Annotated in this window: 47 protein-coding genes (2 of these 47 only partly in view); 37 read left to right on the top strand and 10 right to left on the bottom strand. The window is 38.6% G+C overall.

The window, feature by feature from the left end; translation table 11 throughout:
- From ABD682_RS07805 to ABD682_RS07785, 5 genes are all read left to right on the top strand, one after another.
- Positions 1-97: the final stretch of a phospho-sugar mutase gene (locus tag ABD682_RS07805; RefSeq protein WP_344740559.1), read on the top strand. The gene continues 1634 nt to the left of window position 1, outside the view; only the last 97 of its 1731 coding nucleotides appear in the window; its start codon lies beyond the left edge, outside the window; the stop codon is at positions 95-97.
- Positions 97-1920 (top strand): ABC transporter ATP-binding protein, encoded by a 1824-nt coding sequence (locus tag ABD682_RS07800; RefSeq protein ID WP_344740558.1) that lies wholly within the window; start codon positions 97-99, stop codon positions 1918-1920. Before ABD682_RS07805 ends, ABD682_RS07800 begins: the two co-directional genes overlap by 1 nt.
- A gap of 281 nt (positions 1921-2201) precedes the next feature.
- Complete coding sequence (locus tag ABD682_RS07795; RefSeq protein ID WP_344740557.1) at positions 2202-2744, top strand: RNA polymerase sigma factor; 543 nt, start codon at positions 2202-2204, stop codon at positions 2742-2744.
- A 33-nt stretch (positions 2745-2777) separates the two neighbouring features.
- The gene (locus ABD682_RS07790) at positions 2778-3275 is read left to right on the top strand and encodes a hypothetical protein (protein WP_344740556.1); all 498 of its coding nucleotides are present in this window, start codon (positions 2778-2780) and stop codon (positions 3273-3275) included.
- Between the two features lie 12 nt (positions 3276-3287).
- Positions 3288-3728: a sensor of ECF-type sigma factor gene (locus ABD682_RS07785; RefSeq protein WP_344740555.1), complete on the top strand. Its 441-nt coding sequence runs from the start codon at positions 3288-3290 to the stop codon at positions 3726-3728.
- Positions 3729-3735: 7 nt separating this feature from the next.
- Here ABD682_RS07785 and ABD682_RS07780 read toward each other — a convergent pair whose 3' ends face one another.
- On the bottom strand, positions 3736-4779 hold the full coding sequence (locus ABD682_RS07780) for a WD40/YVTN/BNR-like repeat-containing protein (protein ID WP_344740554.1): 1044 nt from the start codon (positions 4777-4779) through the stop codon (positions 3736-3738).
- A gap of 152 nt (positions 4780-4931) precedes the next feature.
- On the opposite strand from ABD682_RS07780, the gene ABD682_RS07775 reads away from it, so the two are divergent.
- The 3 genes from ABD682_RS07775 (at position 4932) to purL (ending at position 10986) form a co-directional block, all read left to right on the top strand.
- Complete coding sequence (locus tag ABD682_RS07775) at positions 4932-6146, top strand: RsmB/NOP family class I SAM-dependent RNA methyltransferase (protein WP_344740552.1); 1215 nt, start codon at positions 4932-4934, stop codon at positions 6144-6146.
- A 104-nt stretch (positions 6147-6250) separates the two neighbouring features.
- Complete coding sequence (locus ABD682_RS07770; protein WP_344740551.1) at positions 6251-7111, top strand: fructosamine kinase family protein; 861 nt, start codon at positions 6251-6253, stop codon at positions 7109-7111.
- A 218-nt stretch (positions 7112-7329) separates the two neighbouring features.
- Positions 7330-10986 (top strand): phosphoribosylformylglycinamidine synthase, encoded by a 3657-nt coding sequence (gene purL, locus ABD682_RS07765; protein ID WP_344740550.1) that lies wholly within the window; start codon positions 7330-7332, stop codon positions 10984-10986.
- A 73-nt stretch (positions 10987-11059) separates the two neighbouring features.
- Here purL and ppdK read toward each other — a convergent pair whose 3' ends face one another.
- Positions 11060-13789: a pyruvate, phosphate dikinase gene (ppdK, locus tag ABD682_RS07760; RefSeq protein WP_344740549.1), complete on the bottom strand. Its 2730-nt coding sequence runs from the start codon at positions 13787-13789 to the stop codon at positions 11060-11062.
- A gap of 218 nt (positions 13790-14007) precedes the next feature.
- Between ppdK and ABD682_RS07755 the strand changes: the two genes are divergently transcribed.
- The 8 genes from ABD682_RS07755 (at position 14008) to ABD682_RS07720 (ending at position 25910) form a co-directional block, all read left to right on the top strand.
- Complete coding sequence (locus ABD682_RS07755) at positions 14008-15774, top strand: AMP-dependent synthetase/ligase (RefSeq protein ID WP_344740548.1); 1767 nt, start codon at positions 14008-14010, stop codon at positions 15772-15774.
- Between the two features lie 154 nt (positions 15775-15928).
- Entirely contained in the window at positions 15929-16321 is a 393-nt protein-coding gene (locus tag ABD682_RS07750; RefSeq protein WP_344740547.1) for a hypothetical protein, read from the top strand.
- A gap of 136 nt (positions 16322-16457) precedes the next feature.
- Positions 16458-16904: a MarR family winged helix-turn-helix transcriptional regulator gene (locus ABD682_RS07745; protein ID WP_344740546.1), complete on the top strand. Its 447-nt coding sequence runs from the start codon at positions 16458-16460 to the stop codon at positions 16902-16904.
- An 8-nt stretch (positions 16905-16912) separates the two neighbouring features.
- The gene (locus tag ABD682_RS07740) at positions 16913-19321 is read left to right on the top strand and encodes a 3-hydroxyacyl-CoA dehydrogenase/enoyl-CoA hydratase family protein (protein WP_344740545.1); all 2409 of its coding nucleotides are present in this window, start codon (positions 16913-16915) and stop codon (positions 19319-19321) included.
- A 138-nt stretch (positions 19322-19459) separates the two neighbouring features.
- A complete protein-coding gene (locus ABD682_RS07735; RefSeq protein ID WP_344740544.1) occupies positions 19460-20650 on the top strand; it encodes an acetyl-CoA C-acyltransferase in 1191 nt (396 codons plus the stop codon).
- A gap of 188 nt (positions 20651-20838) precedes the next feature.
- Positions 20839-22650: an acyl-CoA dehydrogenase family protein gene (locus ABD682_RS07730; protein WP_344740543.1), complete on the top strand. Its 1812-nt coding sequence runs from the start codon at positions 20839-20841 to the stop codon at positions 22648-22650.
- A 232-nt stretch (positions 22651-22882) separates the two neighbouring features.
- Positions 22883-24217, top strand: coding sequence for a M28 family peptidase (locus ABD682_RS07725; protein WP_344740542.1), 1335 nt, complete (start codon positions 22883-22885; stop codon positions 24215-24217).
- Between the two features lie 49 nt (positions 24218-24266).
- Complete coding sequence (locus ABD682_RS07720) at positions 24267-25910, top strand: M1 family metallopeptidase (protein WP_344740541.1); 1644 nt, start codon at positions 24267-24269, stop codon at positions 25908-25910.
- A gap of 19 nt (positions 25911-25929) precedes the next feature.
- Here the strand turns inward: ABD682_RS07720 and ABD682_RS07715 are convergent, their stop codons facing one another.
- From ABD682_RS07715 to ABD682_RS07690, 6 genes are all read right to left on the bottom strand, one after another.
- Positions 25930-26811 carry a carbohydrate kinase family protein gene (locus ABD682_RS07715; RefSeq protein WP_344740540.1) on the bottom strand — a complete coding sequence of 294 codons (882 nt, stop codon included), beginning with the start codon at positions 26809-26811 and terminating at the stop codon, positions 25930-25932.
- A gap of 9 nt (positions 26812-26820) precedes the next feature.
- Positions 26821-28101, bottom strand: coding sequence for a glycosyltransferase (locus tag ABD682_RS07710; RefSeq protein ID WP_344740539.1), 1281 nt, complete (start codon positions 28099-28101; stop codon positions 26821-26823).
- A 15-nt stretch (positions 28102-28116) separates the two neighbouring features.
- Positions 28117-30204 carry an HAD-IIB family hydrolase gene (locus tag ABD682_RS07705; protein ID WP_344740538.1) on the bottom strand — a complete coding sequence of 696 codons (2088 nt, stop codon included), beginning with the start codon at positions 30202-30204 and terminating at the stop codon, positions 28117-28119.
- 282 nt (positions 30205-30486) lie between these two features.
- Positions 30487-31953: a MoxR family ATPase gene (locus ABD682_RS07700; RefSeq protein ID WP_344740537.1), complete on the bottom strand. Its 1467-nt coding sequence runs from the start codon at positions 31951-31953 to the stop codon at positions 30487-30489.
- Between the two features lie 12 nt (positions 31954-31965).
- Positions 31966-33093 carry a vWA domain-containing protein gene (locus ABD682_RS07695; RefSeq protein ID WP_344740536.1) on the bottom strand — a complete coding sequence of 376 codons (1128 nt, stop codon included), beginning with the start codon at positions 33091-33093 and terminating at the stop codon, positions 31966-31968.
- Between the two features lie 79 nt (positions 33094-33172).
- Positions 33173-33850: a Crp/Fnr family transcriptional regulator gene (locus ABD682_RS07690; RefSeq protein WP_344740535.1), complete on the bottom strand. Its 678-nt coding sequence runs from the start codon at positions 33848-33850 to the stop codon at positions 33173-33175.
- Positions 33851-33952: 102 nt separating this feature from the next.
- Between ABD682_RS07690 and ABD682_RS07685 the strand changes: the two genes are divergently transcribed.
- The 12 genes from ABD682_RS07685 to ABD682_RS07630 all read left to right on the top strand — a co-directional run bounded on the left by ABD682_RS07685 (position 33953) and on the right by ABD682_RS07630 (position 47958).
- Positions 33953-36331, top strand: a complete 2379-nt coding sequence (locus ABD682_RS07685; RefSeq protein ID WP_344740534.1) for a heavy metal translocating P-type ATPase — start codon at positions 33953-33955, stop codon at positions 36329-36331.
- Between the two features lie 74 nt (positions 36332-36405).
- A complete protein-coding gene (ccoS, locus tag ABD682_RS07680) occupies positions 36406-36600 on the top strand; it encodes a cbb3-type cytochrome oxidase assembly protein CcoS (RefSeq protein WP_344740533.1) in 195 nt (64 codons plus the stop codon).
- Between the two features lie 2 nt (positions 36601-36602).
- Positions 36603-38798: a cytochrome-c oxidase, cbb3-type subunit I gene (gene ccoN, locus ABD682_RS07675; RefSeq protein ID WP_344740532.1), complete on the top strand. Its 2196-nt coding sequence runs from the start codon at positions 36603-36605 to the stop codon at positions 38796-38798.
- 15 nt (positions 38799-38813) lie between these two features.
- A complete protein-coding gene (locus ABD682_RS07670; RefSeq protein ID WP_344740531.1) occupies positions 38814-39026 on the top strand; it encodes a CcoQ/FixQ family Cbb3-type cytochrome c oxidase assembly chaperone in 213 nt (70 codons plus the stop codon).
- Between the two features lie 12 nt (positions 39027-39038).
- Positions 39039-39962, top strand: a complete 924-nt coding sequence (locus ABD682_RS07665) for a cbb3-type cytochrome c oxidase N-terminal domain-containing protein (RefSeq protein ID WP_344740530.1) — start codon at positions 39039-39041, stop codon at positions 39960-39962.
- Positions 39963-39985: 23 nt separating this feature from the next.
- Positions 39986-41407, top strand: coding sequence for a cytochrome c oxidase accessory protein CcoG (ccoG, locus tag ABD682_RS07660; protein ID WP_344740529.1), 1422 nt, complete (start codon positions 39986-39988; stop codon positions 41405-41407).
- A 163-nt stretch (positions 41408-41570) separates the two neighbouring features.
- Entirely contained in the window at positions 41571-42017 is a 447-nt protein-coding gene (locus ABD682_RS07655) for a FixH family protein (protein ID WP_344740528.1), read from the top strand.
- Between the two features lies 1 nt (position 42018).
- Positions 42019-42720: a sulfite exporter TauE/SafE family protein gene (locus tag ABD682_RS07650; RefSeq protein WP_344740526.1), complete on the top strand. Its 702-nt coding sequence runs from the start codon at positions 42019-42021 to the stop codon at positions 42718-42720.
- 138 nt (positions 42721-42858) lie between these two features.
- A complete protein-coding gene (locus ABD682_RS07645; RefSeq protein WP_344740525.1) occupies positions 42859-43533 on the top strand; it encodes a TetR/AcrR family transcriptional regulator in 675 nt (224 codons plus the stop codon).
- A 2-nt stretch (positions 43534-43535) separates the two neighbouring features.
- On the top strand, positions 43536-45206 hold the full coding sequence (locus ABD682_RS07640) for a peptidase domain-containing ABC transporter (RefSeq protein ID WP_344740524.1): 1671 nt from the start codon (positions 43536-43538) through the stop codon (positions 45204-45206).
- Entirely contained in the window at positions 45199-46551 is a 1353-nt protein-coding gene (locus tag ABD682_RS07635) for an HlyD family secretion protein (protein WP_344740523.1), read from the top strand. The genes ABD682_RS07640 and ABD682_RS07635 overlap by 8 nt, the downstream gene beginning before the upstream one ends.
- Complete coding sequence (locus tag ABD682_RS07630; RefSeq protein ID WP_344740522.1) at positions 46552-47958, top strand: TolC family protein; 1407 nt, start codon at positions 46552-46554, stop codon at positions 47956-47958.
- Positions 47959-47980: 22 nt separating this feature from the next.
- Here ABD682_RS07630 and ABD682_RS07625 read toward each other — a convergent pair whose 3' ends face one another.
- Positions 47981-48814 (bottom strand): universal stress protein, encoded by an 834-nt coding sequence (locus ABD682_RS07625; protein WP_344740521.1) that lies wholly within the window; start codon positions 48812-48814, stop codon positions 47981-47983.
- A gap of 23 nt (positions 48815-48837) precedes the next feature.
- Positions 48838-50202 carry an oxygen-independent coproporphyrinogen III oxidase gene (hemN, locus tag ABD682_RS07620; protein ID WP_344740520.1) on the bottom strand — a complete coding sequence of 455 codons (1365 nt, stop codon included), beginning with the start codon at positions 50200-50202 and terminating at the stop codon, positions 48838-48840.
- Between the two features lie 129 nt (positions 50203-50331).
- Here hemN and ABD682_RS07615 point away from each other — a divergent pair, with 129 nt between their 5' ends.
- The 9 genes from ABD682_RS07615 to ABD682_RS07575 form a co-directional block, all read left to right on the top strand.
- A complete protein-coding gene (locus ABD682_RS07615; protein WP_344740519.1) occupies positions 50332-50922 on the top strand; it encodes a superoxide dismutase family protein in 591 nt (196 codons plus the stop codon).
- Between the two features lie 90 nt (positions 50923-51012).
- Positions 51013-51543, top strand: a complete 531-nt coding sequence (locus tag ABD682_RS07610; RefSeq protein ID WP_344740518.1) for an RNA polymerase sigma factor — start codon at positions 51013-51015, stop codon at positions 51541-51543.
- A 47-nt stretch (positions 51544-51590) separates the two neighbouring features.
- Complete coding sequence (locus ABD682_RS07605; RefSeq protein ID WP_344740517.1) at positions 51591-52403, top strand: anti-sigma factor; 813 nt, start codon at positions 51591-51593, stop codon at positions 52401-52403.
- Positions 52404-52577: 174 nt separating this feature from the next.
- The gene (locus tag ABD682_RS07600; RefSeq protein WP_344740516.1) at positions 52578-53102 is read left to right on the top strand and encodes a hypothetical protein; all 525 of its coding nucleotides are present in this window, start codon (positions 52578-52580) and stop codon (positions 53100-53102) included.
- A gap of 695 nt (positions 53103-53797) precedes the next feature.
- Entirely contained in the window at positions 53798-54145 is a 348-nt protein-coding gene (locus ABD682_RS07595; RefSeq protein ID WP_344740515.1) for a VOC family protein, read from the top strand.
- A gap of 62 nt (positions 54146-54207) precedes the next feature.
- Positions 54208-55014 (top strand): hypothetical protein, encoded by an 807-nt coding sequence (locus ABD682_RS07590; protein ID WP_344740514.1) that lies wholly within the window; start codon positions 54208-54210, stop codon positions 55012-55014.
- A gap of 402 nt (positions 55015-55416) precedes the next feature.
- Positions 55417-56100 carry an ATP-binding cassette domain-containing protein gene (locus ABD682_RS07585; RefSeq protein ID WP_344740513.1) on the top strand — a complete coding sequence of 228 codons (684 nt, stop codon included), beginning with the start codon at positions 55417-55419 and terminating at the stop codon, positions 56098-56100.
- A 57-nt stretch (positions 56101-56157) separates the two neighbouring features.
- Positions 56158-56442 carry a GNAT family N-acetyltransferase gene (locus ABD682_RS07580; protein ID WP_344740512.1) on the top strand — a complete coding sequence of 95 codons (285 nt, stop codon included), beginning with the start codon at positions 56158-56160 and terminating at the stop codon, positions 56440-56442.
- A 28-nt stretch (positions 56443-56470) separates the two neighbouring features.
- A protein-coding gene (locus tag ABD682_RS07575) for a serine hydrolase (protein WP_344740511.1) crosses the window boundary here: on the top strand, positions 56471-57671 show its 5' portion. Its footprint extends 386 nt past the window's final position; the window shows 1201 of its 1587 coding nt (coding positions 1-1201); the start codon lies at positions 56471-56473; the stop codon falls past the right edge of the window.

Raw genomic sequence — 57671 nt, 5'->3', positions numbered from 1 at the left:
GAATACAACTTTGGATAGTGTAGAAGCATTTAAAGCGACAGAGACCAAACTAGATCATAAAGCTGAATCCATTTTAAAAGACATGAAACTCATTTAATGAATCATTTTCTAAACATTTTAAGGTACGCCAAACCTTATAAAAAACAGGCCTTAGGACACATTATTTCTAATGTGTTTTTTGCTTTATTTGGTGCGCTTTCTTTTGTTGCCCTTATCCCTATGCTGGATATATTGTTTCAAAAAAGAGAAACCGTCATTACCAAACCGATATATACCGGTCTAAGTAGTTTAAAGGATTATTACAAGGATTATTTAGCCTATCAGGTCCATTTGTATGCTGAAGACGATCCTCAAAAAGCCTTATTACTAGTCATAGGCTTGATCATATCGCTTTTCTTATTGAAAAATGTTTTCGGATATCTCGCTAACTATTTTATGGTTTTCCTAAGAAATGGCGTGGTGCGCGATCTGCGAAATGCAGTTTATTCAAAAACTGTTGAATTACCGCTTTCCTATTTTTCGGAGCAGAAAAAAGGTGATATCATGGCGCGTGTAACCAATGATGTATCAACGCTACAATATTCAATGCTACCAGTTTTGGAACTGATTGCCAGAGAGCCATTATCTATTATTTTTACACTTATAGCCATGTTGATTATTAGTGCAAAACTCACCTTGTTCGTGTTTATTTTTATTCCGATATCCGGTATTATAATTTCAAGAATTGGTAAAAGTTTAAAACGAAAATCAGATCGCGTTCAAACGGAACAAGGTACCATTTTATCTATTTTGGAAGAGACCTTGACCGGACTTCGGATCATAAAAGGGTTCAATGCTCAATCTAAATTCACTAATAAATTCAAAGAGGCATCACAACGCTTTTATCATTTTTCAAACAAGTTATTGAATCGTCAGAACCTGGCATCTCCAACCAGCGAGATATTAGGAATCATTGTAATTTCTATTTTACTCTGGTACGGCGGTCAATTAGTGTTAGTTGATAAATCCCTCGATGGCGCCTCCTTTATTGCATATATGGGTCTCGCTTATAACATCATGGTGCCGGCAAAAGCCATTTCGCGAGGTTTATATAATATCAAGCAAGGAAATGCAGCTGCAGAGCGTATTCAGGAAATTATAGACACACCAAACCCTTTAAAGGATGTACCCGGAGCGGAGGAAAAATTAAGTTTCGATTCAGAAATTGAATTCAAGGACATTTCTTTTAAATACGATAAGGAATATGTTCTCAAAGATTTTTCACTTACCATTCCAAAAGGAAAAACAGTAGCCCTTGTTGGGCAATCCGGAAGCGGAAAATCGACTATTGCAAACCTTATTACACGATTTTATGATGTCAATGAAGGCAGTATTCAAATTGACGGTATTGATATCAGAAAATTAACAACAGCATCACTACGACAACAGCTCGGTATTGTAACGCAAGATGCTATTTTATTCAATGAAAGTATTGAAAATAACCTGAAATTGGGTAATGAAAAAGCCACAGAAGGCGATATTATAAAAGCCCTGGAAATAGCGAATGCCATGGAATTCGTTTCAGTTTTACCCGAAGGTATCAAAACGAATATTGGGGATTCCGGGAACAAACTTTCCGGCGGACAAAAGCAACGTTTAAGTATCGCCAGAGCAGTTCTTAAAAATCCACCCATCATGGTTCTGGACGAGGCGACTTCAGCATTAGATACAGAAAGTGAACGTTTGGTTCAGATAGCTCTGGAAAATATGATGAAGAACAGAACATCTATTGTCATTGCCCACCGCCTGTCAACTATTCAAAATGCCGATGAGATCCTCGTTCTAAACAAAGGTGAAATTGTAGAACGTGGCAAACACAAAGATCTCATTGCTAAGAAAGGTATCTATAAAAAGCTGGTAGATATGCAGAGTTTCGATTAGGAAACACATCATTTTTAAGACATAAAAAAAGGATAGAGATTTGGGTTTCTATCCTTTTTTAGTTTATGTCAGACTTGGGGACGACTAACATTAAGTAGGTTTCTGTAACAAACATAGAACATAAATCTAATTCCCGCAATAAAAAATGCATTTAATCATGTGTTAATTGCATTTCATCGATGTTTTATTTTTTAAATACCTGATTATTAGTTTATTAAAAAATTATCGATTTTTGCATTAAACTTTCATTAAATTTAACAGTCTAACTCATAAAGATTGTCGTGACAGACGAAACCCAATTAGTCGAACATTTAAAATCTGAAAAAGAAAAAGATCAGGCCTTCAGGCTTCTGGTAAGTCAGTATAAAGAAAGGCTGTATTGGCATATTCGAAACATCGTTAAAAGTCACGACGATACTGATGATGTTTTACAAAACACCTTTATAAAGGTCTACAAGAACATTCATAATTTTAAGGGTGAGAGCAAATTGTTTTCCTGGATGTACCGTATAGCTACTAATGAATCGATAACATTTCTGAATAAAGAAGCGAAACGGCAACAAATTTCCAATGGGGAGTTTCAGGAATTAGTCATTAAAAATTTAGAATCAGATGTTTATTTTGAAGGTTCAGCAATCCAACTTAAATTACAAAAAGCCATTGCTACATTACCGGAAAAACAGCAATTGGTTTTTAATATGAAATATTTTGAAGAATTAAAATACAAGGATATGGCCGATATTCTAGAGACCAGTGAAGGTGCTTTGAAAGCATCATACCATCTGGCTGTAAAAAAAATTGAAGCTTATCTCACTAAAGATTAAACTTTTTTAGATTTTTTAAGTCTAAACAACAGGATGAAAAAGGATAAATTACATAATATCAGAAAAACGGGGTTTAAAACTCCGGAGGATTATTTTGAGAATTTTGAAGACGACCTTTTAAGTACGGTTAAAATCAAAGCTAAAAATCCTACTTCGGGATTTAATGTTCCTGATACCTATTTTGAAACCTTCGAAGAGCGCATAATGCAGAAGGTTTCAGATCAAAAAGACACTAAGGTTATCCCGTTATTCCGTAAAAAGCATCTGTTTTATGCTGCAGGAATTGCGGCGTCTATTTTATTGTTGTTCAATCTTTCTATTTTTGATCATCAAACAAATTGGGATGATATCGATACTGAAACAGCAGAAAACTACGTGATCAATGAAAATTTAGGATCGTATGAAATTGCATCTTTACTAGATCTGGAGGATATTGATGAAACTAATTTTATAGATCTGAATATTAAAGACGAGCATATAGAAACCTATTTAGAAAATAATGCCGAAATTGAAACTTTATTGAGTGAATAAAATTTAATGAAAATGAAAACCTACATACTCGCCATTGGATTACTCGTTTTAAGTTTGGGTGCTATAGCTCAACCCAATCGTGATCAAATCCGTTCGTTGAAAGTGGCTTTTATTACAGAACGTTTAAATTTAACCCCAAAAGAAGCTCAGGAATTTTGGCCTATCTACAATGCCTACGATGATCAAATGGTTAAAATTAAATTTGAAGAATTACGCGGACTCCGACGAAATATCAAACAGAACGTAGAAACCCTGAGCGATAGTGAAGCTAAAAACTTATTAGACAGTTTGGTTATCGCTGAAAATAAATTGCATGACCAAGAGGTTAGCTTAATTAAAAACCTGAAAAAGGTTATTTCACCTCAAAAAATTCTCCTGCTTAAAGTCGCTGAAGAAGATTTTAATCGAAAACTTTTTGAACAATTCCGAAAACGACGCCAACAGCGGCAATAAAAAAACGTTACTTTTTAAAGGTTAATTTTGAAATTCCGCCCTGCCCTGCTGCAAACGCTTCGTGGTCGTTTATAAAACGAATGGTATAAAACCCTTTATCCGATAAGTGCTTCCAGGTATCTCCTGCATCACTACTAAGATCAATACCTTTAAATCCAACAGCCACCAAACCTAGCGCTTCGCTATCCGGAATGTATTGCACACAGCTACGATATCCGGGGTTTAAGTTTGGGGCCACAATATTCCAGGTTTTTCCACCATCTTCAGTTCGTATTTTATTCTTAGCCTTCCCATCAGGATTTGTATAATCACCTCCAATAGCAAAACCATTTTGGGCATCATAAAATGCCACTGAGTAAATACCTTCCGTAGGTTTCTCTTTTACAATTGGGGTATCACGAACCTGCCAGGAATGGCCCTTATCGGGTGAATAATAAATGCGCCCGGTGTTGGTAGCCACCCAGGTTTCATCACCAATAATAGCGATGTTGGTATTACTTGCGGCGAAAGCACCTTCATCCGGCAATCCTTGAGGAAGATTGTCACAATGCGGTTTACTCCAGTTGTTGCCCCCATCCCGGGTTAAAATTATCGAGATACAACCATCAACACTATCCCCGATAGCAATGCCTTCCTGGTCGTTCCAAAACGCCATAGCATCATAAAACACCCCTTCGCCTTTCTCCCGATACACCAATGTCATGCTACCAAATGCTCCGGTTTTGTATAACAGGGCAGGCGAATCTACAGATAACATAAAAAAATCGGTTTTTGTATGTGCGATCGCCCGAAATTGTGGTCGCAAGGTATCGTAGTTTTGAAACGCGGTTTGCCAACGTTTTTTCTTGACATCATACAATCCGAAAACCCCATTATTAGCCGCAAAGGCCAGGTTTCCGTCGTCCAAAATATCGATAGCCCGAATGCTCAATGTTGAATCCTGTAATATAGGCTCAACGGTAACTTGATTAAAATGAATGGCTTTAGATTCAGAAGTTTGCTTGCACGACACAAACACTAAAATAAGAAGGGCATAAACAACATGTTTCATGAAAAAAATTTTTATAAAAATAGAAAAGCTTCGTTAACTCGAAACCAAGTTTTAATGAAACTTTGATTTTTAAATGAAATAAAATTGGAATACGACCAAATAATCAAATAATTACAAGGAAAACTGTACCTTTGCACCCTTATTAAAAAACGATGCGATTACACCGAAATTTATGCTATGCCGTTATTGATGGCCTTCTGTTAATTTTTAATGAAGGGCAATATGCCGATAAGGTTATACAGTCTCTATTGAAGCGCGATAAACGCTGGGGATCACGCGACCGCAGTTTTGTTGCTGAAACCACTTATGATATTGTGCGTTGGAAACGATTGTATGCCGAGATTGCTGACGTTAAAGAACCTTTTGATCGCGATAATCTTTGGCGGATGTTTGCTGTTTGGGCTACTTTAAAGGGTATCAAATTACCGGATTGGAAGTATTTTCAGAATACCCCAACCCGCAAGATCAAAGGGCGTTTTGATGAATTATCCAAGATCCGAAAGTATCGTGAGTCTATCCCGGATTGGATGGACCAGTTAGGTTTGCAGGAATTAGGTGAAGAACTGTGGACTAAGGAAATTGCGAAACAAAATGAACAGGCCGATGTTATTTTACGTGTAAATACGCTTAAGACCACGAAAGAAAAACTTCAAAACCTGTTGTTCGATGACGGTATAGAAACTGAATTCATCAAAGGGTACGATTCAGCATTAAAATTGAAAGAACGCGCTAATGTTTTTGTTACCAAAGCTTTTAAGGATGGCTTGTTTGAAGTTCAGGATGCATCATCTCAGTTAGTGGCCGATTTTCTGGATGTGAAGCCCGGTATGAAAGTGGTGGATACCTGTGCCGGAGCGGGCGGTAAAACCTTGCATATGGCCTCTTTAATGGATAATAAGGGACAGATCATTGCCATGGATATTTACGAAAGTAAGTTGAAAAAGTTGAAAGTTCGTGCACGACGCAATGGCGTGCATAATTTTGATATGCGTGTGATCGACTCTACAAAACCTATTAAAAAATTATACAAAAAAGCCGATCGTGTGTTGATCGATGCGCCGTGTTCCGGTTTGGGTGTGTTACGCCGAAATCCGGATGCTAAATGGAAACTGGAACCCGAATTTATAGATAAGATCCGTGGGACACAAGAGGACGTTTTGCAGCAGTATTCCAGTATGGTAAAGCCCGGCGGAAAGTTGGTTTATGCAACGTGCTCGATCTTACCTTCTGAAAACCAAAATCAGGTAGCTAAATTTTTAAAATCTGAAACCGGACAAGATTTTAAATTCATTAAAGATCAAAAAATATTCGCGCACGAGTCTGGATACGATGGGTTCTACATGGCTTTGATGGAACGAACCAAATAGCGTTATTTGATTATTTTGTTTGTTACCTTGTTATGAATAAATACTGGGGTTTTCTTTCGAAACTCATGAACTTAATTTTTTAAAAATTTGTTTTATTTTTAGGTATGACCGAAAAATTCAAGGCATATCTCTCCGACCTTCTTAACGAAACTATAGTTCATGTTGCCTCTGTACATGGTGGTGATATTTCTGATGCTTACAAATTAGAAACTTCTCGTGAAGTTTACTTTTTAAAATGCCACAGTGGGCAAGAAGCTATAAAAATGTTTGAAGCGGAAGCCAAAGGATTAAAGCTGATCGGTGAAACAAAAAGCATCAGAACACCGGAAGTTTTAGGACTTGATACGTTTGATAATACCTCATTTTTGATTCTGGAATTTATTCCTTCAAAATCGCCTGATCAAAAAGACCATGAAGCTTTGGGAACCCAACTTGCCCATTTGCACCTGAACACAACCACCATGTTCGGTTTGGACCATGATAATAAGATCGGTAAACTTCCTCAAAGCAATACACAACATAAATCGTGGCCCGGGTTCTATGCGCGTGAAAGATTATTACCGCAACTTCATTTAGCTAAAGAAAAAGGGCTGCTTAAGGACTCTGATTGTCCGGATCCTGAACGTATTGAAAGCGTATTAAATGAGATTTTTAAAAATGTAAAACCGAGCTTAGTACACGGCGATCTGTGGAGCGGAAATTATTTGATATCGGAAACCGGAACACCATATTTGATAGATCCTGCGGTTTATTATAGTGATGGTCTTGTAGATATTGCGATGAGTAAATTATTTGGTGGCTTCGGTTCAGGATTTTACAATGCTTATCATGAGATGATTCCGAAGCCAGAAACCTATTCGGAACGCATCGATTTGTATCAATTGTATTATTTATTGGTGCATTTGAATTTATTTGGCGCCGCGTATCGATCAGGTGTGCGAGGTATTTTATCGCGTTATTTCTGAAGATTTTGAGGTTTACTTTTGCCCGCATTAGGGATTGTAGCAAGCTACCGTGTAGCGCGGAAAGCCCGACGGCCACGCCCCGAGGCGTGGCCGGAATGCCCAAAAACAGACTGTTGAAAATACTGTTAATAACAGGCGCCTGTTTGCATAAAAAAGTAGGGTGAAATGGGTAAAAAAGTGTAAATTTGCACTTTAATTTGAAATCAAACTTCGACCTCATGATTCATTTCTTTGGAAGTGTTACCGGAACCGTTTTTGCGGTGCAAACCACGAAAGATTTAACACCGGAAAGTATCGCGAAATTGACGTGGCTTTTTGGCAACCAACCTAAAATTGAGCAAGCATCTTTGGATGCTTTTTTTGTTGGACCACGTAAGGCCATGATAACGCCCTGGAGCACGAATGCCGTAGAAATTACCCAAAATATGGGGCTTGACGGGATCTTGAGAATTGAGGAATTCACTGCAGTTAGCCCGGATTTTAAGGATTATGATCCGATGATCTCGGAGAAAGTTAGTGGCTTGAATCAGGATTCATTTACCATAAATTTGGAGCCCGAACCCATTCTTGAGATTGCCGATATTGCTGCATATAATGTGCAGGAAGGTTTGTCACTGAGTGATGAAGAGGTTGATTATCTGGAAGGTGTTTCGAAAAAAATTGGTAGACCATTAACGGATTCGGAAGTGTTTGGATTTTCACAGGTGAATAGTGAGCACTGTCGCCATAAGATCTTTAACGGTACATTTGTGATCGATGGTGTTGAAAAACCGACCTCGCTTTTTAAATTAATTAAAGAAACGTCTAAGCAAAACCCGAATGGGATTGTTTCGGCTTATAAAGATAACGTTGCCTTTATTGAAGGGCCTGTGGTGGAACAATTTGCGCCAAAACGTGCTGATGTTCCTGATTTTTACAGAACGCAGGATTTTGATTCGGTGATCTCATTAAAAGCGGAAACGCATAATTTCCCAACGACGGTAGAGCCATTTAATGGTGCCGCGACTGGATCGGGAGGTGAAATTCGTGATCGATTGGCTGGTGGTAAAGGTTCAATTCCTATGGCGGGAACGGCGGTTTACATGACCTCCTATTCGCGTTTGGAAGAAAATCGCTCGTGGGAACAGGCTATGGCCGAGCGCCCCTGGTTGTACCAAACACCAATGGATATTTTGATCAAAGCTTCAAACGGTGCATCGGATTTTGGTAATAAATTCGGTCAGCCCCTGATCTGCGGATCGGTGTTGACCTTTGAACATGAAGAAGACGCACGTAAACTAGGATTCGATAAAGTGATCATGCAGGCCGGTGGTATTGGTTACGGAAAAACAAGCCAGGCTATAAAAGGCGAACCTAAACCGGGTGATAAGATCGTTATCCTGGGTGGAGAGAACTACCGAATAGGTATGGGTGGTGCTGCGGTATCTTCCGCAGACACCGGTGAATTTGCCTCAGGTATTGAGTTGAATGCCGTACAGCGTTCGAATCCGGAAATGCAAAAACGTGCCGCAAACGCCGTTAGAGGCATGGTAGAAAGTGATGAGAATTTTATTGTTTCGATACATGATCACGGTGCCGGTGGACACCTCAACTGTCTGTCAGAGCTGGTAGAAAACACCGGAGGTCATATCGATCTGGATAAATTACCGGTGGGTGATCCAACACTTTCGGATAAAGAAATTATAGGAAACGAGTCGCAAGAACGCATGGGTCTTGTGATCTCAGAAAAACATATTAAGACTTTAAATACCATTGCAGAGCGTGAACGCTCCCCGATGTATACAGTGGGTGAAGTTACGGGTGATCATCGCTTTACTTTTGAATCCAAGACCAAAGGTGATAAGCCTATGGATCTGGCTTTGAGTGATATGTTTGGCAGCTCGCCAAAAACCATCATGACTGATATTTCCTTAAATCGGAAATATGCCGATGTGAGCTTTGATCCGAAGGATTTCATGAGCTATTTACAACAGGTATTACAACTTGAGGCTGTAGCCTGTAAAGACTGGTTAACGAATAAAGTAGATCGCTGCGTTGGTGGAAAAGTAGCCAAACAGCAATGTGCCGGACCGCTGCAATTACCATTGAACAATGTGGGCGTGATGGCTTTGGATTATAAAGGCAAAGAAGGTATTGCCACAACGATCGGGCACTCCCCTGTTTCCGGACTCATCGATCCTGTTGCCGGAAGCCGCAACAGTATTACTGAAGCGTTAACGAACATTGTTTGGGCCCCTTTAAAAGATGGTTTGAAATCGGTTTCTTTATCTGCCAACTGGATGTGGCCTTGTAAAAATGAAGGCGAAGATGCCCGACTTTATGAAGCTGTTGAAGCGGTTTCTGAATTTGCCATTGGCTTAGGTATTAATGTTCCAACCGGGAAGGATTCCCTTTCGATGAAACAGAAATACCCGAATGAAGAAGTGATTGCTCCGGGAACAGTTATTATTTCAGCAGCCGCACATTGTGATGCGATTACAAAAGTGGTTGAACCTGTTTTCAAAAAAGAGGGCGGACCTGTCTATTACATCAATATTTCTCAAGACAATTTTAAACTAGGCGGCAGTTCTTTTGCGCAAGTCTTGAATAAGATCGGTGCTGAAGCGCCTTCTGTTTCCAATGTTGATTTTGTAAAAACAGTGTTCAACACAGTGCAAGGATTGATTCGAAATGGTCAAATCCTGGCCGGACATGATGTGGCTTCAGGTGGTTTAATTACGACGCTTTTGGAACTGTGTTTTGCCGATAATGATTTGGGAGCTAACCTGGATTTAAGTGGATTAAATGAATCCGATAGTTTTAAATTACTATTTGCGGAAAATGCCGGTATTGTTTTTCAATCGAAAGACACTAGCGTGGAAAAAACGATGAAGGATGCCGGGATTACGTATCATAATATTGGTGAGGTAACTTCTTCAGACACATTGCATATCAAAAACGGTAGTGAAGAATTAAATCTTTCCGTTTCAGAATTACGTGATGTTTGGTACAAAACGTCTTTCTTACTGGATAAAAAACAAACAGCTAATAATCTAGCTGAAGTACGATACCGAAATTACAAATCACAACCTTTGAATTACGAATTCCCGAAACAATTCACAGGCCAATTCAAGACATTTGAAGGTAAGCGACCAAAAGCAGCAATTTTAAGGGAAAAAGGTTCAAACTCCGAGCGCGAAATGGCCAATGCCATGTATTTAGCCGGATTTGATGTGAAAGACGTTCACATGACCGATCTGATCTCCGGACGTGAAACGCTTGAAGATATTCAATTCTTAGGCGCTGTTGGAGGTTTTAGCAACTCAGATGTACTTGGGTCTGCAAAAGGTTGGGCAGGTGCCATCAAATACAACGAAAAAGCAAACAAGGCCATAAAACAATTCTTTGATCGCGAGGACACTCTTTCTGTTGGAATTTGTAATGGATGCCAGTTGTTTATGGAACTGGAAGAAATTAATCCGGACCATGAAATTCACGGTAAAATGGTTCACAACGATTCTAAAAAACACGAAAGTGCCTTTACTTCTGTAAAAGTACAGGAGAATAATTCCATCATGCTTTCAACACTTGCCGGAAGTACTTTAGGGGTTTGGATTTCCCATGGCGAGGGGAAGTTCCATTTACCACATGCTGAAGACCAATATCATATTGTTGCAAAATACAGTTATAATGGCTATCCGCATAACCCAAATGGCTCTGATTACAACACGGCCATGCTTTGTGATAAAACCGGAAGACATTTAGTAACCATGCCGCATATTGAGCGCTCTACTTTCCCCTGGAACTGGGCTTATTATCCGGATGGCAGAAACGACGCTGTATCTCCCTGGCTGGAAGCTTTTATTAACGCCAGACTCTGGATAGAAAATCATTAATTTCTCAAAAGTTTTATAAAAAAATCCCTGAAGATCTTTTAGTCTTCAGGGATTTACATTTAAAATAAAATTATTAATACTTGGCTTTTATGGCAGCCTGGGCCGCTACTAATCGTGCTATAGGGACACGGTAAGGAGAACAACTTACATAGTCTAAACCGCTGTTGTAGAAAAACTCTACGGAACTTGGTTCGCCACCATGCTCGCCACAAACCCCAACTTTAAGTTTAGGTTTGGAACTTCTTCCGCGTTCTGTGCCTAATTTTACTAATTGCCCTACGCCTTCCTGATCTAACACTTCGAATGGATCGGCTTTCAGAATGCCTTTTTCAATATATATTGGTAAAAATTTACCGGCATCATCACGAGAATAACCAAAGGTCATTTGGGTCAGGTCGTTGGTTCCGAAGGAAAAGAAATCTGCTTTCTCAGCAATCAGATCCGCCATCAAAGTTGCACGAGGCACTTCAATCATGGTACCCACTGTAAATTCGATATTGTCCTGACGTTCTTCAAACACTTTCTCGGCAGTAGCGCGGATGACTTTTTCCTGAGCTTCAAATTCTGCTACCGTTCCTACTAAAGGCACCATAATTTCCGGTTTACTGATTACACCTTTTGCTTTTAAATTAAGTGCTGCTTCAATAATCGCACGCGTTTGCATTTCGGTGATTTCCGGATAGGTATTTCCTAAACGACAGCCACGATGGCCTAACATGGGATTGAATTCAGACAATTCCGATACCTTATTCTTCACAGCTTCAACGGAAATATGCATATCATCCGCAAGCTCTTTTTGAGCCACTAAAGTATGAGGTACAAACTCATGTAATGGTGGATCCAATAAACGAATCGTTACCGGCAGACCCTCCATGGCTTCAAAAATACCCTCAAAGTCTGAACGCTGCATGGGTAATAATTCATTCAAGGCTTCTTTTCTACCTTTAACAGTATCCGCAAGTATCATTTCACGCATGGCCTTGATACGATCCACTTCAAAGAACATGTGTTCTGTACGTGTCAATCCAATACCCTCAGCACCAAAGCTACGTGCAATTGCAGCATCATTTGGTGTATCGGCATTGGTTCTTACCTGCATGTCGCGGAATTTGTCTGAAAGCTTCATCAGTTTAGCAAACTCGCCACTTAATTCAGGTTCTTTGGTAGCCACTTTGCCTTCAATGATATTACCTGTAGAACCATTTAATGAAATCCAATCACCTTCATGATATTCATGACCATCTACAGAAAGGGTTCGTGCTTTATAATTTATTTTAAGTGCTCCGGCACCTGAAATACAACATTTACCCATACCTCGGGCTACAACGGCTGCGTGAGAGGTCATTCCACCACGAGCAGTCAAGATGCCTTTAGCAACATGCATACCTTCAAGGTCTTCAGGAGAGGTTTCAATACGCACCAGGATACTGTTTTTGAATTTATCGGCTTCATCAGCAAAGAACACAATTTTACCGGTTGCAGCACCCGGTGATGCAGGTAATCCTTGTGCAATTACATGGGCTTGTTTCAAAGCTTTAGGATCGAAAACCGGATGTAATAATTCGTCTAGTTTATTTGGTTCAATTCGCAATAAAGCTTCCTTATCACTAATCAATCCTTCGTGCAACTGATCGATAGCAATTTTAACCATAGCCGCCCCGGTACGTTTACCATTACGAGTTTGCAATATCCATAATTTACCATCTTGAATCGTAAATTCCATATCCTGCATATCGCGATAATGGGTTTCAAGTTTTTTCTGAATACCGTCAAGTTCTTTGTACAGTTCCGGCATAACTTCTTCCAAAGAAGGATAGGTTTGAGCGCGTTCTTCTTCATCAACTTTCGCTAATTCAGCCCAACGTTCCGATCCTAATTTGGTAATTTGTTGTGGCGTTCTTACGCCGGCAACAACATCTTCTCCTTGAGCGTTGATCAAGTACTCACCATTAAATACGTTCTCTCCGGTTCCGGCATCACGGGTAAAGCAAACGCCGGTAGCAGAATTATCGCCCATATTACCATAAACCATGGCTTGTACGTTTACAGCGGTTCCCCAATCAGCGGGATAACCATGCATGGTACGATAATATACCGCGCGATCACCATTCCAGCTATTGAAAACAGCAATTACGGCGCCCCAAAGTTGATCCCAGGGATTGGTTGGAAAATCGTGACCGGTTCGTTTTTTAACGGCATCTTTAAAGTCGTAAACCAGATCTTTTAGATCCTGAATACTGAATTCCGTATCTAAGGTAATACCTCTTTTTTCTTTTAAATGCTCCATGATTTCTTCGAACGGATCAATATCGTCCTTCGATTCCGGTTTCATTCCCAAAACTACTCCTCCATACATTTGAATAAAACGACGGTAGGAATCCCAGGCAAATTTTGGATTTCCTGTTCTTTCAGCAAGACCCAGTACAACCTCATCGTTCAAACCAAGATTTAAAACTGTATCCATCATTCCCGGCATAGAAACGCGCGCTCCGGATCGTACGGAAACCAACAAAGGATTCTCTTTACTTCCAAATTCCGCTCCCATGGTTTTTTCAATGGTTCGAATTGACGCCTCAACGTCTGATTTTATCATGTCTATAACCGCTTCCTTCCCAAGCTCGTTATAGGCAGTACACACTTCCGTAGTAATTGTAAATCCCGGAGGTACAGGAATACCCAGAGCACTCATTTCTGCTAAATTGGCTCCTTTACCGCCCAGCAAATTCTTCATTTGACTATTGCCATCGGCGGTTTTATTCCCAAAATTGTAAACCCGAGCTTTTACGTCTTCTATAATGTCCATAATTTTGATGTTTAAATAATTACATGCATAAAATTAGGGACTTAATACGGCTCAGATTATGACTTAAGTCATATTCCGAAAAATTTAAATAGTTCGAACTTTTTCTTTTATTCTCAAAAAAGAACCCTTTATTTTCATTTTTACCACTTTTTATCAGGCTTATTTGAAAATCTTATTTAATTTCATACTTTGCAACGTACAATTTGTTTGAAAAAGAAATGATGGAAATTAAGCGGATCTTTGACTTTCCCTATTACCAAAAAGAGACTTATAATTTAGAAAAATCCCTAACAACAAAATACGACGGGAAATGGACTTCCATTTCTTCTTCTGAGTATATTGATAGAGCCAATGCTATCAGTCGCGGACTTTTAAAATTAGGTGTTAAGCCGAATGATAAAATTGCAGTCATTTCCTCTACAAACAGAACCGAGTGGAATATTCTGGATATTGGCGTGCTTCAATTGGGAGCACAAAATGTACCCATTTACCCAACGATCTCTTCCGAAGATTACGAATATATTCTGAACCACTCCGAATCCATTTACTGTTTTGTATCAGATGAGGAGGTATTAGAAAAAGTGAATGAAGTAAAATCAAATACCAAACTTAAAAACGTTTATACGTTTGACCATATAAAGGGTGAAGATCATTGGGAAGCGGTTTTAAAATTAGGTGAAGATGTATCATCACAAGCTGAAGTTGAAACTTTAAAAGACGCTGTAAAACCTGAAGATCTCGCTACACTTATTTATACTTCGGGAACAACTGGAAGACCTAAAGGCGTGATGCTTTCTCATAATAATTTGGTATCCAATGTTATTGATAGTGAAAAACGCGTGCCGTTCGAAAAAGGAAGGTCAAAAGCTTTAAGTTTCTTACCGGTTTGCCATGTGTTCGAGCGCATGATTCTTTATTTATACCAATACTGTGGTGTTGAAATTCATTTTGCTGAATCTATTGATAAAATGAGCACTAACATTTTGGAGGTACAACCCACAGTCATGACGGCTGTGCCGCGACTTTATGAAAAAGTTTATGAAAAGATTATTTCCAAGGGTGCAGCTTTAAGCGGTATCAAAAAGGCACTATTTTTCTGGGCGGTGGATCTTGGATTGAAATACGAACCATACGGCCAAAATGGAAGTTGGTATGAACTCCAACTAAAAATAGCACGAAAACTCATTTTTAGTAAATGGAAAGCCGGATTAGGTGGTAAGTTAGACCTCATGGTTTCAGGAAGTGCTGCTTTACAACCGCGATTAACACGCATATTTGCTGCGGCTGAAATGCCAATTATGGAAGGTTACGGACTTACGGAAACTTCCCCGGTTATTTCTGTTAACGACATGCGCAATGGTGGTTTCCGAGTTGGAACAGTTGGTAAAGTGATTGACCATGTTGAAGTAAAAATCGCTGAAGACGGAGAAATATTATGTAAAGGCCCTAATGTGATGATGGGCTATTATAAAGATCCGGAAAAAACGGCGGAAGTCATGACCGGAGACTATTTCCATACCGGTGATATTGGAGAAATCGATAAAGATGGTTTTCTGAAAATTACCGATCGTAAAAAAGAAATGTTTAAAACCTCCGGCGGAAAATATGTTGCTCCAGCACTTATAGAGAACGAGTTCAAACAATCCCGTTTCATTGAACAGATCATGGTTATTGGTGAGGGCGAAAAAATGCCCGCTGCTCTTATTCAACTTAATTATGACTTTGTGAAAGAATGGGCCAAACGTCATAACATAGAATACAAGTCTGATGCAGATATCATTAATAATAAAACTCTATTAGATCGCATTCAAGAGGAAATTGATACCGCCAACGCCAAGTTTGGAAAATGGGAACAGATCAAAAAGTTTGAAATCACTCCGGATGTCTGGTCTATTGAGGCCGGGCACCTTACCCCTACTATGAAAATGCGGCGACGCATTATTAAAGAGAAATATAAAGATCTTATCGAGAAAATATACCGTTAATAGGTCTTCTTAGTAGTTATAATTTATCCTCTTACATTTATATATTCGTATTTTAACGGGTTTATTTTTTTAAATTACTTATTTTTTAGTTAAAATATTAAACGATTCCTATTTTTTTAATACTTTTAATAGCAACAAACTAACAACTAAAAAAATGAAAACAAAAAACTTAGTACTTTCAGGAATTGTAGGTGCCATTGTAAATTTTCTTTTAGGATGGCTTTTTTATGGGATGATCTTTGTCGATACATTTGATCAACCTGATTCCGGTGCAACCCCTATGGTTATGATATTTTTGGGCTGCTTAACAGGCTCCTTGTTCATAGCCTACATTTTCAGTAAATGGGCGCAAATAAGTACCGGTGGAACCGGATTTAAAGCTGGTGCCATTATTGGTTTATTTATGGGATTACAATTCAATTTCTTTAATTTGATGGATCCTTCAAATTCCTATCAAACCGCTGCGCTTGATGTTGTAATTACTATTATCATCATCGCTATAGTAGGAGCAGTTATTGGAACTATGCTTGGAAAATTAGAATCTTAATAAACCTAACTAACAACCTTTTTAAAAGTCACGCTTTTTTGGCGTGGCTTTTTTTATGATTTTATTCTTATTTTATGAAAATTTATTATGCACGCATAATAAATTTTCATATATTTGATGGAACCAAATTTGAAATATGAAAGAACGCACAATAGATTATATGTTGAGAACCACCTGGTTGACGGTTCAGAAAATGTATAATGAAGAAGCTTCTAAATTTGATAGCACAATGGCTACCGGATTTACTTTATTAAGTATTGATCCGGAAAAAGGAACACCTTCCACAGCTTTAGGACCCAAAATGGGTATGGAGGCAACCAGCCTTTCCAGAATTTTAAAAACTATGGAAACACGGGGCTTGATAAAACGCCATCCTAATCCTGAAGATGGTCGCGGGGTGATCATCACGCTAACCGAATTTGGACGGGAAAAAAGAGCTTATTCAAAAGATCGGGTGCTTAAATTCAATGAAACCATAAAGAACAATATTTCGGCTGAAAAACTTAATCATTTTTATGAGGTGGCCGATCTCATAACTTATATGGTAACAAATAAAAAAATATTCACTCCAAACGATAAGTAGTTTATAAAATGAGCAAAAGACGCATTAAAAAAGTAGCCGTTATCGGTTCCGGGATCATGGGAAGTGGCATAGCCTGTCACTTTGCAAATATCGGTGTTGAAGTATTATTACTTGACATTGTTCCCAGAGAACTCAATGACGCTGAAAAAAAAGCAGGTTTAACTTTAGAAAATAAGGTGGTACGAAATCGCTTAGTAAACGATTCACTAAAACACGCTTTAAAATCGAAACCCTCACCAATCTATCACCAAAAATTTGCCGATAGAATTACCACAGGTAATATGGAGGATGATATCAAAAAAGTAGCTGAAGCTGATTGGATTATTGAGGTTGTTGTGGAGCGTTTAGATATCAAAAAACAGGTTTTCGAAAAACTTGATAAATATCGCAGGCCAGGTACCTTGATAACGAGTAATACTTCGGGTATTCCTATCCATTTTATGTCTGAAGGCCGAAGTGAAGATTTCCAAAAGCATTTCTGTGGAACACATTTCTTCAACCCTGCCCGTTATCTGAATTTATTCGAAATTATTCCAGGACCGAAAACGAGCCAGGAAATACTTGATTTCCTCAATGGATACGGGGAACAATTCCTAGGAAAAACAGCGGTAGTAGCAAAAGACACTCCTGCTTTTATCGGAAACAGAATTGGTATTTTCAGTATTATGAGTTTATTCCACGCGGTTAAAGCCATGGATCTCACTATTGAAGAAGTTGATAAATTAACAGGTCCGGTTATTGGCCGACCAAAATCGGCAACCTTCAGAACGGTTGATGTTGTAGGATTAGATACACTGGTTCACGTGGCCAATGGTATAGCTGAAAACTGCAAAGATGATGAGCGTATTGAACTCTTCAAACTTCCTGATTTCATAAATACCATGATGGAAAATAAATGGCTCGGTAGTAAATCCGGCCAGGGTTTTTATAAAAAGGTTGTCGATGATTCAGGTAATAAAGAAATATGGTCACTGGATCTGAACACTATGGAATACCGTAAGAATAAGCGGGCCAAATTTGACACCTTAGAAAAAACCAAAGAAATAGATAAAGTAATTAACCGGTTCAAGATTCTTATCGACGGAAAAGATAAAGCCGGTGATTTCTACAGAAAAACGTTCGGAGCACTATTCGCTTACGTTTCGCATCGCATTCCTGAAATTACGGACGATCTATATAAAATTGACGATGCCATGAAAGCCGGCTTCGGATGGGAGCACGGTCCGTTCCAAATTTGGGATGCCGTTGGTGTTGAAAAAGGTTTGGAGTTAATAAAAGCGGAAGGTCTTGAACCTGCCTCTTGGGTTCAGGATATGTTAGGATCTGGCGTTTCATCATTCTATACGGTAAAAGAAGGCGCTACTTACGCTTATGATATTCCCTCTAAAAAACACGAAAAAGTACCTGGTCAGGATGCTTTCATCATTTTAGATAATATCAGAAAATCAAAAGAGGTATTTAAAAATCCAGGTGTTGTTATTGAAGATCTGGGCGATGGCATCTTAAACTGTGAGTTCCAATCTAAAATGAACACCATAGGTGGCGATGTTTTAGCCGGTTTAAATAAAGCGGTGGATCTCGCTGAAAAAGACTTTGATGGTTTGGTTATAGGAAACCAGGGTGCAAACTTCTCTGTTGGTGCCAATATCGGAATGATATTTATGATGGCTGTAGAGCAGGAATATGAAGAACTTAACGGTGCTATAAAATACTTCCAGGATACCATGATGCGTATGCGCTACTCTGCCATTCCTACGGTTTCTGCACCTCATGGTATGTCATTAGGTGGTGCTTGTGAATTATCCATGCACGCGGACAAAGTGGTCGCTGCCGCGGAAACTTATATGGGACTTGTAGAGTTTGGTGTAGGTGTCATCCCGGGTGGTGGTGGCTCTAAAGAAATGGCACTACGAGCGTCCGATACTTTCCGTAAAGGCGACGTAGAATTAAATACTTTACAAGAGTATTTCTTGACCATTGGTATGGCCAAAGTATCGACCTCTGCTTACGAGGCTTACGATCTTGGTGTACTTCAAAAAGGAAAAGATATTGTTGTTGTAAATAAACACCGCCAAATTGCAACGGCCAAGGCTCATGCCAGATTACTGGCAGATGCCGGTTATACGCAACCTGTAAAACGAAAAGATGTAAAAGTACTCGGTAAACAAGCTCTGGGCATGTTTCTGGTAGGAACCGACGCTATGGAAGCGAGTCACTACATCAGTGAACACGACCAAAAGATAGCCAATAAACTAGCTTATGTAATGGCCGGTGGCGACCTTTCCGAGCCAACCGAAGTTACAGAACAGTACTTGTTGGATTTGGAACGCGAGGCCTTTTTAAGTCTGTGCACAGAGCGAAAAACATTAGAACGCATTCAGCACATGCTTAAAACAGGAAAACCTTTACGAAACTAGAACAGAGATGTTAGACTAAAAATTAAAAAATAGAAATAGTTATTGATTTATGTATTGAAATTCAAAAAAATTAATGAATCATTTCAAAAAAAATTATAGATCTCAATAATCATAACTCAATACTCAATACACATAAAAATGAGACAAGCATATATAGTAAAAGCATATAGAACCGCAGTTGGCAAAGCCTCTAAGGGTGTTTTTCGCTTCAAAAGAGCAGATGAACTCGGTGCCGAAACCATACAGTATATGATGAAGGAATTACCCAATCTTGATGTAAAACGCATTGATGATGTTATTGTGGGTAATGCAATGCCGGAGGGCTCTCAGGGTTTGAACATGGCACGCTTCATTTCCTTAATAGGATTGAACAGCATTGATGTACCCGGAGTTACCGTAAATCGGTTTTGCTCATCGGGTATTGAAACTATCGGAATTGCCACAGCAAAAATCCAGTCAGGAATGGCCGATTGTATCATTGCGGGTGGTGCAGAAAGTATGAGTTCAGTGCCTATGACCGGTTTTAAACCAGAACTTAATTATGATACTGTAAAAGCAGGTCATGAAGATTATTACTGGGGTATGGGAAATACGGCAGAAGCAGTTGCAAAGCAATTCAAAGTATCGCGAGAAGCTCAGGATGAATTTGCTTATAATTCACATATGAAAGCTTTAAAAGCGCAAGCTGAAAATCGTTTTCAAGATCAGATCGTTCCGATTGAAGTTGAACAAATCTATGTTGATGAAAATGGTAAAAAAGCAACCAAAACATATACCGTAACTAAAGACGAAGGCCCAAGAGCCGGAACCAGTTTGGAAGCACTTGCGAAATTAAGACCTGTATTTGCGGCAGGAGGTAGTGTTACTGCCGGTAATTCATCTCAAACCAGTGATGGTGCTGCTTTCGTAATGGTAATGAGTGAAGCCATGGTAAAAGAATTAAATCTTGAACCTATTGCCCGCCTGGTATCTTATGCCGCCGTAGGTGTAGAACCTAGAATCATGGGTATTGGCCCGGTAAAGGCTATTCCAAAAGCCTTAGATCTGGCGGGATTAAAACAAAAGGATTTAGAGCTTATTGAACTTAATGAAGCCTTTGCATCTCAATCTGTGGCTGTAATTCGTGAGTTGGATCTGAATTCGGATATCGTAAACGTTAATGGTGGTGCTATTGCCCTGGGTCATCCTCTTGGTTGCACGGGAGCAAAACTTTCCGTGCAGTTATTTGACGAAATGCGTAAACGCGATATGAAAGGAAAACATGGCGCAGTAACGATGTGTGTTGGCACAGGTCAGGGTGCTTGCGGAATTTTTGAGTTTTTGAATTGAGAGTAGAGAACAGAGAGTAGAGAATAGAGAGTAGAGAATAGAGAATAGAGAATAGAGAAGAGAGAAGAGAGAAGAGAGCGTTCTCATTCGTAAAATAAATTAAATAAAACAAAACGTAATATCAGGAATTCGAAAGTCATTAAAAAGTCTTGCTTCTCGATTCTTGATTCTATAAATCTTAAAAAACAATGGAAACAACAGAGAAAGATATTTTACGCGGGGGACAATTCCTGGTAAAGGAAACCAAATGCGAAGACATTTTCACCCCTGAGGATTTCAATGAGGATCAGCTCATGATGAAAGAAGCGGTTACAGAATTTGTAGATCGCGAGATCTGGCCTAAAAAGCCACAGTTTGAAAAGAAAGATTATGCATTAACGGAAAGCTGCATGCGAAAAGCAGGTGAACTTGGGTTTTTAGGTGTTGCTGTTCCTGAAGCATATGGTGGTATGGGCTTAGGCTTTGTTGACACCATGTTGGTTTGCGACTATATTTCAGGAGCAACCGGATCGTTCAGTACCGCTTTTGGAGCGCATACAGGAATCGGAACGATGCCTATTACACTTTACGGAACTGAAGAACAAAAGAAAAAATACGTACCAAAGTTAGCCACAGGCGAATGGTTTGGTTCTTATTGCTTAACAGAACCCAGCGCAGGTAGTGATGCCAACTCAGGGAAAACAAAAGCCGTTTTATCTGAAGATGGTAAAAGCTATAAAATCACCGGACAAAAAATGTGGATCTCTAATGCCGGATTTTGTAGTCTGATGATCGTTTTTGCCCGTATTGAAGATGATAAAAATATTACCGGATTTATTGTAGAGTACGATCCTGAAAATCCGAACGGAATTACCATGGGTGAAGAAGAACACAAATTAGGTATTAGAGCCTCCTCTACCCGTCAGGTATTTTTTAATGACACCGTTGTTCCCGTTGAAAATATGCTATCAGAGCGTGGAAACGGCTTTAAGATCGCCATGAATGCCTTAAATGTGGGCCGTATTAAATTAGCTGCTGCTTGTTTGGATGCTCAGCGTAGAACAACGTCTGTAGCTGTTAATTATGCTAATGAGCGTATTCAATTTAATACGCCTATTGCAAAATTCGGTGCCATTCGTCAGAAAATAGCTGAGATGGCAACAAATTGCTGGGTTGGCGAAGCCGCTTGTTATCGTGCTGCTAAAAATATTGAAGATCGTATTGAGATCAGGAAAAACAATGATAAAGATTCTGAACAACAAGCGGAGTTGAAAGGTGTGGAAGAATACGCTATTGAATGTTCCATTTTAAAGGTAGCCGTTTCTGAACATACACAACATTGTACAGATGAGGGTATCCAAATCTTTGGTGGCATGGGATTCTCTGAAGACACCCCCATTGAATCGGCCTGGAGAGATGCTCGTATCGCTCGAATTTACGAAGGTACTAATGAGATCAACCGTATGTTAAGTATTGGTATGTTGATCAAGAAAGCCATGAAAGGACACGTAGATCTTTTAACCCCGGCCAAAGCAGTTGCAGATGAACTTACCGGTATCCCTTCTTTTGAAACACCGGATTACTCCGAATTATTTTCAGAAGAAAAAAGTATCATTAAAAATCTGAAAAAACTATTCTTAATGGTTTCAGGCGCAGCCTTAAAAAAATACGGAGAAGAAATTGAAAAACAACAACAGTTAATGCTTGCAGCTTCCGATATATTAATTCAGATCTATTTAGCAGAATCAGCCATTCTACGTGCTGAAAAAATGGCTAAAAAAGATGGTGAAGAAGCAGCAAAAGAGCAAATTGCTATGGCGAAATTGAATTTATTCCACGCTATCGACGTGATCGAAACAGCAGGAAAACATTCCATTATTTCTTTCTCTACCGGTGACGAACAAAAAATGATGTTGATGGGTCTTAAACGTTATATCAAATACGTGAATATGCCTAACATCATCGAACTCCGTAATATCATTGCGAACAAAGTGATTTCGGAAAACAAATATTGTTTCTAAAAACACAAGTAACTAAACTAACTCTTGAAAAACGTCTCGAACATTAGGTTTTGGGGCGTTTTTCTATGTAAAATAAATTCCTATCAGTTATTAACAAGCTCTTAGCGAGGTTTTTGTTATTTTAGTCAAAAATTTGAATTATGAACGCCCATAATGGGCATTTTAAAAAATTGGATAATACCAATCACTACCATAAAAATGGCACTTCAGTGATTGGTGAAATTATTAAAATATGAAAAAGTTAATCTCCCTTGCACTATTATGTTTCTCTGTTGCGATTTACGCGCAAAACGATCAAAAGATATATGATATCATCGATGCCGTATCGGCTGATCGCATTCACCATGACATTCAAACCCTTGTAGATTTTGGAACCCGAAATACTTTTAGCGATACCATTTCGGATACGCGAGGTATTGGGGCAGCCAGACGTTGGGTAAAATCCCAATTCGATTCGATCTCAAAAGCTTGTGATGGCTGTATGGATGTTTTTTATCAAAAGAATTGGGTAACCAAAGAAGGAAATTCTCGCGTTCCTCATGATGCCTGGGTGGTAAATGTTGTTGCCATTCAAAAAGGTACAAAATATCCAAATCGCTATATCATAATGAGTGGTGATATTGATTCCCGCGCCAGCGATACCATGGATTTCACCACGGATGCCCCCGGAGCAAATGACAATGCTTCAGGATTGGCCGGAACTATTGAAGCGGCCCGGGTGCTTTCCAAATATAAATTTGAAAACAGCATTATTTACACCGGTCTGTCTGGTGAAGAGCAAGGTTTGTTTGGTGGTACCGGACTTGCAGCTTTCGCCAAAGAAAAAGGTTGGAATATTATCGGAATTTTGAATAATGATATGATAGGAAATATTTCAGGAGTAGACGGTGTTATTGATAATCGTGCTTTTAGAATTTTCTCTGAGCCCGTTCCTCCAACGGAGACAGAACGTGAAAGAACTATGCGTCGTTATTACGGCGGTGAAGTGGATGGGATCTCCAGACAATTAGCGCGCTATGTTCATAAGAATGTAAAAAAATTCATGCCTGAAATGAATCCTATGATGATCTACAGATTAGATCGTTTTGGACGTGGCGGACATCATAAACCTTTTAATGATCTGGGCTTTGCCGGTATCCGTATCATGGAGGCTCATGAAGATTACACCCATCAACATCAGGATATTCGCGTTGAAAATGGTATAAAATACGGCGATGTTATTGAAGGTGTTGATTTTGGATACGCTAAAAAACTAACTGCCGTAAACGCCATTAACCTCGCCAGTGTTGCCTGGGCACCACCTGCTCCGGAAAATGTTGCTATTGGCGGTATTGTAGAAGCCTCCGTAAAACTTAAATGGGATAAAGTAGAAGGCGCCAAAGGTTATAAAATATATTGGCGTGACACAACGTCTCCAACCTGGGACCATAGTCGCTATGTGGGAGATATTTCAGAATTTAAACTTGACGGCATCGTCATTGATAATTACTTTTTTGGTGTTGCAGCTGTTGGAGAAAACGGCTTTGAAAGTGTTGTAAGCTTTCCGTCCAAAGTATTTAGAGATTAGAAATTAGTCAATAATCATATTTTTCTTAATTTTAGACAAACGCATTATTATGAAAAACCGTTTGCTCACCATCTTTGTCTTTTGTTTCAGCCTACTATCATTATCTGCTCAAACTGTTTCCGCGGAAAAACAAGTATTTACCCATCAAGATACCTTAAGAGGAAGTATTACTCCTGAGCGCGCCTGGTGGGACCTTACGTATTACCATCTGGATATTAAAGTTAAACCTGAAGAAAAGTTCATTTCCGGAAAAAACACCGTGCAATACCGTGTATTACAACCGGATTCGGTTATGCAGATCGATCTTCAATCACCTTTAAAGATCACAAAAGTAATTCAGAATAATCAAGAACTTCGTGTGAGAGACGATGGTAACGCCCATTTTATTTATCTGAAAGGACCGCAAAAAATCGGGACTGTAAATAGTCTTGACGTGTATTATGAGGGAAAGCCAAAAGAGGCTATCAGACCGCCATGGGACGGTGGTGTTTCCTGGGAAAAGGATAAAGAAGGTAATGATTTTATCGCAACCTCGTGCCAGGGTTTGGGCGCCAGTGTTTGGTGGCCATGTAAAGACCACATGTATGATGAAGTTGATAGCATGCTGATTAGTATCAATGTTCCAAAAAACCTGATGGATGTTTCCAACGGACGTTTGCGAAGTATTGAACAATATGGTGATACAAAGACTTACAATTGGTTTGTTAAAAACCCAATCAATAATTATGGGGTTAATATGAACATCGCGAACTATGTGGAGTTCTCTGATAATTACGATGGTATGGCCGGTAATCTGACCATGGATTACTACGTGTTGCCTTATGATCTGGAGAAAGCCAAGGAGCAATTTAAAGATGCTCCAAAAATGATGAAAGCCTTCGAATATTGGTTTGGGCCCTACCCTTTTTATGCCGATGGCTATAAACTGGTTGAAGTTCCTTATCTAGGTATGGAACATCAAAGTTCTGTAACCTACGGGAATAAGTTTATGAAAGGTTATTTAGGCCGCGATCTTTCAGGAACCGGCTGGGGATTAAAATTCGATTTTATCATCATTCATGAATCGGGTCACGAATGGTTTGCTAACAATATCACATACAAGGATATTGCGGATATGTGGATCCATGAAAGTTTTACTAATTATTCTGAAAGTTTGTTTATCGAATATTATTATGGCAAAGAGGCTGCTGCCGAATATATTATTGGAACCAGAAAAGGCATTAAGAATGACAAACCCATTATAGGGCATTACGATGTTAATAATGAAGGTTCCGGAGACATGTATCCGAAAGGAGGAAACATGCTTCATACGATAAGACAGGTGATAGATGATGATGAAAAATGGCGTGATATATTGAGAGGTTTGAATCGCGAATTTTATCATCAAACAGTCACCACGAAACAGATTGAAAACTACATCAGTAAGCAGGCTGGTATGGATCTGAAACCAATTTTTGATCAATATTTACGAGATACCCGAATTCCAATTTTACTTTATATCACCATGGATAATACATTAAAATATCGATGGTCGAATGTAGTGGATGGTTTCAATATGCCCATAAAAGTAAGTGTTAATGGGAAATGGGTTTGGTTACATCCTGAAATTACCTGGAAATCTATGGACCTGGATACACCTAATCCAAGTATAAAAGTGGATAAGAATTTTTATGTGAATTCTGAACGACTTTAGATCCTGATCGTATTTTCAACTAAGGATACATGAAGTTTTGAATGGTTTCAATACTGATCTCAGGGTTAGCGCCCTCACTCTGTGCTACTAAAGCGCCAACAGCGCAAGCCATATCTAAAGCCTTTTGAGGTTCTTCATTTTCAACCAATTTACTTATGAGAGTTCCTAAAAACGAATCGCCGGCGCCAACAGTATCAGCAACTTTAACTTTATAACCACTGTTATAGCATAAGGAGTCGTTTTTTAAAAGTACTGCTCCAAACGGGCCTTTAGTTACACAAAGCTGTTTGGTATTGGTCTTTTCAGCTATGAACTTAAGATTTTGTTCCAAACCATTGAATTTCGAGCCTAAAAAATCACTAACCTCATACAGTTCTTCATCGTTTAATTTAATGAAATCGGCCTTATCCATGAGGCTTAAAAGGGTTTCAATGGTATAATGCGGTGGCCGTAAATTAAGATCAAGTACTTTAAATTTAGCATGATCCAGTAAATTGTATAAGGTTTGTTTGGAAACGGAATCTCTTGTAGCTAAGCTTCCAAAAATAAAAGCATCGGAGGCTTTGACGAGTTTTTTTGAAGCCTCTGAAATTTCAATTTTATCCCAGGCACCTGGATAGGATATCGTGTAAGTCGCGGATCCCTTATTATTGAGCTTTACCTGAACCTTTCCTGTTTTGAAAGCATCCAAAATTTGGATCGCTTCGGTATTCACACCATGCTGTTTCAAATAATTTAAAATGGTAAGCCCGGATTCATCCTCACCAACAGCGCTTATCATGCTTACATCATTCTTAAACTGACTTGCACGAATAGCTACGTTGAGAGGCGCTCCTCCAATTTTCTTTTGATTGGGAAAAACATCCCACAAAACTTCTCCAAAACAAACAATGCTAGACATAGTTCAAATTTAACCAAATAAATTCGACTCCATGGTGCGTTGGTTAATAGAGCTTTTGAAAACTTGTAACATGCGTTTCGCGATACCTGTCCAACCAAAATTACGTCGAGCAAAACGTGCGCCTTCCACAGAAAGTTCATTGCGCATTTTTGGATATAATAAAGGCATTGCTAACATCGCACCAAATTCTTTTGGTCGATGGGGATCAGCAAATAAGGCTTGATTTCCAAAGTCAATGAGATCATATAATCCACCGTGCACGGTAATAACGCTCGGTGTTCCACAAGCCATAGCTTCGATAGCTACCATACCAAAAGGTTCGTATCTGGAAGGCATGGCAAAAATATTAGCGGATCTGTAAACATTCGCCAGATCTTCATCAGCAATGTAATCTTTCCAAATGATCTTATCCATCACACCAAGTTCTTTGGCTAATTCCTTCAATTTTTTAACGCCTTCATCATCCTGATCCGAACGTCCGCTACCAATAGCCGCAACCAGGCGGGCTTCAGGACATAATTCAAACACTGTAGGCAAGGCTTTGATAAGGAGGTCATAACCTTTGTTGTGCGCCATTCTACCTAAAGTTAAAATATCCGTGGGTTGGATATCATATTTAGAGCGCATTTTATCATTCTCCTTAGTTGGGACAGGAAAGAAACGATTCTCATCAATTCCCGGCGGAATCATTGTACAATTCTTTGATAGCACATCATACTGTTTCGTTATCAAATCAACCTGTGGAAGCGTTGTAGCGATGATATGATTACACATTTGAAACACAAAATATTCTTTACGAATACGCTCTTTAAAACGGTATTTTTTCTCCATTTCCTTTTCGTCCATATCACTTCCCATGGTATGCTGTTTCCACCAACCCACAGAATGCGGTGTATGCACGTGGGAAATACCGAGCTCTTCGGCAATTTTTTGTCCGGCCCAACCGGCATCCCAGTAATGAGAGTAAACCACATCGTATTTTTTACCTTCTTTTTGAATAGCTGCCAAACAATTGGTAACAAATTTTTTCAAATGATCGTGCATATCCTCTTTTCGGATAAACTTTTTACCACCAAAAGGAATACGCCATACACTATAATTTTCATCGACATGATCGTATTCAGGCTGGTCTTCAAATCGCCTGGTTACTAAATCTACTTTTTTTCCTAACCTGCTAAAACGTTCTGCAAGCTCCAATACATAAACTACCTGGCCACCTGTATCGGGCTTTCCTAGTTCTGGATTTGCTCCCACATAGCCATGCAAGGAGATCATTAATATCGATTTCATAATTATTGTTATTTGTTATTTTTTCGTTATTCGTAATTCATGGCAGGCAGAAATGTACTGTGCTGCCGACCATGCCTGATAGGATTTTCCCATCGGTTTACCGGTTTGTCCGTGTGCCCACTCTGTAAATTCCCATTCGTCGCTCATCCCTTCCTTGTTAATCAAAGCGAGCTTATATAACTCAGACACTGCCACGTCCCTAAAACCTAGCTTATTAACGAATTTCACCCAATAACCACCCACGAAAGGCCAAATGCCGCCATTGTGATAGTGGTTTGGTAAATTCAATAAATTAACGGTGTAATAAGGGCGCCAATCGGGATCACCGGGACTTACCACCGGATAAACATTAGCCACCGGATAAGGATCGTTAACTCCCACGCCAAGCATGAATTTAAAGGTTTGATGCGCTTTTTCAGTATCCAAGGTACCGTGCAAATAAGCTAGAATATTTCCTAAAGTATCGCACCGCCAACTAAAATCGAATGGCGTGGTCTGCGCAATAAGATATGAGGTATCACCCAGCGTAAATTGTTTTTCAGCAAAGGATACCGATTGAAATAACTGTTGCTGTGTTGTAGGCCAAAAATTCTGTAAAATTTCCTTTTTGATCACCTGCGACCATCTAATATATTCACCAGCTTGTTCGTAATCGCCCAACATTTCAAGCATACGACCAAAACAAACATTGGCGCGATACCAAATTATTTCATCGTAAAGTATATTATAAGATCGACCGAAAAGATCTGTCCAGTCCCCTGCCTCAGGTATTTCAAGTAAGGCATCATTATTACTGTCATGCGCTCCCAACCATTGCATGGTTTGCTTGATCTTGTCTATATGATCACGTAAAAACTCAATATCCTTAGTTACGTGAACATATTCATAAAAAGCGATCACTACCCAAATACCGCTATCTATAGAACAAATCCCGCCAACTCCGGAATAGTCAGGGACATTGTCTTTGATGCGAACGTTCGAAGGAATTTGTCCGTTTCGCGAAATATGTTCCATTAAAGTGAGCAAAGTTTGTCGCTGGCAGTCGTGAATTTCCTTGTCATCAACTAAAGGCAAAGATCCGATCACTGTGATAGCGCCATCCCGGGCCCAAACACTGTGATAATTTTGATCTGTACCATGGGTAATATTATCCTTTATGGAGCAAGCTGAAAAACCCAAAGGTGTTATATTCTTTTTTAAGGCTTCAATGGCTTTTTTGTAGCCCTTTCGAATGAGTTTTATTTTTTCATCTTCATCTTCGGAAGCGATAATATCTCGTTCTTTTTTAATAAAGAAATCATCCTTGTGCTCAACATTCCTTTCATTCAAAGCTTCCTTAGGAAGTATTCTATAATAAACCAAACCTTCAATAACACCATCACCATGAATCGATTCTGCATGGTAAATTTGTCGGTATTTGGTGTATTTATATAGTTCTTCATGAGCATTAGCAACTACAATCCCTTTTACGTTATCCATGTCGAACATGGCGGAATCATTTCCGCTATCCCCAGCCACTAGAGTATTTTCAGAACTGATCTCTAGTTTTTGTAATAACCATTGTAAAGCATTCCCTTTATTGGCCCATTTGGGTAGAATATCCAAATACTGCTCACCGGAATAAACCACATTGATATGCATTCCGGCCTTTTTAAATTCCTTTTCGATCCCCTCAATAAGTTCATCAGATGCATCATAAAAGAAATAGCTGCGTTTATAAGCATGCTGAAATTTTGAAGGCTGTTCACTGATGGGATGGTCAATATCTCTTATAATATTTTCAACCGATTCAATATCCCAACCATCATCCAGAATTTCATTAAATTCTTTTACAGTTTGTTTTTGGTTGTAATCGTAAATTAAAGTCCCAACACCCGCAATAATATAATCCGGTTCCGGCAAAGTACCTTTTTCGATTAAGTTCAGAACATCATCCAGTAATCGGCCGGTATTGTAAGTAAGCAGGATGTCGTCCTCGGGTTTAAATTTTGACCAAATTTTCGGGAAATTACTTTTATGCGTATGAAAATTAATAAGCGTATTATCTATATCAAATGAAAGAAGCTTAATATCCGGTAGATTATCATCTTCAGTGTTACTCATAAATATGTTTTAGATTAAAATAGGTGACTTTTTGAACCTTAGGTTTTTCCAAAATATAACTTTTACTATCCTAATATCCAAGAAAACACGCAGTATTCTTGCCCTTATTTGTAATGTGCTAACCAAATAGGAGCACAATACGAATTCAAAAAATAAGCCTTTGAATTTTTGCCATATTAATAATGGAAAAATGACAAATAAAACTGTTTTCTGAGGTTTATAAGTTCTATTATTTAGGTTTACAGCAAAAAAAAGAGGCCTTTTTTGGCCTCTTTTTTTAGTTTAAATATCATTGATAAAACTTCCGTAAGGATCTTTAAATTGAAGTCCCTCGGAAAATCTGAATTTACTCAGCAGTTTGAATTCTACTAAAGCCCACAATACAAACTCTTTCACAAAATAACTGTCTTGCTTGGTAAGTTTCGGTTGATATTTTCCAAGAAGATCATCTAATGGGGCAATAGCATCTAAGCGACTTTGGTATTCCTTATCGCGCAGGTCGTCAAATAATTCGAAACCATCTTTTTGGTTGAAGAACCAGGAAACAATATCGTCATAGGGACTTTCTTCATCTTGTTTTTGAAGTTTTTCAATCTTAGGAAAGAATTCGGTAAACAGACTTTTCACAGCTTCACCAATCAAATTATAGGCTACCACGGCGGCGCCTTCCTGTTCACCTTCATAAACCAATTCCACCTTCCCGGTGATCGCCGGAATGATCCCCAGAAAATCACTTAAGCGCAACATGGTAATTTTGTCTCCCGAAATTAAGGCTCTTCGTTCTGCAGTGCTTAACAGGTTTTCCAATGCCGTAATACTCAATCGGGCACTAACCCCACTTTTAGCGTCTATAAATTCGTTATCACGTGCTTCAAACACAATTTGCTCCAAAAGATCACGAGCAAGATCCGGAATTAACACCGAATGTTTCTGCTCTTCAACAACCCGGGCTTCCTGAGCGGTAATAGCCCTGGCGGTTTCAATATCTTCCGGATAATGCGTCAGGATCTGAGATCCAATACGGTCTTTTAAAGGAGTTACAATACTACCTCTGTTGGTATAATCTTCGGGATTTGCTGTAAACAGGAATTGAATATCTAAAGGTAAGCGTAATTTGAAACCACGTATTTGTATATCACCTTCCTGTAGAATATTAAATAAAGCCACTTGAATTCTCGCTTGAAGATCCGGTAACTCATTAATCACAAAAATACAGCGATTTGCTCTCGGAATCATGCCGTAATGAATCACGCGATCATCAGCATAACTCAATTTTAAGTTCGCTGCTTTTATCGGGTCTACATCACCAATAATATCAGCTACGGTAACATCTGGTGTGGCCAACTTTTCGGCAAAACGCTCACTGCGATGCAACCAGGTAATCGGTGTATCATCGCCTTTTTCTTTGATCAATTCCTTCGCATATCTTGAAATAGGATTGAAAGGATCATCATTAACTTCAGACCCTTCAACCACGGGAATATACTCATCCAATAAATTGAGCATCAATCGCGCTAAACGGGTTTTCGCCTGTCCTCGTAAACCCAGTAGATTAATATTATGACGCGACAAAATAGCCCGCTCCAATTCGGGGATTACGGTATTTTCATAACCATGAATGCCTTCAAAAGTAGCTTCCTTGTTCTTTATTTTTTGAATGAGATTATCTCGCAACTCATCTTTGATGGACTTACTTTTGTATTCAAATTTTTTTAAGTGTCCCAGTGTTTTAACTAACTCTAAATTCATATTATTCTTTTCTTATCCTCGTATTCTTTTTTTTCTGTTCGTTTCGTAATCTTCAAAGATCATTTCTCCCAGACCTTTTAATCCTGTGTAGAACGCCTTACCCTGATTTGCATAGGTAAATTCTCTAACAAATTGCATCAAATAAGGATCCTGTGCGATCATAAAAGTTGTAATCGGAATATGCAAACGCCTCGCTTGCTGCGCCATGGCATAGCATTTATTTACGATATGTCTATCGAGTCCGTTTGGATTTTTATAATATTCGCCATCCGGTAACCGCAAACAACTTGGCTTTCCGTCAGTGATCATAAAAATTTGCTTATTTGTATTACGTTTTCTTCGTAACAAATCCATAGCCAATTCCAAACCGGCCACGGTATTGGTATGATAAGGCCCCACTTTTAAATAAGGCAGATCTTTAATTTCTATTTGCCAGGCATCATTCCCAAATACTAAAATATCCAGAGTATCTTTTGGATATCGTGTAGTGATCAGCTCCGCCAAGGCCATAGCCACTTTTTTCGCAGGCGTTATTCGATCTTCGCCATAAAGTATCATACTGTGGCTAATATCGATCATGAGCACGGTACTCATTTGCGATTTATGAAGTGTTTCTTCAACAACAAGATCATCCTCTGTTAAACTGAAATCTCCAATACCATGACTAATTTGAGCGTTTCGTAAACTTTCGGTAATGGATACTTTATCTAAAGCATCCCCAAATTGATATGCTCGAAAATCTCCGGTATGCTCATCGCCTATCCCCGGACTTTTACTCTTATGATTTCCCTGGCCGCTACGTTTGATTTTTCCAAAAATCTGCTCCAAGGCTTGTTGCCTTATAGCGCGCTCGGTTTTTGCCGTTATAGCCATGGAACCGTTTCCGTCAGAATCGATCTCTTCACGAAGGTAACCCTTCTTTTTCAGGTCTTCGATAAAATCGTCGATAGTATAATCAGGAGTCGTTAATTCGTATTCTTTATCCAATTCACGCAACCAATCAATAGCCTCATCAAAATCGCCTGAAGTATGCGTAATAAGTTCTTTAAAAACTTCGAAAAGTTTATCGAACGGGGATTTATCAGGCGCCTCATATTTTTTAAATACAAAGCCCTTTTTTGAGATATTCTTTTTCTTCATAGCCCAATAAAATTAATACTTTTTACCCTTGTAAAAAACAGTGGCTAATTAAATTTCCTTATGGTGGAATTGTGGTAATTTACTCAACGCGCTTCAGACCATTAAGATCTTCAATTTTTATATGCTTACCAACGGTTGAAATCAAGCCGTCTTTTTTGAATTGTGACAGCACACGTATCGCCGATTCTGTTGCAGTTCCTACAATATTGGCAAAATCTTCACGAGAAAGTAATACACTTAGCGTTCCATCCGGATTCACGCCAAAACTGTTATGAATATGAATGAGGGTTTCTGCCAAACGCTGACGTACGGACTTTTGAGCCATATTAACAATGATATCGTCGGCTTCTTTAAGATCTAAAGCCATTTCCTTAAGTACATCAAAGGAGAATTTCGGATTATTCTGAAGGTCAGCAATAATTTCACTTTTCGGAATAAAACAAACTTCCATATCATTTAAAGCTGTGGCCTGTAAATTTGAGGTTTCGTCCGAAATTAAAGAACGTTGTCCTAAAAGTTGCCCTTTCACCACCATTTTCACGATCTGATCTTTACCGTTCTCACTAAGCTTGGACAACTTACAAATACCATCCTTCACACAATAAACACCATTAACACTGTCTCCTTCTTCAAAAATAACAGTGCCTTTTTTTATCGTTTGAGACGTTTTGCAATTGGAAATACGCATCAATTCATCCTTCGTTAAAGCTTTTAAAGAATTAAACTGTTTTATAATACATTGCTCGCACTTACCCATAGTTTGATTTTAAGTAGGGTAAAAATACATAAAACATGATAATTATCATATTAAAACGGGCCTAGTTTTTAGAGTTTTGCTTCGGAAGAACTTTTAAGAACCATGAGTAAAAAGACCTGTTTTCATTGCGGCCTAGATTTTACAACCGCTGCCATCAATTTTGAAGAAAAGACCTTTTGTTGTAATGGTTGCAAAACTGTTTACAGTTTATTGAAAGATCACGATCTCAGCTGTTATTATGATCTACAGGACGCGCCGGGAGCACAACCCAAAACAAATCCCGAGCTATTCCATTTTCTTGATAACCCAAAAATTGTAGAGCAATTACTGGAATTTAATGATGATGGTGTACAGATCGTTAATCTATATATTCCACATATTCATTGTAGTTCTTGTATTTGGGTTCTGGAGAATTTCAAAAAGTTGCATCCTGCTGTAAGTAGTTCCACGGTGAATTTTGGCAAGAAATCACTTCGAATCACTTTTCATTCTGAAAAAGGATCGCTAAAAGAGATCGTTGAACTCTTGAGTCGAATAGGTTACGAACCCTTAATTCGACTGGATGATTACGACAAGAAGAAGAAAAATATCGATCGCTCCATCATTTATAAACTAGGCATTGCCGGTTTTGCTTTTGGAAATATCATGTTCCTGTCCTTTCCGGAATATTTTCAGGTTGGCGAATATTGGTTGGAGCAATACAAATTCCTTTTTAGATGGCTGATGTTCTTTTTTGCTTTACCGGTTGTGTTCTATGCGGCCAACGATTATTTTATTTCGGCATTTAAAGGACTTAGGTCAAGAATTCTCAATATCGATGTTCCTATTGCATTAGGAATCTCTGTGCTATTTTTAAGAAGTACATTCGATATCATTTTTAATACCGGATCGGGATTCTTTGATAGCTTAAGCGGACTCGTTTTCTTCTTGTTATTAGGAAAATTTTTTCAACAAAAAACCTATAGTTTCCTGTCTTTTGAGCGCGATTACAAATCGTATTTCCCCATTGGGGTCACCAAACTAATTGGAAAAGACAAAGAGGAATCTATTCCGGTTCACGACATTCAAAAAGGCGATATTCTGCTCATTAGGCATGAAGAACTGATCCCTGTAGATTGCCGATTATTAAAAGGAAAAGCAAAAATAGATTACAGTTTTGTAACCGGAGAATCGAAACTTATTTCTAAAAAAACAGGAGACCAATTATTCGCCGGCGGCAAACCCCTTGGCGGAAGTATTGAAGTTAAGGTTTTGAATACCGTGGCGCAAAGTTACCTCACGCAACTCTGGGATCAGGATGTGTTCAACCGGGATAAAACTTCCACGTTTACAAGTATTACCAACCGAATGAGCAAATATTTCACGCTGGCTGTTTTATCCATCGCAACTATAGCAACAACATTTTGGCTTTTTATTGATTCAGGAATGGCCCTCAACGTTTTTACTGCGGTGCTTATTATTGCCTGTCCTTGTGCCTTGGCGTTGGCTGCACCATTTACTTTCGGGAATATGCTACGCATTTTTGGTAAGCAGAAATTTTATCTAAAGAATACCTCGGTCATCGAACAACTTGCGCATATTAATACGGTCATTTTCGATAAAACAGGAACACTTACCTCGCCAAAAGAATCACAGGTTAAATATGAAGGCATGCCTTTAAATGCTTCAGAAAAATCACTTTTGAAAAGCTCCTTGAGGCAATCGAACCATCCATTAAGCAGATCACTATATCAAATTTTGAAATCGAACAATATCATGACTTTGGATGCCTATGAGGAAATTACCGGGAAAGGGATTCAGGCACGATCTAAAGAACAGCAATTAAAAATTGGGTCCGCTGATTTTGTGGGAGTCAAACAACCAGAAAAGATCGCTATGAACACCGCAGTTCATATCCAATCGAATGAGCAGTATAAAGGTCATTTCACCTTTTACAATAAATACAGAAAAGGCATGTCTAAATTATTCAATCTCCTTAAAAAAGACTACGATCTGGCCGTTTTATCCGGCGATAATGCCGGGGAAGAAAATAACCTCAAAAAACTGCTTCCTGCAAAAACGAAGCTCGTATTTAATCAATCACCTCAGGATAAACTGCAATACATAAAATACCATCAATCTGAAGGTGCCCGTGTTTTAATGGTAGGCGATGGTTTGAATGATGCCGGTGCCTTAGCGCAGAGTAATGTGGGCGTGGCGATTTCTGAACATGTGAATGTATTCTCACCGGCCTGTGATGCTATTATGGATGCCTCGGTATTACAGAAGCTGTATGATTTCATCAGCTTATCAAAAGCTTCGATCAGGCTGGTTAAATGGAGTTTTCTGTTATCATTACTCTATAATCTGGTAGGCCTTTATTTTGCTGTTACCGGACAACTTGCACCGGTTATTGCCGCTATTTTGATGCCGTTAAGCTCCATTAGCGTGGTAGTTTTCACCACCATAGGCTCTAATATTCTAGGGAAAAAACTGAATTAAACTTTAAACATGATAAAAGTCATCTTTTATGCGATAGGTGACTTGTAATTTTGATCCATAACATTTTTACACCTATGAGCGTCATCTACATTTTATTAAGTATCAGCATTGTTGTTGCCTTAATTTTCTTCGCAGCATTTATACTCGCTGTTAAAAAAGGGCAATACGACGACAACTACACGCCTTCTGTTCGGATGCTTTTTGAAGATGAACTCGTTAAAAAATCGACTTCAGAAAAATCAAAAACTAAAAAAGTTAAACAACACTAACTATGGAAATGCAACAATTTCAATACGACAATAAGATCGTAAAAAACTTCTTATTCGCCACCATGGTGTGGGGTATTGTAGGGATGCTGGTAGGCTTATTACTTGCGTTCCTATTTCTATTTCCAAACTTGACCGATGGAATTTCATGGTTGAGTTTTGGACGTTTACGACCACTGCACACCAATGCGGTTATTTTTGCTTTTGTTGGAAACGCTATTTTTGCCGGCGTATATTACTCCACACAGCGCTTGTTAAAAGCACGCATGTTCAGTGATACCCTGAGTAAAATTAACTTTTGGGGCTGGCAGCTTATTATCGTTAGTGCTGCCATTACCCTACCCTTGGGATTCACAACATCAAAAGAATATGCCGAACTGGAATGGCCTATTGATATTGCTATTGCCCTGGTTTGGGTCGTATTTGGATGGAACCTCATCGGGACGATTTTCAAACGTCGCCAGCGTCATTTATATGTAGCCATCTGGTTTTACATTGCCACTTTTGTAACCGTTGCTGTTTTACATATTTTCAATAGTTTAGAATTACCGGTAACGGCTCTAAAAAGTTATTCGGTTTATGCAGGGGTTCAGGATGCCTTGGTGCAGTGGTGGTATGGGCATAACGCGGTAGCCTTCTTTTTAACCACGCCTTTTTTAGGTTTGATGTATTATTTTGTACCGAAGGCTGCAAACCGACCTATTTACTCTTACCGACTTTCTATAGTACACTTCTGGTCCTTGATATTTATATACATCTGGGCAGGACCACACCACTTGTTGTATACCGCACTTCCGGAGTGGGCTCAAAATTTAGGTGTTGCCTTTTCGGTAATGCTTTTAATGCCGTCCTGGGGTGGTATGATCAACGGTCTTTTAACCCTTCGCGGTGCCTGGGATAAAGTACGTACCGATCCCGTTCTTAAATTTATGGTAGTTGCCATAACAGGTTATGGTATGGCAACTTTTGAAGGTCCTACCCTATCTCTTAAAAATGTAAATGCCATTGCACACTTTACCGACTGGGTTATTGCTCATGTGCACGTAGGAGCATTAGCCTGGAACGGGTTCTTAACTTTTGGAATGGTTTACTATTTGGTGCCTCGATTATTTAAAACCGAAATGTATTCCAAAGGTCTTGCGAATTTACATTTCTGGATAGGAACCTTAGGTATTATTATGTACGCCTTACCCATGTATGTGGCAGGATTTACGCAAGCCAGTATGTGGAAACAATTCAATCCAGATGGGACCTTAACTTATGGAAACTTCTTAGAAACCGTAACGGAGATCATGCCGATGTACTGGATGCGCGCCATAGGTGGTACCTTGTTTATAACCGGGATGCTTATTATGGTTTATAATGTTGTAGTAACCATCAGACGTGGTGAAAAAGTTGAAGACGAATTAGCCGAAGCTCCGGCTTTAGAGCGCGTATCTAAAAGACGTACAGCTAAAGAAACCTGGCATAGCTGGTTAGAGCGCAAACCCGTACAACTAACCATTTTAGCAACGGTAGTAATCCTCATTGGTGGTGTTGTTCAAATTATACCCACATTGCTAGTCAAATCGAATATACCCACCATAGCGAGTGTGAAACCCTACACGCCTTTAGAATTAGAGGGACGCGATATTTACATTCGCGAAGGTTGTGTAGGCTGTCACTCGCAAATGATACGGCCATTCCGTAGTGAGGTTGAACGTTATGGCGAATATTCTAAAGCCGGGGAATATGTTTACGATCATCCCTTCCTTTGGGGTAGTAAACGAACTGGTCCCGACCTTCACCGCATTGGAGGAAAATACTCAGACAATTGGCATTTCAACCACTTATACGATCCGCAGAGTATTTCCAGTGGTTCGATAATGCCGCGTTATCCGTGGTTGATCACCGGTACGTCCAGTAAACTGGATAAATCAGAGACTGAAGCTAAAATGCGAGCCATGGTGTCTTTAGGCGTTCCTTATTCTGAAGAAGCGATAAACAATGCACAGAACAGTATGGATGAACAAGGTTCTCAAATTGAGAAAAATCTTTACAACGATCCTGATTTTGCAAAAGTTTATGAAGCCAACAAGACTTATGCCGCAGAACATAATGAGCCTTTTGTTGAAATGAAGGACCGGGAAATAGTTGCGCTTATTGCCTATTTACAACGTCTGGGCACCGACATTCATGTTGATAAAACAGCAGAAAACTAATTTAATAAGAAGATCATGCTAAAGTTTGTAAAACACCATATGGATAGTATTTCAGGAATTGAAATATACCCTATTATCTCGCTGCTTATTTTCTTCATCTTTTTTGTTGTGTTGTTTTGGTGGGTGTTTACCGCTAAAAAAGAATATATCAAAACAGTGAGTCAGCTGCCTTTGGAAGACCGCAATGATTTAGAAAATCAATTCGATAAAACATATAGAAAACACTAAAAGAACAAACAAATGAAAAACTTAATTCCATCTTGGATCCGCGTAACGGTTGTATTCTTTATCATTTTTGGTATTGTGGAATATAGCATAGACACTGGAAGCAGTAAACCGGCATTTGTTGTGTACCCCATGGTGCTCCTTTTTCTCCTTTTGGTACTCTTTATCCTAATCGCCATGGAAGGTATTATCAGTGCCATGGAAGGTATCATGCTTCAAAAATTAAACCCGGAGCAACAAGAAGCCTTTTTAGCAAATAAGAACAAAAAGTTGCAGTTCACATGGATTAAAAAGATCTATAAAAAGCTTATCGCGCAAAAACCTATTGAAGAAGAACACGAGATCATTTTAGATCACAACTACGACGGCATTAAAGAGCTGGACAACAGCTTACCACCCTGGTGGATATACGGTTTTTATTTAACCATCATTTTTGCTGCAGTGTATTTAATTCGGTATCACGTTTTAGGCGCTCCCAATCAGTATGAGGCTTTTAAAACCGAAATGGCAGAAGCTAAAAAAGCTGTTGCAGAATACAAAAAGAATGCAAAAAACCTGGTGGATATCAATACGGTGACACAGCTTACCGATGCTTCAGATCTGAATGCCGGAAAGAAGATTTTTGAAACCAATTGCATCCCCTGTCACATGATCGACGGTGGAGGTGGTATTGGGCCTAACCTTACTGATAAATACTGGATTTTAGGTGGTGGAATCAAACACATTTTTAAAACGATCTCTGAAGGTGGACGTTCCGGTAAGGGTATGATCTCCTGGAAATCACAGCTAAAACCTTTAGAAATTGCCCAGGTGGCCAGTTATGTGTTAACGCTGCAAGGCACTACTCCGGCAAACCCAAAAGCACCTCAAGGCGATCTTTGGGAACCGGAAACAAGTAGTACTGATCAGGCTACACCTGCAACAGAATCGACAGAATAATATTTTAAAAAGATAATATTGCTTTGGAAACCGAGGAAAAAGAACGTTTTAGAGACTCAATAGGAACGGTTACCGAATCCGGAAAACGCAACTGGATTTTCCCAAAAAAACCGCATGGCAAATGGTACAATTACAGAAAATGGGTGAGCTACGGCTTATTGGCCTTTCTATTTTTGGCACCGTTTGTAAAAGTGAATGGTAACCAGTTCTTACTGTTCAATGTGCTGGAACGAAGATTTCATATTTTCGGCTTCCCATTTTGGCCACAGGATTTTCATTTGTTTGTAATTTCGATGATCATAGGGGTCGTTTTTGTAACCCTTTTTACGGTGGCTTTTGGTCGCTTGTTCTGCGGATGGATTTGTCCGCAAACCATATTTATGGAAATGGTTTTTCGCCGGATTGAATATTGGATAGAAGGCGATCGCGGGAAACAGATCCGATTATCGAAACAACCTTGGAATGCTGAAAAGATCAGAAAAAAAGGATTAAAGTTCATCCTGTTCTTATTAATATCCTTTTTGATCGCGAATGTTTTTTTGGCTTATTTAATTGGTAGCGATAAGTTGCTTGAATATGTAACGGAAGGTCCATCAGAACATATAAGCACCTTAGTACCATTGATCATTTTTACCGGGGTTTTCTATTTTGTTTTTGCCTGGTTTCGGGAACAGGTCTGTGTTATTGCCTGCCCTTACGGACGTTTACAAGGTGTACTCTTGGATGAGGAATCTGTAGTGGTGGCCTACGATCATAAGCGAGGTGAGCGAGAAAAAGGTAGAAAAAAATTCAAAAAGAATGAAGATCGGGAAGCTTTGGGTTATGGTGATTGTATTGATTGTTTTCAATGTGTGCATGTATGCCCTACAGGAATTGATATTAGAAACGGAACGCAGTTGGAATGTGTAAACTGTACGGCTTGCATTGATGAATGTAACCACATTATGCGGAGTGTGAATTTACCAGAAGGTTTAATTCGTTATGCGAGCGAAGCTCAAATAAGTAAAAAGAAAAAGTTCCGCTTAACCGCCCGAATGAAAGGTTACATAGGCGTTCTGGCCATTTTAGTTGGTTTGCTTACCGGCATGTTATTCTTAAGAAACGACGTTGAGGCCACCGTATTAAGATTACCGGGACAGTTATACCAACACAAGCCAAATAATATGATCAGTAATGTATTTACCTATAAACTGGTGAATAAGACCACCAAAGATATCGATAACGTGCGCCTGAAATTATTGAATGGTCCGGGTGTTTTAAAACGTGTTGCAACTCACGACACGCTTACCATTCCGGGGCAAGGTATGGCGCAGGGAACCTTTTTTGTTGATATAAATAATGCCGATTTGAAAGGGGATAGAAACACGATAAAAATAGGGGTGTTTGAAGGTGATAAATTAATTGAAACGACGAAGGCGAATTTTGTTGGCCCCAGAAGGTTTTAAGAAGTGCGTTAGGCCTGCCGGCAGGCAGGGATTGTAGCGGCATCCTTTTTTGAAGCATGAAAAAAAGATATAGCGAAAAGCCCGACCCGCAGGGAAACGCCCAAAATAAAAATATTGAATAACCGATCTGAATTTTAATTTGGATCTAAAAAAACAAAACATTATGAAATGGAATTGGGGTACCGGAATTGTATTGGCATTTGCAGGTTTTATGAGCTTTATCCTGTATTTTATTATTAGCGTGATGGTGGATAAAAACTATGATTACGACCTGGTTACAGAGGATTATTACGGCGAAGAATTAAGCTATCAGGAATCTATAAATAAATTGAAAAATGCCGAAAATTTAAATGAGAATTTAAGATATGAACATACGGCTGATGGTTTGGTGATCTATTTTCCTGAGACCATGAAACCTGAGGCTATTGGTGGCGAGATCCTTTTATACAGACCATCGAATAAGCATTTGGATTTTAAAACACCTATTGTGCTTTCGGGCCATAGCCTATTGATTCCTGAGGACAAATTGGTTTCTGGTCGCTGGGATCTGAGCGTAGACTGGCATTACGAAAACACGAACTATTTATACAAACAAAACTTAATTTACTAGCATGATCGCCGCCGCATTTTTATTTGGTTTGGTTGGGAGCTTGCACTGCGTTGGTATGTGTGGGCCTATTGCTTTTTTGCTTCCGGTAGATCGCAGTAATTCGTATAAGAAAATTGGTCAAATAAGTTTGTATCATGCGGGTCGTTTGATGACCTACACCATTTTAGGTTTGCTTTTTGGATGGCTGGGTAAAGGTTTGTACTTGTTTGGCTTTCAGCAACAATTATCGATAGCCATTGGAATTATTATGTTGCTTGTCATTCTGTGGCCGCATCAACATTTGATCAAGTTAAATTTTACAAAACCGGTTTATAAAGTCATTTCAAAAGTGAAATCAGGTTTAGGAAGCGCTTTAAAAAAGAAAACAGCAGATACTTTTTTTACCATAGGATTCCTAAATGGTTTCTTGCCTTGTGGATTGGTTTATATGGCCATTTTTGCGGCCATTGCAAGTGGTAGAGTAGTTATGGGCGGTTTTTATATGTTCCTTTTTGGCTTAGGAACTATTCCTTTAATGACCACAGCTATTTACATGAGTGGTATTTTATCGGCTGCCGTTCGAAACAAAATTCAGCGTTTGATACCTGTTTTTGTTGGCCTTGTTGCTATAGTTTTCATCTTAAGAGGACTTGGTTTAGGTATTCCATACATTTCTCCGGCGCCTGTTCAAGATATGGTTTCGGCCCACATGAGTTGCCATTAAATCTTGTAACCACAAGGCTTCATAATATTTCTTCCACCTTTTGATTTTAATATAATTGTTAAAATTTTTTAAAAAATAATAGTTTAATTTTCATTTTTAATAGTATTACTATTATATTTGCATTCAATATTATTAAAAATGAATAGTTTACTTTCAAATTTAAGAATTTCGGTCCCGGAAAAAATCTATGTTAAAGATCCGGAATCGTCTGATTTAGGGAAGCGCATAGTAGAACACGGTATCATTTTGATTAATGAGATCGGTTTTGATGCATTTACCTTTAAGAAGTTGGGCGAACGTATTGGCTCGAATGAAAGCTCTATATATCGTTATTTCGAAAGTAAACACAAATTATTGTTGTACTTATCCTCCTGGTATTGGGCCTGGTTGGAATATCAATTGGTATTGGAAACCTATAGTATATCGGATTCAAGAGAAAAGCTCAAAAAAGCTATTGAGATCGTATCACGCACCACTGAGGAGGATTCTAATTTTTCGCATATTAACGAGGTATTACTGAACCAGATCATTATCAATGAAAATTCAAAATCCTTTTTAACCAAAACGGTCGACCAGGAGAATAAAGAGGGTTATTTCAATATTTATAAAAGTATTGTTCAGCGCTTACGCGATATTTTCCTGGAGGTAAATCCTGACTATCCGTTTCCATCGAGTTTGGCTAATACGGTAATAGATGGCAGTTTGCATCAACATTTCTTTAAGGATCATTTTGAATCTTTAACCGATTGCAAAAAAGATATTACCCCAACAGATTTTTACATCAATCTTGTATTTAACACCCTAAACATTTAAATATGGCAGTACCTACAATGAGTCCCTGGCAACGTTTGATCGGATTAATAGAACTTGAGCGCCGAGACATTTTACAAATTTTATACTATGCGATTTTCGCAGGGGTTGTAGCTTTAACCCTTCCTTTGGGTATTCAGGCCATCATAAACCTGATACAAGGGGCGCAGATATCCACATCATGGGTAGTGTTAGTAATTTTAGTAACCTTGGGTGTTATATTTTCAGGGGTTTTGCAACTGATGCAATTACGCATTATAGAAACATTGCAACAGCGGATTTTTATGCGCTCCTCCTTTGAGCTTACTTACAGGTTTCCTAAAATAAAAATGTCAGAATTGCGGAATTATTATCCGCCGGAGTTGGCCAACCGATTTTTTGATACCCTGGCTATCCAAAAAGGTTTATCGAAAATTTTAATTGATGTTCCAACAGCCGTGTTGCAAATTATTTTTGCCTTAACCCTACTGGCCTTTTATCATCCGTTTTTCATCATATTCGGTTTGTTATTGCTTGTTTTGGTTTTTGTCGTCTTTAAATTCACTGCAAAACGCGGTTTGGAAACCAGTTTAAACGAATCAAAAAATAAATATAAAGTAGCGCACTGGATTGAAGAAATTGCCAGAACGGTAATTAGTTTCAAACTTTCCGGAAAAACCAGTCTGGGTCTTCAAAAAAATGATACCCTGGTAGCGGATTATTTAAAAGCCCGTGAGAGTCACTTTAAGATCCTGATGATCCAATTTATTCAAATGATCACTTTTAAGGTGATCGTTACCGCCAGTTTACTATTGATCGGTGGTGCTTTAGTATTGAATCAGGAAATGAATATAGGGCAATTTGTTGCGGCCGAGATCATTATTTTATTGGTTATTGCATCCGTTGAAAAACTCATTATAGGGTTAGAATCATTTTATGATGTATTGACCTCCCTGGAAAAACTTGGCCAGATCATGGATAAAGACCTGGAGAGTCAGAAAGGAGAAAAAGACATTATTAAAGATACCCTTACCTTAACCCTGGACGATGTAAGTTATGAAGTTCCTGATCGCCCAAGTCCAATCATCAACAAGGTGAATTTAGTAATAAGCAGTAAAAGCAGACTGTTAGTGCAGGGAGAAAGCGGTTCAGGAAAATCTACACTTTTACGCTTAATTGCAGGTGCTATTGAGCCTACTTCCGGGCATATTTATATTAATAATTTATCTATTTCCGGAGTTAATTTAAACTATTATCGCGGCGAATTAGGATTATCCTTAACCGAGGAAACACCATTTGAGGGAACCATTAGAGAAAATGTAACCTTTGGCGATAAGGATATTAGTAATGACATGATTTTTGAGGTGTTCGAAAAAGTAGGTCTCAATAATTTCATCAGAGAACAACACAACGGGCTAGAAACCATTCTATATCCCGATGGAAAACAAATGTCTCATACGGTATCGAAAAAATTGGTTTTGGCCAGAGCTATCTTAAAGCGCCCGAAACTCATTATTTTAGAAGATGCCTTAGATCGATTTAACCCCAAAGAAACAGAGAGTATCATTAACTATTTAACACACAAGGATCGTCCCTGGGGCTTAATTGTAGTAAGTGGAAGCGACGTTTGGAGAAAAAAATGCTCCGAAGTCATTGTGTTGAAAAAAGGTGAACTTAAAACCAAGAAAAATGCTTAACATTTCAAATAATAAAGTTGGTAAACATATTGATTTATCTGGTTATAATTCAAGCAAATCAGTATTCAATAAAGCGTATTACAAACATTTTAATCGCTTTTTATTGGCCGTGGCCATTGTTGGTTTTATCGTATTATTTTTACCATGGACTCAAAACATTACCGGCCGTGGTCTGGTAACCACCTTAAAACCGAACCAACGACCACAGACCATACAATCTCAAATCCCGGGGCGTATAGAGGCCTGGTATGTTCAGGAAGGGGATTCTGTGAAGGTTGGCGATACCATTATGCGTATTTCTGAGATTAAAAGCGATTATTTCGACAGTCAGTTGGTAGAAAGAACCAACCAGCAGATCAAATCAAAAAGTTCGGCAGTATCAGCCTATCAATCTAAGGTGGAAGCTTTGAACAGACAGATCTCGGCACTATCTAAAGAACAGCGTTTAAAATTTGAACAAACCAAAAACAAATTACGGCAGGCCCAATTGAAGCTAAAAAGCGATAGCATCGAACTGGAAGCCGCAAAAACCAACATCGCCATTGCTGAAAGGCGTTACGAACGTGTAGAAACCCTTCAGCAGGAAGGCCTGAAAGCCGTGAAGGATGTTGAAGAAAATCGTTTAAAACTACAGGAAACACAAGCAAAACTTATATCAAAGGAAAACAATTATTTAGCCAGCCAAAATGAGGTGATAAATGCAGAGATTGAACTCTCAAGAATTAGTCAGTCCTATGTGGATAAAATCTCTAAAGCGCAGAGCGACATGTTTACGGCACAATCCAATCAGTTTGATACCGAGGCACAGGTGAGCAAACTTGAAAATGATTACACCAATTACAGTATGCGTCAAAATCTGCTCTACATCACAGCACCTCAAGACGGCTTTATCAACAAAGCTCTTCGCGGCGGAATCGGGGTTACATTCAAAGCCGGTGAAGATCTGGTGGGCATTATGCCAGCCAAATATGATTTGGCCGTTGAAACCTACATTAAACCCATCGACTTACCACTAATTCACGTTGGTGAAAAGGTTCGTGTACAGTTCGATGGGTGGCCGGCTATTGTTTTTAGTGGTTGGCCCAATGTTTCATACGGTACGTATGGTGCTAAGGTTGTGGCTATTGAGCAATTTATAAGTTCTAACGGAAAATACCGGGTGTTATTAGCACCCGATGAAAAAGATCATGATTGGCCGGAAGCCATTCGGGTAGGATCCGGTGCGCGCACTATTGCCCTACTGGAAGATGTCCCTATTTGGTTCGAACTATGGCGTCAGATCAATAGTTTTCCACCCAATTATTATCAGCCTGAAAGTAAAATGTCAGCTGACAAAAAACCCTAGATGATGAAGCATGTTTTAATCTGCCTACTATGCCTTTCCAGCACATTTAGTTTTGCTCAGGATCCCCCCGAGGTATTAACTCTTGCTGAGTACCTGGGCTATGTAAAGACTTTTCATCCCGTGGTTAAGCAGGCGCGTTTAATAGCTAGTGAAGGTGAAGCGAAATTAATGGAATCTCGTGGTGCTTTTGACCCTAAATTGGAAGTTGATTTTTCCAAAAAGGAATTTAAAGGCAGCTCTTATTATAATCAACTTAATACTGCTTTCAAGATCCCAACCTGGTATGGTATAGAATTAAAAGCGGCCTATGAAAATAATGACGGATTATATCTAAGTCCCGAAAAAACAGTCCCTGATGATGGTTTGTTCGGTGTTGGCGTATCGGTTTCCCTGATGAGGGACCTCTTGATCAACAAACGTATGGCCTTATTGAAACAAGCCCGACTTTATGTAAAACAAGCTAAAGCCGAACAACAATTACAGGTAAATCAGATCTTATACGAGGCCGCCTTAAGTTATTTCAAATGGTTGCAGAGCTACAATGAAAAGAAGGTTTATGAGGCATTTCTGGAGAACGCACAATTCCGCTTTGACGGTATAAAAAAGAGTTATGAAAGTGGTGAATTACCGGCCATTGATACGCTAGAGGCGCGCATTACTTTAAATACGCGAAAATTGAATCTGGAAAAGGCGCGAATAACTTACGTAAAATCCGGGTTAGCGCTTTCAAATTTTTTATGGTTGAATGATAACACACCCGTGGAATTAAGAGAACAAATGATCCCGGATGTAGAAGCAGGCAATACGGTTGATACTGTTTTAAACACCTCAGCTCTGGACATGGAGCAATTAGATCTGAGTGTACATCCAAAACTTCAGGCTTTGGACTATAAGTTGCAGGGTCTGAATTTAGAGCGCAAATTGAAGATGAATGCCTTATTGCCCAGAATCGATCTACAATACCAATTCTTATCCGAAACACCGGAATTAGCTTCATCCTTTAATACCATGAACTACAAAAGTGGTTTACAAGTAAATTTCCCCTTGTTCTTAAGAAAAGAACGTGGTGCCTTGCGTTTGGCTAATTTAAAAATGCAGAACATGGAGTTCGATATCGCTGTAAATAGGGTAAGCCTGAGGAACAAGATCGATGCCTTGAACCAGGAGTTGGCCTCCTATGTGAATCAAACCAAATACACTGAAGTTATTGTAGCCGATTATCAAACCATGCTGGAGGCAGAGGAACGAAAATTCTTTTTAGGTGAAAGTGCTTTGTTCCTGGTAAATACACGAGAATCGAAGCTCATAGATGCCAAGCTTAAAGCTATAGAATTAGAAACAGCGTTTAATAATACAAAGGCGGCATTGTATAACGTTTTGGCACGCCCGGAACCGGACATGCCATAAACGCCAATTTAGTTGGAAGAGATTACATTTTAAAGGTCATTACGGGTAGCGTGGCATGGTTGGCAACATCTTCACTGATACTTCCCTCGAAGAAATGTGCTAAACCTTTTCTACCATGTGTTGGCACAGCGATAAGATCTGCACCAATTTTATTTGCAAAATTTAAAATACCATCTTCAATAGTGTAATCATTAACGTAGTATACATCATCCAGTTTATCCAGGTTACCCTCGGCTTTTTGGAAAAAGTCAACCACTTTTTTCTCAATTTCAGCTGAGCTTCTAAACTGCTCATTCGGTAAATTTACATGTACAAAGTAGGGTTTCGCCCCTATAGATTTGAATAACAAGGTCGCTTTATGATACACTTCGATACTTTCTACACTAAAATCGGAGGCATAGACCACATCTTCAAAATTAATATCTCCCATTTTTTGTTTTATCACTAGAACAGGAATCTGAGCATTTCGTACAACGCGTTCTGTATTTGAGCCCACAAAAAACTCTCTTACCCCACTGGCACCATGAGATCCCATAACAATAAGATCAGCATGATTTTCAGCCGCCACATCGTTCACCTCGCTAAAAACTTTAAAATGTTTCACAATGGGGGTTATTTTAATGTCTTTCAGATAGTCCTTTTTCAAAAATTCTTCAAATTTTTGTTCAGCTAATTGCAAAAAGAAGGCGGCCTTTTGATTTTGAAGATCATCCGAAGCGGTAAGCATCACATCAGACATTTCCAACATGTGTAATACCAACAATTCGGCGTCATATTTTTTAGCAAGATTCGCTGCGGTTTCTAAAGCATATTCTGAATGTTCAGAAAAATCTATGGGTACAATAATTTTTTTCATTTGTTTTTCGTGTCTTTTTTTAGTTAAACAGTCATGGAAAACAACTTGGTTTCCGGTTGTTTCCGGTTTAGTAATAAGTCAAAAGCCATACAAATATTTCGTATGAAGGGCTTTCCCTTGTCAGTAACCTCTAACGCGTTGGAATCGATTTTCACCAAATCATCATGTTCCATCTCCTCGAAACGGGAAAGTACATTCGGAAGGGCTTCAAACCAATCTTCTTCATCAGACCAACTTGTCTTAAAGGTACACATTAAATTTAAAATATGCTTTCTTATCACAAGGTCTTCTTCATTCAAAATATGACCTCGGTAAACGGGAAAAATATTATTATTTAGCAAATGCATATATTCTTCTACACCTTTTACATTTTGAGCAAAGGCATACCAGCTATCACTGATGGCTGAAGCACCCAGACCAATCATAAGTTTAGTTCTCACTTCAGTGTATCCCATAAAATTGCGGTGCAGTTGATTTGTTTCAAAAGCTTTATACAAAGTGTCCTGCAGAAGCGCGAAATGATCCATACCAATATCATGATAACCGGCAGCTATCAGGGCTTTTTTCCCAGCTGTATACTGCTCTAGTTTCTCTTGTCCTTTGGGCACATCGGCATCACCAAAACCACGTTGCCCGTTGCCTTTTCTCCAGGGCACATGTGCATAGCTGTAAAAGGCGATACGGTCGGGTTTTAGTTGTTTTGTTTTCTCGATAGTTTCCTGAACGTGCTCCAGCGTTTGACGAGGTAATCCAAAAATAAGATCATGCCCTACGGAAGTATAGCCCATTTCCCGAGCTGTTTTAGTAACATATGCAACTTGTTCAAAGGTTTGGATACGGTGAATGGCATGCTGCACCGTTTCATTATAATCCTGAACACCGAAACTCACCCGACGAAAACCGAGATCGAAAAGTGTTTGCAGATGTTCTTTTGTAGTGTTATTTGGATGACCTTCAAAACTGAATTCGTGTTCATCAGCCACCATCGCTCTTTTTAAAATACCTGTGATCAAATAATGTAAATTCTTAGGACTGAAAAATGTGGGCGTACCACCACCAATATGTAGCGCCTTGATCAGCGGTTTTTGTGGTAACAGTTTTAGGTATAAATCCCATTCACGTAAAATGGCATGAATATAAGGACGCTCTACATCGTGTTTTTTGGTGATCCGTTTATGACAGCCGCAAAAGGTGCACAAACTTTCACAAAACGGCAAATGAATATACAAACTGATACCCGCTTCAAGATCTGAATCCGAGAATGCTTTTAAAACAGAACTTTTCCAGTCTTTAAGGGAAAAATCGTCAGCGTTCCAGTACGGTACCGTTGGATAACTGGTATATCGAGGTCCGGGAACATTATATTTGTTCACTAAGGTGTAGCACATAAAAGAGTAGTTTTATTTTCAAATGTACCGGAAGCGTTTCGAAAAAAACATGACATCTGTCATGTCGGATATTTGCAATTGGTTCTGTAAAAGCGTAACTTTCGCTTAAATCCAAATAAAATCCAAAACATGAAAAAAATAGTATTAATAGCGGTTCTTGCCAGCCTTAGTTTTACAGGTTGTAAGAACAAAAAAGAAGATAATAATGATGCTGTCATGCCCGAAACTCCAATGATGGAAGCTGCTGAAAGTACGATGACTCCTAAAATGGTAACGGCTACACTAAACCCAAAAAGCGATAGTAATGTTAGTGGTACGGTTACTTTTGAAGAGGAAAATGGCGTGGTAAATATGACGGCTAAAATGAGTGGTTTAGAACCCGGCGTTCATGCGATTCATTTACACGAATCTTCAGATTGTTCGTCGCCTGACGGAAAATCTGCCGGTGGTCACTGGAATCCAACAGCACAACCGCATGGAAAATGGGGCGATGCCAACGGATACCATAAAGGTGATATTGGTAATTTTACCGCTGATGCTGATGGCAATGCCACGGTTACCTTCTCTACGGATGAATGGTGTATTGGCTGTGATGATCCTAACAAAAATATTATAGGTAAAGGTGTTATTGTACACGCCGGGGCCGATGATTACACCTCACAACCATCCGGTGCAGCGGGAGCACGTGTAAGCTGTGCAGGCATCATTGAAGTAAAATAAGAATTTATAAACTTAATTAATGAAAAGCTACTGTAATTGCAGTAGCTTTTTCATTTTATATTTAGTATTTTCGAAACCAAATCATCATCCATGGATCTAGACCTTTTGGTAAAACAATTTCAAAACAAAGACGAAAAAGCTTTTGAATCACTATATAAGATGTACAGCGAAAGTATGCATGGGGTGATCTTCAATATCGTTCGTGATGACGCTATTGCGGAAGAAGTAATGCAAGATGTTTTTATCAAGGCCTGGCACAAGGCCGATAACTACGATGCTAAAAAAGGCAGGTTCTTCACCTGGTTGTTAAACATATCGCGCAATGCCGCTATTGATAAAACACGCTCTAAGAGTTTCAAAAAGAAAAAACAAAACCTCAATGCTGATTTTTTCGTAGATATCATTGAAACGCACGAAAGTCTGGATCGATCAACGGATGCGATCGGAATTGCCAAGTTTGTAAAGAAACTGGCTGAAAAATGTAAAGCGGTTATAGAATTGCTGTACTTTAAAGGGTTTACACAGCAAGAAGCTGCCGAGGCTTTGGAAATGCCAATTGGCACCATAAAAACCCGAAATAGAAATTGTATTAAAGACCTAAGAGAAATGGTCTTAAAATAATAAAGTGAAAGAACTATTTTTAATTTATAATACCAGATCCTTATCACATGGATGTTAATGCTTACATAGACTCAGGAATACTAGAACTGTATGTTGCAGGTGCCCTTTCCGAAAAGGAAAATGAGGCCGTGTATGCCTTGATCCAGGAACATCCTGAAATATTACAGGAGGTTTTAGCTATCGAGTCGGCTGTATTGAAACTTACTGCAGCGGCATCACCGGCAGAAGCCAAAAGTGTTTGGGAAAAGGTAAAATCAGAGATTCACGAGGCGCCTAAGGAAACGGAAAGTCCGAAAGTCATCACCCTTAAAAAGGCAAAATACAACTGGGTAACCTATACCGGTTGGGCCGCTTCTATTGTATTGGCTGCGGGATTATTGTGGACCTTAAATCAGAACAGAACATTAAAAACGGATATCAAAACTGCTGAAACGCAGCAATCCGAATTGGAATTACAAATAGAAAAATCGCGTAACAACCTGGAAGAGACCCAAACTTTACTATCTGTATTACGTGATGCTGAAATTAAGCAAGTGCCTTTGGAAGGTCAGGGTGATTTTACGAACACCTATGCCAAGGTGTATTGGGATAAAGACCAACAGCGCGTATTTATTGATGCACAGGGTTTACCCGATCCGCCACGCGGCAAAGTATACCAGGTATGGTCGTTAAAATTGAGTCCGCTTACCCCTACCAGTTTAGGAACGATCGCCCAGTTTGACCAGGATGCCAACAAGATCTTCGAACTTCCTAACCCTAACGACAGTGAAGCCTTTGGAATTACTTTAGAGCCTGCAGGCGGAAGTGAAACACCAACCATGGAACAGTTGTATACTTTGGGTGTGGTTAAGGCGAGTTAAGTCACTTATGTATAAAAAAATGATAAACCTTCAGGAATTTCTCTGAAGGTTTTTTGTTGTGGGCTATTCTGGATAAACGCACCTAAAATTTCCTCTTATCCGGAGGATGGACCCCAAAAAGGTGTATATTTACTTACATATAACGAGTTGGCAAACATATAAATCGAGACCTGATTGAATAAAATACCTGGAATAAAAATATTAATTGCTTTACCAATTTTGTTTTTGGGTTTTTTTTTATTGTTGAGCAGACCATGGGATAATCCGACAATAAATGACATTTATTTGGAAAAATATCAAAATCAAAAATTCGGAATAATTGAAAAAACTACCCTCTGGAAAGGTTGCAGACTGGAAATTGAATTTGAAAACTTAGATAGAAAATATAGCTCTTTTAAAAAAGATACTGCATCGTTTTCTATTGGAAATGATTGCGAGGTAGCTGAACAAATACAGCGGAAAGATTACTTTCAAAAACTTCCAAAAAGCAATAAATGTTTTATTATCAGAAATGATAGTATTATGTTATTTGACTGCAATACTGATTTAGACTTTTTAATTGAAAAATACAAAATTCAAATATCAGAAATCAATGGTTGGAACTTAGATACAAATTATATCTGGTTTGAAATGCCTTATAAACCTGTTGAAAAATTCCTCTCCAACGACTTATATGAAAAGTATAAATCAAAAAAATAAAAACGTATGCCAACAACGCATAAAATTCATTGCTTGGTTCTCGCCCATCGGAAAATCCTGCGGATTTTCCTACGGTTGGTTTTTATTTGCTAAATTGGTTACCTAAACACGCAACAAATCTTACACCAAACGTTGTGTGTAATTTGAAATGAAAGCTATTAGACAAATATTCATAATATTAATTGGGATTGGAATAATTTATTTTATTTCAGTTATTACATTCGTTTTTAAGCCTGACATCAATGACTTTTTAAAACGTACTGATTTTGTGAGTAACCAATGGATTAATTGGGAAGAATCAGAATCGTCTTTTTGATTGAGATGGCATATGACTCATGACTTAACATCAAACTATAATCTAAAGGTAAAGACCAAAGCCCAAATTCAACAATTACTTGGAAAACCGTCTAGTCAATCGATTAACGAAATGAGATACTATCTTGGTTTGACCGGACATGGAATTAATACAGGTTCTTTAATTTTTGAATTTAAAAATGGTCTAGTGACAAAATTTGAAATTTGGCAAGGTTAAAAACCACACACATCATCGAATAAAATTCATCCCTAGGTTCTTGCATCTCTGAAATATCTTGCGGATTTTCCTACGGTTCGGTTTTATTTGCTAAATTGGTTACGCAATCACGTAAAAAACTTACACGAAACCTTGGCATAATTGATAAAGTAAAGAACTGACCATGAAAAATCTAAAAACTTGCAGGATCAATGTGATGATCTCAAACATGGACAAAGCCATTGACTTTTATCAGGGCAAACTAGGCTTAGAATTAATTAACAGATACGGAGATCATTATGCTGAAATACAAGCGCCTGATCTTTTAATTGGTTTACATCCTGCATCGGAGAAAGTAGTGAAAGGAAATAATCTTTCTATCGGATTTGGTGTTGTTAAATTTGATTCAACAATCAGAGAACTTGAGGCAAATGGAATCAGCTTTCAAATAGAACAAGATGGTTGGATTCGAATTGCTTACTTCACTGATCTGGATAATAATCATTTGTTTTTAGCTGAAAGAAAAGATTAACACGGTGTCCAAAAAAGCTAAACTCCATTAAAATACATTTTAGCCACAACATTCGGAAACATATGAAAAAACAGATTCCACATATAATAACATTCTTTGTAATGACACTATATATGTCAGCCCAGGAATGTGAATATAGAGAGTATTTTCGAATAATAGATTCCGCTAAAAAAGAATATTCAAAGCACAATTTTAAAAAAGCGAATGAAATATTTAAAATTGCTTTTTCAAAAACAAACTTTCCTCTCGGACACGATCTAAGTTTTGCATTGATATCCGCCGTGGAGGCAAAAGACGATCATTGGGCAGGAACCATTGCAGAATATCTAGCAAAAGGAGGGACACCTTTACGATATTTTGGAAAATACAAAAAGGAGAAGTGGTATAAAAAATTCAGCTCTAACTTTCAAAAGTATGCCACTTTTTATAGAGACAAATTAAACCCTGTTTTGAAAGACAAATGGTTAGCCCTGATTGAAAAAGATAGAGAATTTAATAGTAAATATCACGAATGGCGCGTAGGAGAAGCTGAACTTACTATTCAAGAGTTAACACATGGAGCGAATGAAATTCTAGAAGAGTTTAAAACGCTGACTGAAGCATATGGCTTTCCAAATGAACGAATTATAGGATATCATTATGTTCAAAGAAAAAATGCCATTGAACGTTTTCCTATTGAAGGTCTCATAGTGCACATTTACCAACGAGGTGTTTTGATTTTCGAAAATGAAATACCTAAAATTGTTTGTAATGGTGGATTACATCCGCAATGGATTGAAACATTGAAAAAGATACGGGGATTTGGAGATAGTACCGGGATAGAACAGGAAATGAAAGCAAGATATGAGAAATTCAGAGGAACTGAATAAAATACATTCGCCTAACAAGATATCACTAAATTACAGGCGGACTGAACGATGTTAAACCAAACAAGAAACGTGGTTTCCGAAATCAAAAAAAATGCTAATAAATACTAAACACAACAATAAAAATTAGAACCTGAGAATCCTTAAAAACATATTACTCTTCCAAAGAAAGATATTTTTTGTATCCCTTTTCATAGCCTTAGTTGTTTCTCTGGTACTAAAAGCTAGTCCTAAACTATTTGCCTTATTCTATGTTATGATAGCGCCTTTAGTGCATTTGTTCTTTTATGATATTAAAGATAAAAACCAATATTATTACTATTATAATTTAGGATTGAATAAGGTGCAACTTTGGATGTCCACCTTGATTATTGGACTTCTTAATTTTCTTATGCTGTCCATTCTATGAGTTATCTTCAAGTCGATAGTGTTGCAAAATCCTTTGATAACAAGGTCATACTAAGTGATGTCTTCTTGTCTTGTGAAGTTGGAACAGTTAATGGCCTCATCGGGCGGAATGGCTGTGGAAAATCTACGCTTCTAAAGATTATTTTCGGAACTGAAAAAGCCGAATACAAATTTGTTCGCATCGGAAATAAGGTTATCAAAAATATTTCTGATGGCAGACATTTGATCAATTATTTGCCTCAAGACAATTTTCTTCCAAATAACATCAGGATAAAAAATCTCATAAAGTTGTTTCTACCAAAAGCTTGCAGGGAGGTTGTTTTAAAAAATGAATATGTTGTACCACTGTTACAAAAAAAGAATCAGGAATTATCGGGAGGCGAAAAGCGTATCGTAGAGATCTTATTGATCATTCATTCTAATGCACAATTTATTCTTCTTGACGAACCTTTTAACGGCGTTAGTCCAATTTTACGCGATTACATCATAAATTACATAAACGACATGAGATCCTCAAAAGGTTTCATCATTACAGATCATGATTATGAAAATGTTATTAATCTGGCCGATAACCTTTTCTATTTGCAAAATGGTTATTTAAAAGAAGTTAAAAATCAAAGTGAATTAGTGGCCTTAGGTTACATCTCACCCGCAATCTTTAACGAAGTTTTTAAACAATAATTCTAAATCTGAAACGAAAATCGTATTTTCAAACAAGAATAAGAAAACTACATTACTATGGTTAGAATAGAACGCGAAGACAATGGCCGAAAAGGAAGATTCGTTATTTACGAAAACGACACCTACGCCGGAGAAATGACCTTTACCTGGGCCGGAAAAAACAAATTCATCATCGATCATACAGGCGTTGAAGATGGCTTCGGCGGTAATGGTTTCGGAAAAAAGCTGGTTATGAAAGGTGTGGAATTCGCCCGCGAAGAAAACGTAAAAATTTTACCGCTTTGCCCTTTTGCTAAAGCTGAATTTGATAAGAACGAGGATATCGCTGATGTTCTTTTTTAAATACACTAACAACCTAACTCAAAGTATTATGAATAATTTAAGCACAAAGTTTGTCCTGATCTGCTTCTTACTTTTTATTTTAAAACCTGTTGAAGTTTTCTCTCAGGTCAGTTCACAAGATATCGATGCCCTCGTTGAGCGTGCTTTAGACAGTTTCGCCGTGGCGGGAGTAGCTGTAGCGGTTGTTAAAGATGGAAAGATCGTTCATGAAAAAGGTTATGGTATGCAATCTATAGAAAGCAAAAAAGAGGTGGATGAGCATACTAATTTCGGGATCGCCTCCAATTCAAAAGCTTTTACTACAGCGGCTTTAGCAATATTGGTAGAAGAAGGTAAATTAGCCTGGACGGATCCTGTTGTTAAATACATTCCGGAGTTTACCATGTACAATCCTTATGTTAAGGAAAACTTCAATATACAAGATCTGCTGACGCACCGCAGTGGTTTAGGTCTGGGTATTGGCGATCTTATGATGTTCCCGGATGGTTCAGATTTTGGTATCAAGGATATTTTGAAAAACTTCCAGTATTTTGAACCGGTTTCTGCCTTTCGCACCAAATTCGATTACGACAATTTGTTATACATCGTGGCAGGCGAAGTTATTAAACGCGTAAGTGGTATGCCCTGGGAGGAATTTATAAGTAAACGTATATTTGAACCACTTCAAATGACGCACTCCTACACCTCTTTAGCTGAAGCCGAAGCTCACGAAAACCTGGCTTCACCACACCTAAATAAAGGTCAAGAAATTTCTCTGACAGAGCCTGAATCCTGGGATCCTGAGAAGATCAATGGTGCTGCCGGAGGTATCAACTCCAATGTTCATGATCTGGCTAAATGGATGCTCTTGCAGTTAAACAACGGAAAATATGGACCTGAATTAAAGCAACAACTCTTCACTGAAACCAGTCAAAGAGAAATGTGGAAGATCCATACCGTTATGAATGCGAACCGAAACCCCCGATATAATTCGCATTTCGCCGGTTATGGTTTAGGCTGGTTCCTAACGGATGTAAATGGCAATATGGAAGTTTCTCATACCGGTGGCCTTATCGGGATGTTATCTAAAACCATTCTTGTGCCCGACCTAAATCTTGGTATCGTAGTACTTACCAACACCTATATTGATGGCGCAGGCGTTTTTTCAGCGGTGTCGCAAACCATTCTCGACAAATATCTCGGTCTTGATGATTTTGATTGGATTGCTTTATATTCAAAAAACTTGAAGC

It is taken from the genome of Gaetbulibacter aestuarii, assembly GCF_039537665.1.
Taxonomy (GTDB): Bacteria; Bacteroidota; Bacteroidia; order Flavobacteriales; family Flavobacteriaceae; genus Gaetbulibacter_A; species Gaetbulibacter_A aestuarii.
Note: the sequence above shows the minus strand (reverse complement) of the source record. Positions and strands in the feature narration are given on the sequence as shown.

What these genes read in the sequence shown, in the direction of transcription:
- ABD682_RS07800 (WP_344740558.1), top strand. Translation starts at nt 97, where the DNA reads ATGAATCATTTTCTAAACATTTTAAGGTACGCCAAACCTTATAAAAAA.
- ABD682_RS07790 (WP_344740556.1), top strand. Translation starts at nt 2,778, where the DNA reads ATGAAAAAGGATAAATTACATAATATCAGAAAAACGGGGTTTAAAACT.
- ABD682_RS07785 (WP_344740555.1), top strand. Translation starts at nt 3,288, where the DNA reads ATGAAAACCTACATACTCGCCATTGGATTACTCGTTTTAAGTTTGGGT.
- ABD682_RS07780 (WP_344740554.1), bottom strand. Translation starts at nt 4,779, where the DNA reads ATGAAACATGTTGTTTATGCCCTTCTTATTTTAGTGTTTGTGTCGTGC.
- ABD682_RS07775 (WP_344740552.1), top strand. Translation starts at nt 4,932, where the DNA reads ATGCGATTACACCGAAATTTATGCTATGCCGTTATTGATGGCCTTCTG.
- ABD682_RS07770 (WP_344740551.1), top strand. Translation starts at nt 6,251, where the DNA reads ATGACCGAAAAATTCAAGGCATATCTCTCCGACCTTCTTAACGAAACT.
- purL (WP_344740550.1), top strand. Translation starts at nt 7,330, where the DNA reads ATGATTCATTTCTTTGGAAGTGTTACCGGAACCGTTTTTGCGGTGCAA.
- ppdK (WP_344740549.1), bottom strand. Translation starts at nt 13,789, where the DNA reads ATGGACATTATAGAAGACGTAAAAGCTCGGGTTTACAATTTTGGGAAT.
- ABD682_RS07755 (WP_344740548.1), top strand. Translation starts at nt 14,008, where the DNA reads ATGATGGAAATTAAGCGGATCTTTGACTTTCCCTATTACCAAAAAGAG.
- ABD682_RS07750 (WP_344740547.1), top strand. Translation starts at nt 15,929, where the DNA reads ATGAAAACAAAAAACTTAGTACTTTCAGGAATTGTAGGTGCCATTGTA.
- ABD682_RS07745 (WP_344740546.1), top strand. Translation starts at nt 16,458, where the DNA reads ATGAAAGAACGCACAATAGATTATATGTTGAGAACCACCTGGTTGACG.
- ABD682_RS07740 (WP_344740545.1), top strand. Translation starts at nt 16,913, where the DNA reads ATGAGCAAAAGACGCATTAAAAAAGTAGCCGTTATCGGTTCCGGGATC.
- ABD682_RS07735 (WP_344740544.1), top strand. Translation starts at nt 19,460, where the DNA reads ATGAGACAAGCATATATAGTAAAAGCATATAGAACCGCAGTTGGCAAA.
- ABD682_RS07730 (WP_344740543.1), top strand. Translation starts at nt 20,839, where the DNA reads ATGGAAACAACAGAGAAAGATATTTTACGCGGGGGACAATTCCTGGTA.
- ABD682_RS07725 (WP_344740542.1), top strand. Translation starts at nt 22,883, where the DNA reads ATGAAAAAGTTAATCTCCCTTGCACTATTATGTTTCTCTGTTGCGATT.
- ABD682_RS07720 (WP_344740541.1), top strand. Translation starts at nt 24,267, where the DNA reads ATGAAAAACCGTTTGCTCACCATCTTTGTCTTTTGTTTCAGCCTACTA.
- ABD682_RS07715 (WP_344740540.1), bottom strand. Translation starts at nt 26,811, where the DNA reads ATGTCTAGCATTGTTTGTTTTGGAGAAGTTTTGTGGGATGTTTTTCCC.
- ABD682_RS07710 (WP_344740539.1), bottom strand. Translation starts at nt 28,101, where the DNA reads ATGAAATCGATATTAATGATCTCCTTGCATGGCTATGTGGGAGCAAAT.
- ABD682_RS07705 (WP_344740538.1), bottom strand. Translation starts at nt 30,204, where the DNA reads ATGAGTAACACTGAAGATGATAATCTACCGGATATTAAGCTTCTTTCA.
- ABD682_RS07700 (WP_344740537.1), bottom strand. Translation starts at nt 31,953, where the DNA reads ATGAATTTAGAGTTAGTTAAAACACTGGGACACTTAAAAAAATTTGAA.
- ABD682_RS07695 (WP_344740536.1), bottom strand. Translation starts at nt 33,093, where the DNA reads ATGAAGAAAAAGAATATCTCAAAAAAGGGCTTTGTATTTAAAAAATAT.
- ABD682_RS07690 (WP_344740535.1), bottom strand. Translation starts at nt 33,850, where the DNA reads ATGGGTAAGTGCGAGCAATGTATTATAAAACAGTTTAATTCTTTAAAA.
- ABD682_RS07685 (WP_344740534.1), top strand. Translation starts at nt 33,953, where the DNA reads ATGAGTAAAAAGACCTGTTTTCATTGCGGCCTAGATTTTACAACCGCT.
- ccoS (WP_344740533.1), top strand. Translation starts at nt 36,406, where the DNA reads ATGAGCGTCATCTACATTTTATTAAGTATCAGCATTGTTGTTGCCTTA.
- ccoN (WP_344740532.1), top strand. Translation starts at nt 36,603, where the DNA reads ATGGAAATGCAACAATTTCAATACGACAATAAGATCGTAAAAAACTTC.
- ABD682_RS07670 (WP_344740531.1), top strand. Translation starts at nt 38,814, where the DNA reads ATGCTAAAGTTTGTAAAACACCATATGGATAGTATTTCAGGAATTGAA.
- ABD682_RS07665 (WP_344740530.1), top strand. Translation starts at nt 39,039, where the DNA reads ATGAAAAACTTAATTCCATCTTGGATCCGCGTAACGGTTGTATTCTTT.
- ABD682_RS07655 (WP_344740528.1), top strand. Translation starts at nt 41,571, where the DNA reads ATGAAATGGAATTGGGGTACCGGAATTGTATTGGCATTTGCAGGTTTT.
- ABD682_RS07650 (WP_344740526.1), top strand. Translation starts at nt 42,019, where the DNA reads ATGATCGCCGCCGCATTTTTATTTGGTTTGGTTGGGAGCTTGCACTGC.
- ABD682_RS07645 (WP_344740525.1), top strand. Translation starts at nt 42,859, where the DNA reads ATGAATAGTTTACTTTCAAATTTAAGAATTTCGGTCCCGGAAAAAATC.
- ABD682_RS07640 (WP_344740524.1), top strand. Translation starts at nt 43,536, where the DNA reads ATGGCAGTACCTACAATGAGTCCCTGGCAACGTTTGATCGGATTAATA.
- ABD682_RS07635 (WP_344740523.1), top strand. Translation starts at nt 45,199, where the DNA reads ATGCTTAACATTTCAAATAATAAAGTTGGTAAACATATTGATTTATCT.
- ABD682_RS07630 (WP_344740522.1), top strand. Translation starts at nt 46,552, where the DNA reads ATGATGAAGCATGTTTTAATCTGCCTACTATGCCTTTCCAGCACATTT.
- ABD682_RS07625 (WP_344740521.1), bottom strand. Translation starts at nt 48,814, where the DNA reads ATGAAAAAAATTATTGTACCCATAGATTTTTCTGAACATTCAGAATAT.
- hemN (WP_344740520.1), bottom strand. Translation starts at nt 50,202, where the DNA reads ATGTGCTACACCTTAGTGAACAAATATAATGTTCCCGGACCTCGATAT.
- ABD682_RS07615 (WP_344740519.1), top strand. Translation starts at nt 50,332, where the DNA reads ATGAAAAAAATAGTATTAATAGCGGTTCTTGCCAGCCTTAGTTTTACA.
- ABD682_RS07610 (WP_344740518.1), top strand. Translation starts at nt 51,013, where the DNA reads ATGGATCTAGACCTTTTGGTAAAACAATTTCAAAACAAAGACGAAAAA.
- ABD682_RS07605 (WP_344740517.1), top strand. Translation starts at nt 51,591, where the DNA reads ATGGATGTTAATGCTTACATAGACTCAGGAATACTAGAACTGTATGTT.
- ABD682_RS07595 (WP_344740515.1), top strand. Translation starts at nt 53,798, where the DNA reads ATGAAAAATCTAAAAACTTGCAGGATCAATGTGATGATCTCAAACATG.
- ABD682_RS07590 (WP_344740514.1), top strand. Translation starts at nt 54,208, where the DNA reads ATGAAAAAACAGATTCCACATATAATAACATTCTTTGTAATGACACTA.
- ABD682_RS07585 (WP_344740513.1), top strand. Translation starts at nt 55,417, where the DNA reads ATGAGTTATCTTCAAGTCGATAGTGTTGCAAAATCCTTTGATAACAAG.
- ABD682_RS07580 (WP_344740512.1), top strand. Translation starts at nt 56,158, where the DNA reads ATGGTTAGAATAGAACGCGAAGACAATGGCCGAAAAGGAAGATTCGTT.